Genomic DNA, 57,002 nt, shown 5'->3' on the forward strand with positions numbered 1-57,002 from the left:
GCGGCAAGCGTCACACGCTCGGCGGCACCTTCTATGAGGCGACGGTTCTGGCCGACGTCACCCAGGCGATGGCGGTTGCGCGTGAGGAAACCTTCGGGCCGGTGGCGCCGCTCTTCCGCTTCACCGACGAGGCGGATGTCGTCGAGCAGGCAAACGACACCGAATTCGGCCTTGCGTCCTATTTCTACGCCAAGGACCTGGCGCGGGTGTTCCGGGTCGCCGAAGCGCTGGAATACGGCATGGTCGGCGTCAACACCGGGCTGATCTCGACGGCCGAAGCGCCGTTCGGCGGCGTCAAGCTTTCCGGACTTGGCCGCGAGGGCTCGCGCTACGGCATCGAGGAGTTCACCGAGATCAAATATGTCTGCCTCGGCGGCGTTGCGTAAGATACGGTACCCAATCTGAAAAACCGGCCGGAAAGTTCTGGCCGGTTTTTTTCTTTGCCGGTAGAAATCTCGTGATTGCGGGATTGAGGCATCGCTCGTCCCGTCGCATAGCAGGAGGAGACGACCCATGCCGGCACCGAAGAACCCTTTCAAAGCAGCCCTGCGCGAAAACCGCTTCCAGCTTGGGCTCTGGGTGGCGCTAGCCAGCCCCTATGCGGCCGAAGTGGTGTCCGGCAGCGGCTATGACTGGCTGCTCATCGACGGCGAACATGCGCCGAACGATATCCCGCTGCTGTCCGCACAGTTTCGTGCCGTCTCCGCATCGGCGAGCCACCCGATGGTTCGCCTGCCGGTGGGCGATACCGTGCTGATCAAACAGATCCTCGATACCGGCATGCAGACCCTCCTGATCCCGATGGTCGAGAGCCTGGCGCAGGCGCAGCAGTTGGTGCGCGCCACCCGCTATCCGCCCCATGGTATTCGCGGCGTCGGCGCCGCCCTCGGGCGGGCCTCGGAGTTCGGCCGCATCGGCGACTATCTTCAGACCGCCGGCGACGAAATCTGCCTGATCCTGCAGATCGAGAGCCGCGCAGGTCTTGCCGCCATCGACGAGATTGCCGCGCTCGATGGCGTTGACGGCCTGTTCATTGGTCCCTCCGATCTGGCGGCCGACATGGGTTACCTCGGCAAGCCGGGTCATCCGGAGGTGCGCGCGGCGATCGCCGACGCGTTTGAGCGCATCAAGAAGGCCGGCAAGGCGCGGGGCATCATGACGCTCGATCTCGAACAGGCGCGAGACTATCGCGAGATGGGCGCCGATTTCATGGCGATCGGCACGGATGTCACCTCGCTCGTGCGCGCGACGACGGCATTACGCCAGGAGTTTCTCGGCGAGGCGACGTCGGTTCCGAAAAAGCAGGAATCCGGCTACTGATCGCAAATTGCCTGGAGCTCAGGCATGACTACGCCGGGGCTCCAGCGCAGCAAATCGACGATCCGCCGTTCGATCTTTTCGCGATGATGATTGGCGATATCGCCTAGGCGGTGGTTGAGGAACGGGTTTCTGAAGCGTTCCAGCGTCGCGGTCACGTAGTCTGCCGCTTCGCTCTCCAGGCCTTTTGCGGCAAAGGCGGGGATCACTTCGGATTGGTAGATTTTGTCCAAGTGCGCGGCAATGCCGGGGTCGGCCAGGATTTTCCGAACGGTCCCGTTCTGGTCGCGACCTTGCCTAAGCCAGAGCTCGGCGAGCACCGTGTGGCCGAGATTGAGAATGTGAAGCTTCAGCTTCTCGTAAGGCGTCAGGTCATCCACGAGCTTCACGCACGGATGGATGCAAGGGAGCCGCAGGCCGGACTGGTTTTCGATCGCCCAGAGCGCATAAGGTTCGGCAATTGCACCGGCAGGCTCGAGCGGCTCGGAGACGATGCGGTCGACCAGCGTGTTGGCCCAGACGACATCCTTGTCCAGCCAGTCGATAAAGGCGATGTTTCCCATCCGCTCCGCCGCGAGCCGCAGCATCAGCGCCTTCAACACGTCGCCGTTGCGCGACACGAGCTCGCAAGGAAGAATCGTCAGCGGGCGTCGGGCCGCGTCGAAACGCGCCTTCAAGAGCAGGAGCAGCTTACCCGGAAAGGAAAGCGGAATGTCGGTTATTGGGTCGTTGTCGCCGACCTGGTAACCCGTGTCGCCGGTGTTGGAGATCAGGATTTCGGCTTCCTCGGCGATAATCGCCCGGATCTCGCTCCAGTTTTGGGCGGTCGAAAGCGCGCGCGCCACGCTTGTCACTCGCTGCGTCGCGTCGATCGTCTCGCCTTCCTGGATGCCACGGATGATGACGGGAAAGCCTTCCGGCCGGGCAAGGGCTGCAAGGCGCCCAGACCGTTCGCTCGACCCTGTCGTTTGCACGATGGTGATCGGACCGGGCGCTTCCCCCTTCTTCAACGCTTCGCTGATGAAGAGATCGGCATGCGCCTGAAGAAAGCGGCTCGTCCCGAATTGCACGATCGGCGTCGGCATGCATAGGCTCCGATAGCTGGCTATGGAATGGATTGGAGAAGGGTTTCGCGAGCGGACTGAAGGTGTCGCCGGCAGGCCTGTTCCGCCTTGGCCGGGTCGTGCGAACGCAGTGCTTCGATATAGGCGAGGTGTTCTTCGAGCGCGCGGGCGTTGCGCTGGCGGGCATTCGTTTTGTTCCACTGGTAGTGATAGTGGAAGACGATCGCGATGATGTCGTAGAAATCGACGATGAACCGGTTGCTCGATGCCTTGTGTACCAGCAGGTGAAACTGCTCGTCGAGCTCGGAGAACTCCCGGTAGCGATTGTCGATGTCGGCGAGGATGTCCCGGTGCAGAGCCTCGATCTCCCGAAGCTCATCCCACGCCGGATGGTTGTCGGGCAAAGAGACAAAGCGCGCGGCCGAGCGCAGTTCGAACATCTCGCGCACTTCCGTCAGCTCCAGCGCGAATTCGCGGGTGAAACCCTTGAGGATCCAATGGCTGTTCGGCCGCTTCTCGATCAGGCCGAAGCGGCTGAAACGGATCAGGAATTCACGTACGCTGGTCGTGCCGGTTCCAATGTCGCGCGCCAGTTCCAACTCGTTGATCTGCATGCCCGGCTCGGCGCCGCCGGCGAGAATCCGGCGCATGAAGCTGCGCTCGATGATCTCGGCGAGTGAATCCGTCTCTTCCGTCGGAAAATAATCGTCGGGCCGGGGTTGTCTCAGCACGCTCTTTTTGCGCTTGTCCCAGGCTATCAGCTGCAGTTCCTCGAAGCGGCTGAGGATCGCGCGGACCGTCGTCCGGCTGACGCCGAGCATCTGTCCGAGTTCTGGCTCGGAGGGCAGCGAGGATGTGTCCGCCAGCAACTTCAGGCAGCGGTTATAGGCATCCTTGAAGACGGTGTTCTGCTTTGCCATGGGCGACGTCCGGATCGTTCGAAGTTTTCTGCGCTTACGCGGAAGGCTCCTCTATCCCGTCGCTCCGGTTTTGTCTGCGTCTGTCATCCACATCTGTTCCTCCCAAGTCGCTCCGGGGCGTCTCGGCCTGCCGCCGATGTTTTCGCTATAATACCCATTGACGGCTATCTGTCTATTGTAGATAAAAGACAGAACGAAAATCATTTGGGAGAAACCGGGTGTCTGCGCCGTCCACCATCCTGCTCGCACCGGAGGACAATGTCGTCGTGGCGACGCTGGCGATTGCCGCTGGCGACGCCCTGCCGAACAATGTTCATGCAGCAGCGAAAGTCGATGCCGGCCACAAGATCGCGATCCGCCCGATCCGCGCCGGCGAGCCGGTCGTGAAATACGCCCAGGCGATCGGCCGGGCGACCGCCGATATCGCGCCGGGCGACCACGTGCACTCCCACAACCTCGCCTTCGACAAGGATCGCTTGGCGATCAGCCCACAGGGGGTGCCGGAAGCGGCAAGCGATGCCGACAAGGCCCGCACCTTCATGGGCTATCGAAGAGGTGATGGCCGGGCAGCGACGCGCAACTACATCGGTGTCGTCGCCAGCGTGAACTGTTCCACCACGGTCTGTCGCGCCATCGCCGAGGAGGCGAACAGGCGCATTCTCCCGAGATATGAGGGTATCGATGGTTTCGTGCCGATCGTGCACGATCAGGGCTGTGGCATGTCCTCGACCGGCGACGGCATGGCCAATCTGCACCGAACCCTCGCCGGCTACGCCCGCCATGTCAATTTCGGCGGCGTTCTGATGGTCGGCCTCGGCTGCGAGGTCAACCAGTTGACGCTCTATGGCCAGAGCGGCGCCGGCGCGGAGAAACGTCATTTCAACATCCAGGAAGCCGGCGGCTCGCGTCGATCCGTTGAAAAGGCGCTGGGCATTCTCGAGGAAATCGCGGCCGAAGTCGGGAACGAACGCCGTATTGCGATCCCGGTCAGCGAGATCATCGTCGGTTTGCAATGTGGCGGTTCAGATGGGCTTTCGGGCATCACCGCAAATCCGGCGCTGGGTGCTGCGGTCGATATCCTTGCCGCGGCCGGCGGCACGGCGATCCTCTCCGAGACTTCGGAAATCTATGGCGCCGAGCACCTGTTGCGCAGCCGTGCAGTCAACGAAGCAGTGGCGCTGAAACTTGATGGGCTGATTGCCTGGTGGGAGAGCTATGTGGCGATGCATGGCGCCTCGCTCGACAACAATCCTTCGCCGGGCAACAAACGTGGTGGCCTGACCACGATCCTCGAAAAATCGCTCGGCGCCGTCGCCAAGGGCGGCCGCTCGCCGCTGAACGCGGTCTACCGTTATGCCGAACGCGTCACCGAGCACGGGCTCGTCTTCATGGATACACCTGGCTACGACCCGGTATCGGCCACTGGCCAGGTCGCCGGCGGCGCCAATGTCATTGCCTTTACCACCGGTCGCGGCAGCTGTTTCGGCTGTCGGCCCGCGCCGTCGATCAAGCTTACCAGCAACACGGCGCTCTACCGGGCGATGGAAGAGGACATGGATATCGATTGCGGCGTGATCGCTTCGGGGGAGGCGAGCATTGCCGGGCTTGGCCGCGAGATCTTCGACCTGATCATCGAGACCGCTTCGGGCCGCAAGACCAAGAGCGAGCTTTTCGGCTACGGCGATAATGAGTTCGTGCCCTGGCATCTGGGCGCAACGCTCTAATTTGCGTAGGCCTTGGAGGAGGAAACGGGGAAATGCAGACGAGACGGATCGGTCGAACCGACCTATCGGTGACCGAGTTTAGCTTCGGCGCCGCCGGTCTTGGCGGCCTCTACCGCGAATGCACCCGCGAGTCGGCGATGGCGACCCTGGACGCTGCCTGGCAGTCGGGCATGCGCTACTTCGACGTTGCGCCCTTCTACGGCCTCGGCCTTGCCGAGCGCCGCGTCGGCGACTTCCTGCGCGATAAGCCGCGCGACCAGTTCGTGCTCTCCACCAAGGTCGGCCGTCTCCTGCATCCGGTGCCGCAAGACGAGGTGCCGGACTATTCCTATGTGAAGCCGCTCAATTTCGACGTCACCTACGACTACAGCTATGACGGCATCATGCGCTCCATCGAGTTCAGCTACGCCAGGCTCGGGCTCAACCGCATCGATATCCTCTATGTGCATGATATCGGCGTCTATACCCATGGCGCCGCCCGCAATGCGATCTACTTACGGCAGTTGATGGAGGGCGGCCTCAAGGCGTTGGAGGGGCTGAAATCCTCGGGAACGATTGCGGCCTATGGTCTTGGCGTCAACGAAGTGCCGGTCTGTCTCGACGTCCTGCGCCAGGCCGATCTCGACTGCATCCTGCTGGCCGGGCGTTACACCTTGCTCGACCGGTCGGCTGTCGCCGAACTGCTGCCGCTCTGCGAGAAGAAGCAGACTTCGCTCGTCGTCGGCGGGGTCTTCAATTCGGGCATCCTGGCGACGGGACCGGTCGAAGGCGCGCATTTCGACTACATGCCGGCAACGGAAGATATCCGGCAAAAGGTCGGTGCCATGGACGCGGTCGCCCGCGGCATGAACGTGCCGCTTGCCGCACCCGCCATGCAGTTTCCGCTCGCCAGTCCGCAGGTCGCCTCGGTGCTGCTCGGCACCGCCAAGCCGCAGAGCCTGGCGCGCAACATGGCGCTCGTCGAGCACCGGTTTTCCGCCGCCGATTTCGCCGCCTTCGAGCCGTTCACACTGGTCGCACCGGAGCTCGGGGACGAGCCGGTTCGGGTTTAACGGACGGCACTAAAGCGCCGTCTGAAATGCTGTTCCGGCAGCTTGCCAAGCCGGGATTGTCGTATTAGCATTCCAATATGTTTTTTATCGATAAAAGGTCGATAAGCCAGCACCTGCGATCGACCTCCAAGAAGTGGAACACGGTGCACCAAGAGGAGAAACCTGGGATGAGCATTCTGAAAAGCAGCCTTACCCGTCGCGCCTTTACCGCCCTGGCCGGCGCCGCGATGATCGCCGGCATGTCGCCGGTCGCCTCCTTCGCACAGGACGTGACGATCCCGATCATCGTCAAGGATACCACGTCCTTCTACTGGCAGATCGTGCTCGCTGGCGCCCGCGCCGCCGGCAAGGATCTCGGCGTCAACGTGCCGGAGCTCGGCGCTCAATCCGAATCCGATATCAACGGCCAGATCAGCATTCTCGAGAACGCGGTTGCGGGCGCGCCGGCTGCCGTCGTCATTTCGCCGACGGAATTCAAGGCGCTCGGCAAGCCGATCGATGAGGCGGCAAAGGCCGTTCCGATCATCGGCATCGACTCCGGTGCCGACTCCAAGGCCTTCTCGTCGTTCCTCACCACCGACAACGTCCAGGGCGGCCGCATCGCTGCCGATGGTCTCGCTGCGGCGGTCAAGGAAATGAGCGGCAAGGAAGAGGGTGAGATCGCCATCATCACCAGCCTTCCGGGCGTCGGCTCGCTCGACCAGCGCCGCGAAGGCTTCCTCGATCAGGTCAAGACCAAGTATCCGGGCTTCAAGGTCGTCGTCGACAAATATGCCGACGGCCAGGCGACCACCGGCCTCAACATCATGACCGACCTGATCACCGCCAATCCCAACCTTGTCGGCGTCTTCGCGTCCAACCTGATCATGGCGCAGGGTGTCGGCCAGGCAATTGCCGAAAACAAGCTCGGCGACAAGATCAAGGTGATCGGCTTCGACAGCGACGACAAGACGGTCGGCTTCCTCAAGGAAGGCGTTCTGGCCGGTCTCGTCGTTCAGGATCCCTATCGCATGGGTTATGATGGCGTGAAGACGGCGCTCGCGGTCTCGAAGAAGGAGAAGGTCGAGGCGAATGTCGATACCGGCGCCAATCTGGTGACCAAGGCCAACATGGCCGAGCCGAAGATCGACGCTCTCTTGAACCCGAAGGTCAAGTGACGACGGCTGCGGTGGGCGTTGAGCCCGCCGCACCCGCTTGCGGCCGGAACGAGGACCGGCCGCAAGCGATCTCTGCGATGGGAGGAATGCGCAGATGACCGATTTGCAAGAGGCACGCGACGGGAGGACCGAAGGACTGCATGTGGCGACACGCCATCCGGTTCCGAAAGGCGAGCCTATCCTGGAGCTGCGCGCCCTGCAGAAGAAGTATGGCGCCGTCGAAGCCTTGAAGCCGGCGTCGCTGACCTTTCTTTCCGGTGAAGTTCACGCGATCGTCGGTGAGAACGGGGCCGGCAAGTCGACGCTGATCAAGCTTCTGACCGGCGTCATCAAGCGCACGTCCGGTGAAATCTTCTGGTGCGGAAAACCCGTTCAGCTTGGCACGCCGCAGGAGGCGATTGAGCGCGGTATCAATGCCGTGCACCAGGAGGTCGTACTTTGCGCGCACCTGTCGGTCGCGGCCAATATGTTTCTCGGCGACGAGATCAATCGCAACGGCCTGATGCGCAAGCGCGCCATGACCGATGAGGCACAAAGCGTGCTGGATGATCTCGGCTTTAACCTGCCGGCCGGTGCCGTGCTTGGTAGCCTGACGATCGGCCAGCAGCAGCTTGTCGCCACGGCACGCGCGGCCATGCGCGGCACGCAGTTTCTGATCTTCGATGAGCCGACCGCCTATCTCACCCGCCAGGAATCGGCACAGCTCTTCCGGTTGATCCGAAGGCTGCAGGCCGAAGGCGTGACGATCGTCTATATCAGCCATCGCATGGAGGAAGTGTTCGAGCTTGCCGACCGTGTCTCGGTGCTGCGTGACGGCACCCATGTCGGCACCCGCAAGATCGGCGAGACCAATGAGGCGGAACTGATCGCGCTGATGATCAACCGCACGATCGAGCAGATCTATCACAAGGAGCATTTTCCGCCCGGCGAGATGATCGTCGAGACGCGCAACTTGAGCGGTCCCGGTTTCCAGGATGTATCGCTGACGGTGCGCGCCGGCGAGATCGTCGGCCTCTATGGGCTGATCGGCGCGGGACGCAGCGAGTTTGCGCTCGGCCTCTATGGCCGGCACCGACCAACGGCTGGAGAGATCTACTGGCAGGGCCGCAAGGTTGAGATCGCCAGCGAGCGTAAGGCCATGGACCTCGGCATTGCGCTTGCGCCGGAAAGCCGGCGCGACCAGGGCCTCTGCCTCAACCTGCCGATCGGCCTCAACATCAATCTGCCGGTTTTCAACCGGCTGACACGCGGTCTGACGATCAATGGCCAGCAGGAACGGGAAAACGCCGACCGCCAGATTCGCGACCTGAAGATCAAGACGCCGTCACGCCGGGTGCTGGCCTCCGCCATGTCCGGCGGCAACCAGCAGAAGATCGTAATCGGCAAGTGGCTGAGCCACGGCGCCAAGCTTTTCATCTTCGACGAGCCGACGGTCGGCGTCGATGTCGGAACCAAGGCGGAAATCTATCGGCTGTTCGCACGGCTTCTGGAGAACGGGGCGGGCATCATCCTGATCTCGTCCTATCTGCCCGAGGTCTACGAACTGGCGGACCGGCTGCACGTGTTCCGGCGCGGGCGGCTGGTCGCCAGCCACGACTATCGCGCCGCGAGCCATGAGGAAGTGCTGACGCAGGCAATTGGCGTTTGAACCGATAAAAACAAACTTGAGGATGCAGGGAGGAAGACGATGAGTGCGGAAACGGTGGAGAGCGGCGCCAGCGCGGCACCACGCAAGGGCGTGAGCATTCTGTTCGGCCTTACCCTCCTGGGGTTGCTTCTGTTCCTCTGGCTGCTGTTGGGCTTCGCGACCAACAGTTTCTGGACGCCCAACAACATCAGCAACCTGCTGCGCCAGGGGGCGATGACGGCGATCCTTGCGGTTGGCCAGACCTTCGTCATCATTACCGCCGGCATCGACCTTTCGGTCGGTGCCGTGGTCGGCTTCACCAGCGTTATCGTCGCCTGGCTGCTGGCCGCCGGCGTGCCGCTCTGGATCGCCATCATCCTGACGCTCGCCTTCGGTGTCCTGATCGGCGCGTTCCACGCCTTCGGCATCGTGCGCATGGGCCTGCCGCCCTTCATCATCACGCTGGCGACCCTGACCTCGCTCCGCGGTATCGGCCTCTTGATCACCAATGGCTCGACCATTTCGATCACCAATGAGGCCTTCACCAATTTTTCGCGGGCGGATTTCCTGGGCGTTCCCAGCCTGTTCTGGATGGTGATCGTGGTGGCGATCCCGGCCTATGTCTTCCTGCATTTGAGCCGCTTCGGCCGCTATCTCTTCGCCGTCGGCTCCAACAGTGAGGCCGCCCGTCTCTCCGGCGTCAACGTCCACCGCACGATCTATCTGGCCTACATCCTGTCGTCGACCTGCGCCGCCTTCGTTGGCCTGCTGCTTGCCTCGCGCATCGGCATCGGCAACGCCACCCAGGCCGAGGGTTGGGAACTGCAGGCGATCGCTTCGTCGGTCATCGGCGGCACCAGCCTCTTTGGGGCCGTCGGCTCGGTGCACGGGCCGCTGCTCGGCGCCTTCATCCTCGCAACGATCAACAACGGCGCCAACCTATTGAACGTCAACTCGTTCTGGCAGCGCATCATCACCGGCGCGCTGATCATCGTCATCGTCTATTTCGACCAATTGCGTCGCCGCAGCGCCCGCTAGGCGCTGCCGTACTCGAGAGAATTGCCATGAAAGCCGTGCTCTGCCCACAACCCGGTCGGCTGGAGGTCGTCGATCGCACACCAATCGAAACCGTGCCGGACGGTTGGGTCCGCCTTGCCGTCAGCCATGTCGGCATCTGCGGCACGGACTACCATATCTTCGCCGGCAAACATCCGTTCCTCGAATATCCGCGGGTCATGGGCCACGAGATCTCGGCAACGGTGATTTCTGGCGGGCGAGGGACGACGATAGCGCCCGGCACGCCGGTCGTGGTCAACCCCTATCTCTCCTGTGGCGCTTGTATTGCCTGCCGAAAGGGCAAACCGAACTGCTGCACGGCCATCAAGGTTCTCGGCGTCCATACCGACGGTGCGTTTTGCGAGGAGATCGTCGTGCCGGAGGGTAATCTTTATCCGGCGGAGGGTCTGTCGCCGGAGGCGGCCGCCACCGTTGAGTTCCTGGCGATCGGTGCCCACGCGGTCCGCCGGGCATCGACGGATGCCGGGTCACGGGCGCTGGTTATCGGTGCCGGGCCAATCGGACTCGGCACGGCGATCTTCTCTCGCATCGCCGGCCATGACGTGGTGCTCGCCGACACCAGTACCGAGCGGCTGGACTTTGCCGCTCGCAAGCTCGGCTTTGCCAAGGGCATCGTCGTGGATGTTGATGCGGCGGCGCGCATTGCCGCTGCGACGGATGGCGACGGTTTCGATGTCGTCTTCGACGCCACCGGGCACGGTGGTTCGATGCAGGCGGCCTTCGCCCACGTCGCCCATGGCGGTACCCTGGTCTTCGTCAGTGTCGTCAAGGACGAGATCCGCTTCTCCGATCCGGAGTTCCACAAGCGCGAGATGACCTTGATCGGCAGCCGCAACGCGACCCGGCAGGATTTCGACCACGTCGTCGCGTCGATCGCGTCCGGCCTTGTGCCTATCGACGCGCTGATCACCCACCGCACCACGCTCGATGGCGCGGTTGCCGATCTGCCGCGATGGGCGGAGGAAAAGACGGGTCTGGTGAAGGCAGTCATCCAAGTGGCGGCCACCTGAGTGATGGCGGCTTTGCTGCATCGCCACAGGGGAGCGTACCCATATTTTCCTGCGGCGAGGCTCCAGGTTTTCCTGAAAACGTCAGGCAGCGTGCCTCAATGCACGAAAACAGCGGAAAACGGCCAGTTTCGAGCAAGCTCGTTTGCAAATCGTCAGGAATCCAGATTCATTCTAGCTTCAGGCCTTGTATCGAGGCGAGACGGGTATATTTGTTGCACTGCACAAGAAAAATGGTAGTCTGGCAGCGATTGCGGACACCAAGACAAACAATCGCAAGCTTGCGTCCGACCGGGAGCGGCGTTGTCGTTGATTGAACCAAGGGGTACGCTTCCCATGTTCTACCAGCTCTATGAACTGAACCACGCAATGATGGCGCCGTGGCGCACGGCAGCCGACGCCATGCGGCTCGCGTTCAGCAATCCGATGAACCCCGTCTCGCACACCTATTTCGGTCGCGCCGCCGCCGCCGGTCTCGAAGTGTTCGAGCGCTCCACCCGCCGTTATGGCAAGCCGGAGTTCGGTCTTCCCGAGACTGTGGTCGATGGTCAATCGGTTTCGATCTACGAACGCATCGTCTGGCGGGCGCCATTCTGCAACCTCATTCATTTCGAGCGTGCGCTTCCCAAGGGCCGCGCGCCCGATCCGAAGGTGCTCATCGTCGCGCCGATGTCCGGCCACTATGCGACGCTGTTGCGCGGCACGGTCGAGGCGCTGCTTCCGCATTCCGATATCTACATCACCGACTGGATCGATGCCCGCATGGTGCCGCTCAGCGAAGGCACCTTCGATCTCGATGATTACATCGACTACGTCATCCAGATGCTGCATTTCCTCGGGCCCGACACGCATGTGATCGGCGTCTGTCAGCCCGCGGTGCCGGTGCTCGCCGCCGTCGCGCTGATGGAAGCTGCCGACGATCCGCTGTCGCCGGCGACGATGACGCTGATGGGCGGCCCGATCGACACCCGCATCAACCCGACCGGCGTCAACCAGCTGGCGGAAGAACGTTCGATCGAATGGTTCCGTGACAATGTCATCATGCCGGTGCCGTGGCCGCAGCCGGGTTTCATGCGCATGGTCTATCCGGGCTTCCTGCAGCTCTCCGGCTTCATGTCGATGAATCTCGACCGGCACCTGATCGCCCACAAGGAGTTCTTCGCCCATCTGGTGAAAAACGACGGCGATGCCGCCGAGAAGCACCGTGACTTCTATGATGAATATCTCGCGGTCATGGACCTGACGGCCGAATTCTACCTGCAGACCGTGCAGGTGGTGTTCATGCAGCACGCGCTGCCGAAGGGCGAGATGATGCATCGCGGCAAGCGCGTCGACACGACCGCGATCAAGAAGGTCGCGCTCTTGACGGTCGAAGGCGAGAACGACGATATCTCGGGCGTTGGCCAGACGAAGGCGGCGCAGACCATCTGCACCAACATCCCGGATCATATGCGTATGCACTACATGCAGCCGGATGTCGGTCACTACGGCGTCTTCAACGGCTCTCGCTTCCGCCGCGAAATCGCGCCGCGCATCGTCGCGTTCCACCGCGAGCATGCGCGCCACGCAAAACCGGTAAAGCAACTGATCAAGGGCGGAAAGTCGGCCTGATCCCGGCTCTTGGGTCGTTTTGACCGCGTAGAGTCAAGGGTTTGTCGGATTCCGGAGGGAGGCGTCTTGCAGAGCCAAGGGCGCCTTCCCACATCGTTTTCATCGGGTCGCATGGGCGGCCCGGATGATTGCGAGGAATCCTGAAGATGAACCAATCTGCAATGATCCGTCCGGATTGGACGCCCGCGACCATCGCCCTGATGGTGCTTGGCTTTGTGGTCTTCTGGCCGCTCGGCCTGGCCATGCTCGCGTACATTCTCTTTGGCGAAAAGCTCAAGACGTTCAAGAAAGACGCAAACGATACGGTGGATGGCATGTGCTCGGCTTTCAAGCGCGGCGGCCGCCGTTCCAACTGGACGCATCGTACCGGCAACGTCGCTTTCGACGACTGGCGCGAAGCTGAACTGGCTCGCCTCGAAGAGGAGCGCCGCAAGCTCGACGAGATGCGCGAAGAATTCGACACCTACGTGCGCGAGCTTCGCCGCGCCAAGGACCAGGAAGAGTTCGACCGCTTCATGCGCGATCGCAAGAATGGTGGCTCGGGTCCGATTGTCGAAGCCCATTAACCTGACGAAACCGCTTCCGGCGTTTCACATGAAACGCCGGATCACTCTCGGCACGCATCCAACCAGCGAACAGTAGGCGAAAGCCCCGCGAATCGGTTAGAAAGCCTGCATGTTCCCTTCCTTCAAGCGGCGCATTCAACCTGCACCACCCGCAACAACGCGGCAGATCGAGGTCGCCGGCAAGTCCCTGCCGCTGACGATCAAGCAAAACGCGCGCGCGACGCGCATGACGCTGCGCATCGAGCCAGGCGGGCGGGCCCTGAAGATGACGGTGCCGCAGGGCCTCCCCGAGCGCGAGGTGAATGCCTTCCTGACACGACACCAGGGCTGGCTGATGACCAAGCTCGCCCGCTTCTCCGGCGAAAGCCAGATCGAGGAGGGCGGTTCCATCCTCATCCGCGGCGTTGCCCACCGCATCGAGCGCACCGGCAAGATCCGTGGGCTCACGGAAGCGATCGTGATCGATGACGAACCGGTGCTGCGCGTCAGCGGTGGCGAGGAACATCTCACACGGCGCATCGTCGATTTCCTGAAGAAGGAAGCGCGCCAGGATCTCGACCGGTTGGTGGCGATCTATACCGGCCGTATCGGCCGGAGGGCAAAGTCGCTTTCGCTCAAGGACACGCGCAGCCGCTGGGGATCATGCTCAGCCGACGGGGCGCTGAGTTTTTCCTGGCGCATTGTCATGGCGCCGCCAAAGGTCATCGCCTATCTCGCTGCGCATGAAGTGGCACACTTGCAGGAAATGAATCACGGGCCCGACTTCTGGGCGCTGTGCGGGAGGCTGTGTCCGGATACGGACGATGCCAAGCGATGGCTCCGCCGCAACGGCACGATGCTTCACGCGATCGACTTCGATTGAATCTTACAGGGCGATGAGCGGCGCGTTATGCGCGGTGGCGCAGCGCTTCGCGGATCTTCTCGTCGGTCTTGTATTGGCTGAGCGCATAGACCGACCAGATCGCCGCCGGAACCCAGCCGATCAGGGTCAACTGCAGGATCAGGCAAATGAGGCCAGCAAAGGGGCGGCCGATGGTAAAAAACTGCAGCCAGGGCAGGATAAGCGCGAGCAACAGGCGCATCAGTCTCTCCGTTGTGGTAAAATGCATATGGTGAAAGCGCGCCTGCCGCGCAAGGGGCGCGCACCCGCCAAAGGACGGGTGCGGGGGCGCTGAGTGACCGCTTTTGCGTCGGTTTTTGGCTCGACTCGCGCGGCATTTCATGCAAGGTCGCTTCTCATGAAAACCCAAGTGAAGATATGCGGGCTGAAGACCGCGGAAGCGGCCGAGCGTGCTGTCGCGCTCGGCGCATCCCATGTCGGCTTCATCTTTTTCCCGAAGAGCCCCAGGAACATCGAGCCCGACGATGCCGGCCGCATCGCCGACAGGATTCGCGGCCAGGCGAAGATCGTCGCCGTCACGGTGAATGCCGACAATGACGAGCTTGACGAGATCGTCTCGGCCCTCAATCCGGATATCCTGCAGCTTCACGGCAGCGAGGACGCGGAGCGACTGCTGACGGTCAAGGCGATGTATGGCCTTCCTGTCATGAAGGCCCTTTCGGTGCGCGAAGCATCTGACCTTGAAAAGATCGATGCCTATATCGGCATTGCCGATCGCTTCCTCTTCGATGCCAAGCCGCCAAAAGGGTCCGATTTGCCCGGTGGCAACGGCGTTTCCTTTGACTGGAAGCTGCTCGATGCGCTTGACGGAAGCGTCGATTACATGCTTTCCGGTGGTCTTAACGCCGACAACATTGGCGAGGCCATGGCGCAGACCAGCGCGCGTGCCATCGATATCTCCTCCGGCGTCGAGAGCGCGCCGGGCGTCAAGGATCTGAAGCTCATGGAATCGTTTTTCAATGCCGTTCGCCAGGCGGAGGCGGGCATGCCACGGTCAGGGAGCAGGACGTGAACCAGGCGCCAAAGTTGAATTCCTTCCGGGGTGGCCCGGACGAGGACGGCCGTTTCGGTATCTTCGGTGGCCGCTTCGTGGCCGAAACCCTGATGCCGCTGATCCTCGATCTCCAGAACGAGTGGGACAACGCGAAGAACGATCCGGCCTTCAAGGCGGAGCTGGAGCATCTCGGCGCGCATTATATCGGCCGCCCGAGCCCGCTCTATTTTGCTGAACGGCTGACGGCGGAGCTTGGCGGTGCCAAGATCTACTTCAAGCGCGAAGAGCTGAACCACACCGGCTCGCACAAGATCAACAACTGCATTGGCCAGATCCTGCTTGCCAAGCGCATGGGCAAGACGCGCATCATCGCTGAGACCGGTGCCGGCCAGCATGGCGTGGCTTCGGCAACCGTCGCTGCCCGCTTCGGCCTGCCCTGCGTCGTCTACATGGGCGCGACCGACGTCGAGCGCCAGGCGCCGAACGTCTTCCGCATGAAGCTCTTGGGTGCCGAGGTAAAGCCGGTGACGGCCGGCAGCGGCACGCTCAAGGACGCCATGAACGAGGCGCTGCGTGACTGGGTCACCAATGTCGACAACACCTACTACCTGATCGGCACGGCTGCCGGCCCGCATCCCTATCCGGAGATGGTCCGCGATTTCCAGGCGGTGATCGGCCAGGAAGCCAAGGAGCAGATGCTCGCCGCCGAAGGCCGGCTGCCGGATCTCGTCATTGCCGCCGTTGGCGGTGGCTCCAACGCAATCGGCATCTTCCATCCGTTCCTCGATGACGAGAGCGTCAAGATCGTCGGCGTCGAAGCCGGCGGCAAGGGCATCGAAGGCGACGAGCATTGCGCCTCGATCACAGCCGGTTCGCCCGGCGTGCTGCATGGCAACCGCACCTATCTGCTGCAGGACGGCGACGGCCAGATCAAGGAAGGGCATTCGATTTCGGCCGGTCTCGACTATCCCGGCATCGGCCCGGAGCACGCCTGGCTGAACGATGTCGGTCGCGTCGAATACGTGCCGATCATGGACCACGAAGCGCTTGAGGCGTTCCAGACGCTGACCCGTCTCGAAGGCATCATTCCGGCGCTCGAGCCGTCGCATGCGCTTGCCGAAGTCATCAAGCGCGCGCCAAAAATGGGCAAGGACGAGATCATCCTGATGAACCTCTCCGGCCGCGGCGACAAGGACATCTTCACCGTCGGCAAGTTACTGGGAATGGGGCAGTAAGATCATGACCGCACGCATGGACAAGCGATTTGCCGATGTTGCGGCCGAAGGACGTCCGGTCCTCGTCACCTATTTCATGGGCGGCGATCCGGATTTCGAGACGTCGGTCTCAATCATGAAGGCGCTGCCGAAGGCCGGCGCCGACGTCATCGAACTCGGCATGCCTTTCTCAGACCCGATGGCCGACGGCCCGGCGATCCAGCTGGCCGGTCAACGCTCGCTGAAAAGCGGACAGACGCTCGCAAAGACGCTTGAGATCGCCCGCCGTTTCCGTGAGGACGACCAGCGCACGCCGATCGTGCTGATGGGCTATTACAACCCGATCTATATCTACGGCGTCGACCGCTTCCTGACGGATGCGCTGGCCGCCGGCATTGACGGCCTGATCGTCGTCGACCTGCCGCCGGAGATGGACGACGAACTCTGCATCCCGGCGCTGGAGAAGGGCATCAACTTCATTCGCCTGGCGACGCCGACCACGGACGACCGTCGCCTGCCGAAGGTCCTCGAAAACACCTCCGGTTTCGTCTATTACGTGTCGATGAACGGCATCACCGGTTCGGCTCTGCCCGATCCGTCGTTGATCGCCGGCGCCGTCGGGCGTATCAAGGCACACACCAATCTGCCCGTTTGCGTCGGTTTCGGCGTCAAGACGGCGGAACATGCAAGGGCCATCGGAGCATCTGCCGATGGCGTGGTCGTCGGTACGGCGATCGTCAACCAGATCGCGTCGAGCCTGACCGAAGAGGGCAAGGCGACCGATGCGACGGTTCCGGGTGTCGAAGCGCTGGTGAGAGGGCTCTCGGCAGGCGTGCGGTCCGCACGTCTCGCAGCAGCCGAATAATTGCCTATATTAGCGCGCACAACCCGAAGGAAATCTTCAGGAGTTACTAAGTGAACTGGATCACAAACTACGTTCGGCCGAAGATCAACTCGATGCTGGGCCGCCGGGAAGTTCCGGAAAATCTCTGGATCAAGTGCCCGGAAACCGGCGAGATGGTGTTCCATCGCGATCTCGAGGAAAACAAGTGGGTCATCCCGCAGTCCGGCTTCCACATGAAGATGCCGGCCAAGGCGCGGTTGAAGGACCTGTTCGACGGCGGCATCTTTGAAGCGTTTCCGCAGCCGAAGGTTGCTCAGGACCCGCTGAAGTTCCGCGATTCCAAGAAATACGTCGATCGTCTGCGCGACAGCCGCGCCAAGACTGAACTCGAAGACACGATCGTCGCCGGTCTCGGCCGCGTCCAGGGCGTCAAACTCGTCGCCGTCGTGCACGAGTTCAACTTCATTGGCGGCTCGCTCGGCATGGCTGCCGGCGAGGCGATCATCAAGGCCTTCGAACGGGCGATCGCCGAGAAGTGCCCGCTGGTCATCTTCCCGGCTTCGGGCGGCGCCCGCATGCAGGAAGGCATCCTGTCGCTGATGCAGCTGCCGCGCACCACGGTTGCCGTCAACATGCTGAAGGAAGCCGGCCTCCCCTATATCGTCGTACTCACCAACCCGACCACCGGTGGCGTCACCGCATCCTACGCGATGCTCGGCGACATTCACATGGCCGAGCCCGGCGCGGAAATCGGCTTTGCCGGGAAGCGCGTGATCGAGCAGACGCTGCGCGAGAAACTGCCGGAAGGTTTCCAGACGTCGGAATACCTGCTGGAGCACGGCATGGTCGACATGGTCGTCAAGCGCCATGATCTGCCGTCGACGCTCGCCCGGGTCCTGAAAATCCTGATGAAGAAGCCGGCGGAAGCCTCGAAGCTCAACGGCGGCACGCAGCCGGCCGCCTTGCCGGTCGCTGCCAGCGCTTGAATAAGCGCTGGGCTGGTCGAACTGCGTAGAACAAAATAATGCATCTCCGCGATTTCTTGTGTGTGGGGATGCTGCAACTCAAGGCGTTACAGCGATCGGTAGACGGCCTATAAGGCGCGCGCTGTAGCAGCCGAGCGTGTCGGGGCGGGGTTAAGAGATGGCAGCGGTGGAAGCCAGCGAAGCGGGCTACGAGATCGAAAAACTTCTCGCCCTTCACCCCAAGGGCTTCGACCTGTCGCTGGACAGGATCACCCGGCTTCTCGCCGCCCTCGGCAATCCCCAGGATCGTCTTCCGCCGGTGATCCATGTCGCCGGTACCAACGGCAAGGGCTCGGCGACCGCGTTTTCGCGGGCGATCCTCGAAGCAGCCGGCCTCAGCGTTCACGTCCACACGTCGCCGCATCTCGTCAACTGGCACGAGCGCTATCGCCTGGGCGTCAAGGGTGGCAAGGGCAGGCTCGTCAGCGATCCCGTTCTCGCCGATGCCGTGCGTCGCGTCGCCGAAGCCAATGGCGGCGAGAAGATCACCGTCTTCGAGATCCTGACCGCCGTCACCTTCCTGCTCTTTGCCGAGCACCCGGCCGACGTGGCGATCATCGAGGTTGGTCTCGGCGGCCGCTTCGACGCGACCAACGTTATTGCCCGGCCGGCCGTCTCGGTCGTCATGCCGATCTCGCTCGACCATCAGGCCTATCTCGGTGATCGGGTGGAGCTGATAGCCGCCGAAAAGGCCGGCATCATGAAGCGTGGCTGCCCCGTGGTAATCGGCCAGCAGGAGGAAGAGGCCGCCCGTGACGTGCTCGTCTCGACGGCGGAACGCCTCGGTTGCCCGATGTTTGTCTATGGCCAGGATTTCATGGCGCATGAGGAGTTCGGTCGCCTCGTCTATCAGGACGAAGGCGGGCTCGCCGATCTGCCGCTGCCGAAGCTGCCGGGGCGCCACCAGTATGCCAATGCCGCAGCCGCCATCCGCGCGGTGCGGGCCGCCGGTTTCGATGTTTCCGAAGCGGCGATCGAGAGGGGCCTCGCGGGCGTCGAATGGCCCGGACGCCTGCAGCGCCTGACCAGCGGTAAGCTCACGCATTACGGGCCCAATGGCGCGGAGATCTGGGTCGACGGCGGCCACAATCCCGGCGCCGGTCAGGTGATCGCCGAGGCAATGGCGACCTTCGAGGAGCGCGAATCGCGCCCCCTGTTCCTGATCATCGGCATGATCAACACCAAGGAGCCGATCGGCTACTTCCGCGCCTTCCTCGATCTCGCCGAGCAGGTCTTCACCGTTCCGATCCGCGGTTCCGATGCTGGGCTTGATCCTGTGGCGCTGGCCAGTGATGCCGCATCGGTCGGCTTCGAGGCTTCGGCGGTCTCGTCCGTTGCCGAGGCGCTGACGGTCATCGCCAATCTGGTCGACGAAGATCCGGCGCCGCCGCGCATCCTGATCGGTGGCTCGCTCTATCTGGTGGGCGATGTGCTTGCCGACAACGGCACGCCGCCGAAGTGATCGGCAGCTGGGACCGCCATCCCGCTTCCAGATTTAAGACAAGAAAAAAGCCCGGCATGCCGGGCTTTCAACGTTTTCAGCAGTGAACTCGCTTTAAGCGACCGCCGTGGAGATCCACGAGGACAGGGCCGTCTTCGGGGCGGCGCCAACCTTGATGTCAGCCACTTCGCCGGCCTTGAACATGGCGAGCGTCGGGATCGAGCGAACGCCGTACTGGGCGGCCAGTTCCGGGTTTTCGTCGATGTTGAGCTTGGCAACCTTGACCTTGCCGGCGAGTTCGTTCGAGATTTCCTCGAGGCTCGGGGCGATCATCTTGCACGGGCCGCACCATTCAGCCCAGAAATCGACAACCACCGGCTCGGCGGAGTTCAGCACTTCCTGCTGAAAATTGGACGTATCGACCTTTACAGTAGCCATAGGCTGCTCCTTGCGTTCGGAATGGCAGTATCCAGATGTTGTGTCTCATGTGAGAAGGCACCGCTGGATTTTCAATATCGGGTATCTCACTTTGTTGCGAGGTCTTCAAGGCTCCTGTCGAGTGCCTGGTCGGGAACGACGTGGATTGCCGGCCCCTCGGTGAAGATCAGCACACACCGAAACGCATGCGCCGGATAAAGCGGCTGCAGGAGCGCGCGGTAGATGGCAAGCTGCGCCGTGTAGGCGAAGGGAATGTCGTTAGGCGATGCCGGCACCTGCCTGTTGGTCTTGAAGTCCGCAATCGTCACGACGCCATCGCGGACGGCCAGCCGGTCGATCCGGCCTGAAACCGCGTGCTCACGCTTGCCGAGCGTCAGCGTACCCATGACCGAAACCTCGGCCCGGCTGCTCACCGAGAAAACTGCGCCGAGGTCCGGATGGTCGAGCACGGTTTCGATGCTGGCGATCAGTGCGGCGCGTTGTTCTGAAGGCCAACTGGGCACGGATCGCTCGAGATAGCGTTCGGCCGCGGCCCGGCGATCGTCTCCCGCCATCGAGGGCAGAACCTGCAGCAGGCGGTGCAGGATGGCGCCGCGCAGCATCGAGAGGTTTGCCGGGGCCTTTTCTGAGAAAAGAGCCGAGCCGACGAGCGCATCGCCATCGTCCTCGTCAACCGCGATGCCGACGCCGGAAGGACTGAGCGGCCGCGGCAGCCGTTTTTGCGGCGGCAGTGGCGTCGAAAGCGCCTTTGGCAGGGCGGTGGCGGGACGGCCCGAATCGGCCGAGCGCGCATCGCCGGAGGGCAGATCGCGTTCGAGCTGCTTCTCGCGCCAGGCATGGCCGGACCATTCCTCGCCGCCGGCGTGAAAACTGGTCGGGTGGCCGCGGCCGCTCTCGTCTCCGGCAAGGCTCGCCTGAACCATAGCGTGCCATGTATCGGTAACGGCCCGCTGGCCGCGATAACCGCAGACGATCAGGCGGTCGGCGGCGCGGGTCATGCCGACATAGAGCAGGCGACGATATTCTTCCTCAGCCAGCGTCTTCAGCCGCTCGCCGTCGGCGGTGATGAGCGAGTTCGATTCCGCGCCCGGCGCGCGCCACACCGGAAGCGGCAGGACGGTGCCGTCTCTCTGGGCAAGCTCCAGGAAGCGAAGAGAGGGCACATGCTGGTTGCTGAACGCCGCCCCGCCGCCATCGGCGAGGAAGACGACTGGCGCTTCCAGGCCCTTGGCCGCGTGCACGGTCATGATCCGGACTTCGTCGCGTTCCTTGTCCTGCTCGCGCTTGACCGTCGGCGCTTCCATTTCCAGCGTCGAGACGAAGGCCTGCAGGCCGGGCAGGCCGCTTCTTTCCTGGTCGAGCGCGAAGGTCAGGAACTCGTCGAGAATGTCGCTGACCTCGGTGCCGAGGCGCGCGAGAAAGGCGGCGCGGCCGCCATGCACGCCGAGGACGCGGGCATAGAAGTCATGCGGCGCCAGCTGGCTTGCGAGCGCCATGTAGGATTTCAGCGTTCGCGCCGTCTGGTGAAACAGGATACCGTCATCGGCTTCATGCTGCAGCCTCTCCCAGAGGCTTTCGCCTTCGCCGCGCCGCGCCGCGAGTTCGAACAGCGCGTCTTCGCCGAGGTTGAACAGCGGGCTTTTCATCAGCGCGGCCAGCGACAGGTCGTCCTGCGGCAACAGCACGAACCGCCCGAGGGCGAGCAGGTCCTGGACGGCAATATGCTTGGTGAGCACCAACCGGTCGGCGCCGGCGACCGGAATGTTGTTGCGGCGCTTGAGTGCTCTCGTCAGAGCATTGACGAAGGCGTCGCGCTTGCGGACCAGTACGATCACGTCGCCCGGGCGCATCGGCCGGCGAACGCCCTTCTCGACGATCGTCTCCTTGCCGATCCAGCTTTCCAGCGTGGCTGCGATCCGGCGGGCGAGGATGTTGACCGGCGCACTCTCCGGCGTTGCGTCGAAGGCGGCGGTCCATTCCTCGTCTGTATCCACCGGTTCGGCGGCAATCACGTCCCAGATGTCGACGGCGCCGGGATGGCCGATGCGGTTCGAAGCATGCACCACGGGCTCGTTGCGGGCGCTGAGGCCTCGCGCATGCGCCGGATTGGCAAAGACGGCGTCAACGGCCGAAAGCACGTCGACGGTCGAGCGGAAGGAGAGCTGCAGGCGGATGGGCTCGAAAGCCTTGCCGCCGTCGCGCACCCGCCGTTCGGTCTCCTGGCTCTCGCGCGAAAACCGCTCCGGACGGGCGCCCTGGAAGGAGTAGATCGACTGTTTCTCGTCACCGACAGCAAACATCGTGCGGGCAGTACCGCGTGCGCTCTCGCCCGAGAAAAAGTCGGAAGCCAGCGCCTGGATGATCGTCCACTGCGCCGGGCTGGTGTCCTGCGCCTCGTCGACGAGGATATGGTCGATGCCCTGGTCGAGCTTGTAGTGTACCCAGGCGCTGACGTCGCCGCGGGCAAAGAGCGCCGCCGTGCGGTTGATCAGGTCCTCGAAATCGAGCTGGCTGCGGCGTCGCTTCAGTTCCTCGTAGTCGGCATTCAGCCGCTCGGCGAGCGTCAGCGCCGCCAGCGTCGCCTCGAACATCCTGAGGATGCTGATGTGATCGATGCAGGCGACGACATGGCGATAGGCCTCGTCCACGAGGTCAATGAGATCGGGGGCAGCCTGCTGCATCGCCTTGTTGAGGAAGGCGGATTGCGCCCGCGGCTTGCCCGTGCCGGTGAAGAACAGATGCCTGAGCCCGTCATAGCGCGCGCTGAGATCCGTCATCTTCGAAACGGTCCTCAGCCCCTCCGCAAAGTCGAGCACCTTCGTGCCGCCGACGCTGGTGGCGAGCGAGAAGTACCTTTCGAGCGCCGCGCCGTTCAAGCCCGCCAAGGGCCAGATCGTCGCCATGGCGCCATCGACGCTTTCCCCCGGCGAAAGCTTCAGCGCCCGGCGCAGCTCGGCCTCGGTGCCGCCGAGCCCGTCGGCATGTTCGAGGAAGACCTGGATCGCGGTTCGGTTTTCGACGATTGCGGCCAGCAGCTTTTCCAGGCCGGTATCGTCGGCGATGTCGAGCACGGTGGCAAAGGCGTGGGCAAGAGCCGGATCGTCCTTGGCCGCGGTCGCGGTCAGCAGCAGCCGGCGCGCATCGGCAAGCAGAACCGCAGCCGCGCGATCGTCGAGAACCGAGAAATGGCCGGCGACATTGGCCTCCAGCGGAAACTGGTGCAGCAGCGCCTCGCAAAAGGCATGGATCGTCTGGATCTTCAGGCCGCCCGGGGTCTCCAGCGCGCGGGCGAACAGGCGCCGCGCCTCCTGCAGCTTCAAGCGCCCGGGCCGCTCGCCCTCAATCGCCTCGATCCGCTTTTCGAGCGTCGCGTCGTCGAGCGTTACCCATTCGGCCAGCCGTTCGAACACGCGATTCGACATTTCGGAGGCCGCCGCCTTGGTATAGGTGAGGCAGAGGATCGCCGAGGGGCGGCAGCCGGCAAGCAGCAGCCGTATCACCCGCTGGGTCAGCACGTGGGTCTTGCCGGAGCCGGCATTGGCCGACACCCAGGCGGAGCGGTCCGGGTCCGAAGCCAGCGACTGCCGGCGCGAGGTCCAGTCGAGCCAGCTTTGAGGCGTCGCCTGTTCGGGGCCGAGGTCGTCATCCCTCATCGCCATCCTCCTCTTCGCTGTCGGCCGTCGACCATTCGGCTACGCGTGCCAGATGGTCGTATTCGCCGCCATAATCGCGCTCTTTCTGAACAATCACGCGCGAGGCAAAGCCATGCTTGCCCGAAAGCAGCGCGCTTAGCAGCTTCCTGAGTTCGGCAAGCGACTCGTCCGCAAGCTGATCGGCCGACTTCGTCTCCTTCGACTTGCTGCCTTCGTTGTTGACCGCTTCCGGTTTGAAGCGCGCGCCCGGTTTGAGCCGGACATAGAGCAGCGACTGTGGGTGGCTGGGCGGCATGTCCTTAAAGGCGCCGGCCTTGAGGGCCGCGGCTTCCAGCGCGAGCTGCGGGTCGAGCAGGACGCGCGCTTCCTTGGTCGATGGGCTGGAGCCGGTCTTGTAGTCGACGATCTCGACGCTGCCGTCGGTCAGCGTATCGAGCCGGTCGGCAATGCCGGTCAGCCGCATGTCGGCGACGCCGAGCTCCATCGATGCCGCCACTTCGGTGCGCGACCGGCGGATGAAGCGGGCGCGGTCCCGTTCCCATTTGATGAAGGCCAAGCCGACGGCGGCAAAGCGCGGCCGCCAGATCGTGTCGATATGGGTGGGCAGTCGCGCCTCGTCGAAAGCCTCGTTCAGCAGCCGGTGCATGACCTCTTCCGCCGCCGGCAACATCAGATCGACGCCGGCGCGTACGAAACGCTCGACGATCTGGTGGTAAAGCGTGCCGCGCTCGGCCGGGCCGGGGTCACTGTTGAACGGCAGCAGCGGATCCAGCCGAAGGATGCGTCGCGCATAGATCGCGTAGGGGTCGCGCCGTAGCCGCGACACTTCGCTGAAAGAGTACTTGCGCGGCTGTAGGTCCGCCGGCGGCTTGGGGGCGGGACGCTCGGCCAGCGGCTGGCGGCCGCCGTCGTCGAGCATGCGGGCCCAGGCGAGATAGTCGGCGCCATTGGCGTGCAGCGCTCGCGTCAGCCGTTCGCCGCCGAGCGCCAGCAGCCGCTGCAGCCAGCGCGAGGCGACGGTGGGTGCTGCGCCCTGGCGCATCGAGCGGGTGAAGATCAGCCGCCTTGTGCCGCAGGCCATCTGGAAGTCGTGCGCAAGCTGGCCGATGCGTCGTTCAGGCGGCTCAAGACCGATCCCCGTCTTCATGGTGCGCGACAGGAACGGATCGTTGGCCGTCTGGCCCGGCCAATTGCCTTCGTTCAGGCCGCCGAGAACCACCAGGTCCATGCTCTGCAGGCGCGATTCCAGCGCGCCGAAGATGAACACCCGCGGATGGCGCATGGAGCGAGGCTTGACCGCGGCGCTGGCCGATAGGGCTTCGACGACATCGCACCATTGCGGCCCGTCCGCGGTCATCTGGCCGTCGGTTTCGATGATGCCGCGAAGGAGAGTTGCGAGCGTATCGGCGGCCTCTCCGGACCAAAGCCCACCGAGGTCGCCACGCTCGTCGGCTGAGGCCGCTTCCAGGGCCTCGCCGGTGCGCATCGCCCAGTCGGCAAAGGTAAATTCGTCCGAGAACACGCGGCTTCCGTCCCGGCTTCGCGTCAGCGCTGAGGCGAGCGGTGCCACCGCGAGACCGATCTTCGCCGCCACGTCGCGGGCCGCCTCAAGCGCGTCATCCCCGATGCCGATGCGCCATTCCGGTGGATGGCGATCGGTCTTGTGCCGGACGATCGCCGCGTCGAGCACGGATCCGAGGACCAGCAGATCGACCGTCGCGGTGCTGCCACGCAGTGCCATGCGTTCCAGCGCGTCGGCCCCTTCGCGCATCCTGTCGCGGGAAAGCCCGAAGCGCGCCAGCGGATGCTTGAGCAGCGCGACGAACGGCACGGGATCGCCGGGGCGCAGGCATGCTTCTAGCAGCAGCCGCAGCAGGCTGCCCTGCGGCGTCGCGATGAGAGGCGTACCGGCGGAATCGTCGGCCTCGATGCCGAAGCGGGCAAGCTCGGCGCCGACCCGCCGTGCGAGATTGCGGTCCGGCGTGATCAGCGCTGCCTGGCTCTCGTCGCTGCCTTCGAGCGCGAGCCGCAAGGCGACCGCGATCGCGGCCGCTTCCTCGCGTTCGTTGGCGGTTTCGATGAGGGCTGCATCCTGGAAGGCTTGCTGCAGCAACGCCGGATCCAGCTCGCTGCGCATCGCGGTCCATGCATTGGTCGCCTTGGCCGGCAGAAGAGCGTGCGACAGGATCTCGGCACGGACGTCGAGGTCGACCTCGGCGACAGCCAGGGCGGTCACGTCGGGCCGCAGTACGCCCATGCGTTTCAGCAGCCTGTAAAAGCCGTATTGCGGGTGGCTGCGGCTTGCCGGGTCCGGCCTGCCGTCAAGGGCGGCGTCGGCGACGATCATGTGCCATTCGGCCTCGCTCATCGTCTGGTCGAGGCCAGGCAGCACGATCGTACCGTTGGGCAGCTTCTGCACGGCGGCAATCAGCGTGGCCGTTGCGGGAATGGAGCCGGTCGAACCGGCAATGATGATCGGGCCCTCGATCTTGCCGGCGGCGATGCGCTGCGTCTCGGCCTGCAGGATGGCGTTGCGGTGGCGCGCGGGCGAGGATTGTTTCAGTTCCTCCAGCCGTTCCGGCCAGTAGCTGCGGGCAATCTTCAGGAATTCGAGCGTCAGCTGCCACCAGAGGGCGTGCTCGCCGGCATCGAGCTTGTCGAGCTTGTCCCAGTCGAGCTCTTCCGTCTCCATCGCGTCGATGAGGTCGGCAAGATTGCGCGCGAGCCAGATCGCATCGGCAGGGCTTGCCGGCGCAATCAGCGGGCTCTCCGCATGGATGTCGAGCACCACCTTCGGCAGCCGGTTGCGCCAGGCGAGGATAAGCCGGCCAAGCTCGATCAGGCGTGCGGTCCCGGGCAGGGGCGGGGCGAGATCGAGGATCGCCGGCACCTCGGCATCGAAGAAGCCGCTGTCGTCATCGGTCTCGCCGAGCGCCTTGATCGTGGGCAGGATGGTGGAGCGGCCGCCGAGCAGGTCGACGAACTCGGACCGGAGCACACGGGCCGAGCGCCGCGTTGGCACGAAGATCGTCACGCCGGCAAGCGGCAGGGGATCGGCCGGGTCGTAGCGGAAGTCCGGCGTCAGGCTACCGTCGCAAAGCTTTTCGGCGAGCGTCTTCAGGAAGGGGAGGCCGGGCGGGATCGTGAAGACGTTGGACCGGCGGCCACGCACGCTCATCCCTCCGGCTGGAGGCGGCGGATCGCCGCCTCCGCTTCGCCGATCGCCTCGGGCGTTCCGACCGTCATCCAGTGACCGTCGAGCAGCAGGCCGTAAAGACGGCCTTCTTCGGCGGCGCGATCGAAGTAGATGTTGAGATTGAAGGCGTCGTCGGGCGCGTCGGCAAAAAGCCGGGAGTGAAGCGCGATCGCGCCGGCATAGACCACCGGGTTCGGCAGGCCTTCGGCGTAGCGCGTGAGCTTGCCGTCGTCACCCAGCGAGAAATCCCGCTTGCCGTTGTGGCCGGTCGTATCCTCGTCGCGCACGCAAAGGAGCAGCATGTCCATGCGCTCCGCGTCGAAGGCGGCGGCCAGGCGCGTCAGGTTGCTGGGCTTGCCCTTGGGCTCGCCGACCCAGAAGAGATCGGCATTCATCACCAGAACCGGCCCCTCCGGCAGCAGTTTCAGCCCCTTGGCGAGACCGCCGCCGGAATTCATCAGCGCCTCGCGCTCGTCCGAAATCACGATCTCCGGGGCGCTGCGTTGGCTGAGATGGCCTTCCATCAGGTCGGCGAAATGATGCACGTTGACCGCGGCCGTGCTGACGCCGGCCTCCACCAGGAGGTCCAGCACGTAGTCGATCATCGGCTTGCCGGCGATCTCGACGAGCGGCTTTGGCATGGTGTTGGTGATCGGACGAAGACGGGTGCCGAGGCCCGCGGCGAGCACCATCGCATTGCTGATCGACATTGATTCTCTGTCAGTTCGCTGATTCGGAAACGAGGATTCCGGTCTTCATACACCAGTCGTGCAAGGGTTTCAGCGATTCATGTGAAAGCGCCGCCTGAAGATAGGCGAAAGTGCGCGGCATGTGCTTCATGTAGCCGGACTTGCCGTCGCGCTGCATCAGCCGCACCCAGATGCCGACGAGCTTGCAGTTGCGCTGCGCCGACATCAGGTGCCAGTCGCGAAGGAACATAGCCTCGTCGAAGCTACCACCCGCGCGCCGTTCGGCGAGATAGGCGTCCATCATCCGGCTTGCGAGCGAAGGCGGGATGGTGACGCGGGCATCTTGAACCAAGGACGCGACGTCATAGGCAGTCGGACCGATCATTGCGTCCTGGAAATCGATGAGGCCGATCCGGTTCAGACCTTCGCGTTCCCCGCGCCAGATGATGTTCGGCGAGTGAAAATCGCGCAGCAGCAGGTTCGTTTCGGATGTCTGCAGGAGGTCGATCAGGCCGTCCCAGATCTCTCCATATTCGCGCTTCTCGTCGTCGCTTGCCGGCGCGCCGCGTTTCCAGGGCAGATACCAGTCGGTCAAAAGCCGCGTCTCGATCTTCATCGCCGTCCGGTCGAAATCCGGAATGCGGTGGATCACAGTCGGCTCGACCTTGATCTCGGCCTCGGCCGGTTCCGCGTGCAGGCGAGCAAGCAGCCGCGCGCTCTCGATGTAGCGTTCGTCGATCGGCTCTCCGTCCGCATCGAGAACGCCGTCCGAGCCCAGATCTTCGATCAAGAGGACGCCCTGGTCGATGTCGCGGGCGTAGATTTCAGGTGCCGCGAAGCCGCGGGCAATGAGCATCTGGTCGACGGCGACGAAGGGAACGACATCTTCGGCGATATGCGCCAGCTGCTGATAGTACTTTCCGTCCTGAAGGATCGGGCCCGGCTTGTGCCGCGGCGAATCCATCAGAATCCGGCTAACGGAGCCGTCCGCCGGGTAAATGCGCTCATAGGCCCGGATCGAGGCGTCGCCGCTCAGGTGCCGCCGCCGCGCCTTGGAATGTCCGTTCGTATCGAGAAACTCGCGGATCGAAAGCGTTCGGGCGATGCGCTGCAGCGTGTCATCAGGCGCCGAAATCCCGACGCGTCGCCCGTCCTTCTCGTGGGTGATCGCAAGCGTGATGCGACGTGAGGGGAGGGCGTCGTCCGCCCGTTCCGGCCATTCGACCAGGCAGATGCCCTGCGACAGGGCTTCATCGAAGCCCAGTTCGTCGAGCTCGCTGGAATCGGCCAGCCGGTAAAGGTCGAAATGCGCGACGGGTATGCGCAAGTCGTAGCTCTGGACCAGCGTGAAGGTCGGGCTCGGCACTTCCAGGCCGTCGTCATCGGCGACGGCTCTCAGAAAGGCGCGCGCCAGTGTGGATTTGCCGGCGCCGAGATCGCCCGAAAGAGCGACGCAGTCGCCAGGCTTCAGGGCGAGCGCCAGGTCCTCACCAAGCTCGATCGTTGCCGCCTCGTTTGCAAGATGGCGCTCGATCGCCGGCATCATTCGGCCGCGACGGTGGACGGCACGTCGGCCGAAGGGATGCGGCAGGTCACTTCCGTGCCTTCGCCTTCCTTGCTGCGGATCGAGACCGTGCCGTGATGCAGGCTGACGAAGCTCTCGACGATCGAAAGCCCGAGGCCGGCGCCGCCGCGCTGACCGTGGCTTTCAAAGCGGTTGAAGACCGTGTCGAGCACGTCCTGCGGAATGCCGGGGCCGCTGTCGGAGACCGAGAAGATGAAGTCGCTGCCCTCGCGGCGGCACGCCAGTTCGATGACGCTGCCATCGGGGGCGAAGTTCGCGGCATTGGTGAGCAGCTTGACGAAGATCTGCTTCAGGCGCTGCTGATCGGCGACCATCCGGCCGAGATTATCAGGTGCGGCGATCCGGAGCGTCACTCCGCTTTCGGTCAGACGGTCGGCCATCTGATACGCGATGTCGTCGAGGAAATCGGTGAGGCTGATGTCGGCAAGGTCGAGCTGGACGATGCCGGCGTCGACGGTCGCAAGATCGAGGATGTCGTTGACGATCGTCAGAAGCAGCGACGACGACGTGGCGATATGGTCGACATACTCTGCCTGGCGCTCGTTGAGGTCGCCGAACGCAGGCGTCTTCAAGAGATCGGCGAAACCGATGATGTTGGTGAGCGGCGAGCGCAGCTCGTAGGAGACGTGGTGGACGAAGTCGTTCTTCAACGCATCGGCCTTGCGCAGCGCCTCATTCTTTTCGGTGAGCGCGCGCTCGACCCGGACGCTGTCGGTAATGTTGACGAAGGTCAGCATCGTCTGGGCGTTCGGCAGCGGGATGACCGCGTAGTCGAGAATCAGCCCGGTCCTGAGTTCGAGAATGCCGCGGCTGGAGGGCCGCTCGTCGTCGAAGCTGGTGATGATGTGGGTGAAACGCTTCCAGCCGTCGGGCTGGTCGTAGGAGATCAGGCAGGCCTGCTCGATCGCCTTGATATGCGTACCGGGTTTGGCTTCAGCCTCGCTGATGCCCCAGATCGCGCGAAACGCCGGGTTCGACAGGCGGATGCGGCCGTCCGGGCCGAACACCGCTACGCCTTCGGCCAGGTGATCGATGGTTTCGCCCTGGACCTGGACGAGGGTGTTGTAGCGCGTTTCGAGGTCGACCTTCTCGGTCAGGTTCTCGAACACCCAGGTAACGCCGCCCTGCGGGCGGGCGGTGGCAAAGACGCGCAATGTCTGTCCGTTCGGCAGGTGCCAAAGGTCGCTCTGTGTATCGAGCGCCTGGTAGACCGATAGTGCGTTCGCCTTCCACTGTTTCCAGTTGAGCTGTTCCGGCAGCTGGCCGCCGGCGCGCAGCCGATCGAGCACTTCGCCATTGTCCGGCTTGCGCTCCAGGAAGCCGATATCGAGGTTCCACAGGCGCTGGAAGGCCTGGTTGTAGAACTGCAGACGCTGGTTGCCGTCGAAGATCGCGACGGGCGTCGCCAGATGGTCGAGCGTTTCCGCATGGCTCTTGAGCGTGCGGTTGAGCTCTTCGCGCACGGCCTCGATCCCCGAAATATCGACTGCGATACCGGCCGAACCGGCGGCGCTGCGGGCGTCGACGACGTCGAAGAAGGTGCGGTTGCCGCGCACGACGGTCGAGACCTTGTCGTGGAAAGGCGTATCGAACGTCGAGACCGACCGGATCTTTTCACGCGCAACGGTCGCAAGCAACTCGCGCTTTTCCGCGACGGCGGTGGCGACATCGGGTGCCTCGACGGCGTCGGCATAGGCTTCGTTGACCCAGACGAGCGCGCCGTCGGTGCCGCGCTGCCAGACGGGCAGGTCGATTGCGTCGAGGAGTGTATGGAAGGAGCGAAGAGCGATATTGAGCCGGTCGTGTTCGAGCTTCAGTTCGGCGAGCTCCGCCCGCATGTTGTTGAGCGCGATGAAGCGCACAAAGGCGCGGCCGCCGGAAACGCGTCCCTGGGCTTCCAGCACTTCATTGCGCTGCGTTTCGATGACGAGATCGAAGCTGCGCGCCTGGGTGCGAAGCGCCTCGATCGATTTTTCGAGCTCGCCTGCAGACTGCGCCTTGACCCAGCGGCCGAAGGCCAGGAAGTCGCGGTCGTCGGAAGGCGCGCCGGTTTCCGCCGGCAGCTGGCCGAGCAGTTCGGCGCGTTCGAGAAGCCCGTCCCAGATGACGATCCGGCGGTTCTTGTCGGCGACCAGCGCTTGGTAGCGCGAGAGGCGCTGGTTGGCGTCGGAAAGGTCGGACCTAAGCTCGCGGTTTTCCGCCTCGATGTTGCCGCGCTGGCGGATCAGCCAGATCGCCGAGATCATCGCAGCGGAAATGACGCCGATCAGCACGGAAAAGGTGACGACCTCCGACGAGCCGAAGATGCCGGCCTTTTGCGGGACAACCTGGGCGAGAGCATCCGTGGCGGTGAAAAGGGCGGTGCCGGCCAAAAGGCGGCGCAGGAATTTCGGACCCTTGCGGCGGATGGCCGGAAAATCTGTGTGGTCTTTGTTCATGGCGCTGCCATCCCCGTCTGTCCGAAGGGTGCTGCCGGCCTTGCTGCGCCTTGCACAGTTCCACCGGGGCCCTGTTCAAGGGTCCGCGTCAGTTCCGATTGCATCCCCGGTCTGTCTCCGTCTGTTTGCCGCTAATTCGACAAGACATCCCATCCGCGATGCCCAAGGTCCGCACCGGCATCACGAATCAATGGGTTAGAGCATACTTCCTAGTCGAATCGTCGGGAAGGGAGAGGCCCAAAAAAGCGGCCGCGCTCTCTTGTCAAGAACGCGGCCACAAGATGTTGTGGATTGCCCGGGTAAGGATTAGTACCGGTAGTGCTCAGCCTTGAACGGACCCTGCGTCTTCACGCCGATGTAGTCGGCCTGCTCTTCGGAAAGTTCCGAAAGCTTGGCGCCGAGCTTCTTGAGGTGCAGCCGAGCGACCTTCTCGTCGAGCGCCTTGGGCAGGACGTAGACTTCGTTCTTGTACTTCTCACCCTTGGTGAAGAGCTCGATCTGGGCCAGGACCTGGTTGGAGAACGAGGCCGACATCACGAAGGACGGGTGACCGGTGGCGTTGCCGAGGTTGAGCAGGCGACCTTCCGAAAGCAGGATCATGCGATTGCCCTTCGGGAACTCGATCATGTCGACCTGCGGCTTGATGTTCGTCCACTTCAGGTTACGCAGAGCCGAGACCTGGATCTCGTTGTCGAAGTGGCCGATGTTGCCGACGATCGCCATGTCCTTCATCTCGCGCATGTGGTCCATGCGGATGACGTCCTTGTTGCCGGTCGTCGTGATGAAGATGTCGGCCGAGGAGACGACGTCTTCGAGCTGGACGACTTCGAAGCCGTCCATGGCGGCCTGGAGCGCGCAGATCGGGTCGATTTCAGTGACCTTGACGCGGGCGCCGGCGCCGGAAAGCGAGGCGGCCGAACCCTTGCCGACGTCGCCGTAACCGCAGACGACGGCGACCTTGCCGGCCATCATCACGTCGGTGCCGCGGCGGATGCCGTCGACCAGCGATTCCTTGCAGCCGTACTTGTTGTCGAACTTCGACTTGGTGACGCTGTCGTTGACGTTGATCGCCGGGAAGGGCAGCAGGCCCTTGGCCTGGAGCTGGTAGAGGCGGTTGACGCCGGTGGTGGTTTCCTCGGTCACGCCCTTGATGGCGTCGCGCTGCTTGGTGAACCAGCCCGGCGAAGCGGCAAGCCGCTTCTTGATCTGCGCGACGAGGATTTCTTCTTCCTCGGAGCCCGGGTTGGAGAGCACGTCCTCGCCGGCTTCGGCGCGGGCGCCGAGCAGGATGTACATGGTGGCGTCGCCACCATCGTCGAGGATCATGTTCGAGACGCCACCGTCGGCCCACTGGAAGATCTTGTCCGTGTAGGTCCAGTATTCTTCGAGCGTCTCACCCTTGACGGCGAAGACCGGAACGCCGCTGGCGGCGATCGCGGCTGCGGCGTGGTCCTGGGTCGAGAAGATGTTGCACGAAGCCCAGCGTACGTCGGCGCCGAGCGCGACCAGCGTCTCGATGAGGACGGCGGTCTGGATGGTCATGTGCAGCGAGCCGGTGATGCGCGCGCCCTTCAGCGGCTTCGAAGCGCCGAACTCTTCGCGGCAGGCCATCAGGCCCGGCATTTCCGTTTCGGCGATCGCAATTTCCTTGCGCCCGAAATCGGCAAGTCCGATGTCGGCGACGATGTAGTCCTGAGTGGTGGTCATGGAGTTCTCCGGGCTGATCTCTTCAAGCCGCGCGGCCTTGGCCATCTCCGCGGCGCGATTATGCCTCCCACGCCTATACGACGCGGTGAGAGTGCGACCGATCTATCAGGATTCAGGGTGGAGAGCAACCTCGATATAAAGAAGTCTTTATATCTTTATATTGCCGTCAGATTTCTTCGCCGAACTTGTCGGCGACCAGAGCGTCGAGCGCGTTCAGGGCTTGTTCGGCCTGCGCGCCGCTGGCGGTCACGCAAACGCTGCAGCCGGTGCTGGCGGCCAGCATCATCAGCCCCATGATCGAGGTTCCGCCAACGGTCATGCCGTCCTTCGAAACGGTGATCTCGGCGTCATAGGCCTCGACCGTCTGCACGAACTTTGCTGACGCCCGCGCATGCAGGCCCCGCTTGTTGATGATCAGCAGTTCGCGCGTCAGCGACATGTCGGGGCGGTGATCCATTACTTTCCACTCAGGACGCGGCTGGCGACGTTGATGTATTTCCGCCCGGCCTCGGAGGCCTCGACAAGTGCCTTGTCCATGTCGCTCTCGCCGCGCACGCCGGCAAGCTTGATCAGCATCGGCAGGTTGACGCCGGCGATCACTTCGACGGTGCCGCTGCGCATCACCGAGATGGCGAGGTTGGAGGGGGTCCCGCCGAACATGTCGGTGAGAATGATGACGCCGTTGCCTTCGTCGACATTGGTGACCGCGTCGAGGATATCCTGCCGACGCTGGTCCATGTCGTCCTCGGGGCCGATGCAGACGGTCTCTATAGCTTTTTGCGGACCGACAACATGCTCAAGCGCATGTCGAAATTCCTCAGCCAGCTTGCCATGGGTGACAAGCACAAGTCCGATCATGGGTATCTTCGCTCCAACTGCACACGCAATTCACTGATGGCCAGATATCGCAATGCAGCAATTTCGTCCACCTGTTGGGGAGGGCATCTTGGCAAGGAAAAGGGGAAGTGCAAGCCAAAAATGCCGAAATTCCGGTCGCGCTGACGGTAAATCGGGCTAGAAACCTATTTTTTCAGCGATGAGCGCCTGCAAAATATTGAGAACCTGGGCGCCTTCTTCAACGGGAACGCGAACAATCGGCAATACGCGCCCGAGTGGCAGGGGGAATGTCTCGTCTTCGGGCGGTAGCCGCGGGTCGAATGGGGCGGCGACGGGCAGAATGGCCCAGTCCATGACGGCGGCAGGCACGGTTTCGATCGTGCCGATGCCGGCGCCGCGGATTTCGATGAGGCCGTGAATGGAGGGCGGGCAGCGCGCCACGATCCGGCCGTGTTCGAGCGCAAGATCCACGCGGTCGTCGGCGACGAGCGCCGCGAAATGTCCGGCCTGCCGGGCGGCCGTGATGCAGGCGAGCGCCAGTCTGGATTTGCCGCTGCCGGACGGGCCGGTAAGCAGGAAGCCGCGTGTCCCGAGCACGATTGCGGTGCCGTGGACATTGGCGCGGGCCGTTGTCACGCGTGCGGCTCGGCGGGCAGGGACAGGACGAAGCGCGCGCCGGTGATATGGCCATCCGGTCCGGCGATGTTCTCGGCCTTGAGCGTGCCGCCATGGGCTTCGGCGATCTGCCTGGAGATCGACAGCCCGAGGCCGGAGTTCTGTCCAAAATCCTCGCCTTCCGGCCGGTCGGTATAGAAGCGCTCGAAAATGCGGTCGATGTCTTCGGCCTGGATGCCCGGGCCGTTGTCCTCGACATAGACGAGGCAGCGCGAGCGCGAGCGGGTGAGGCGCACGACGATCCGCCCGCCGTCCTCGGGAACGAAGGAACGGGCGTTTTCGATCAGGTTGGTAATGATCTGGCCGATGCGCAGGTCGTAGCCGCTGACGGCAAAGCGCGCCTTGGGGCTGTCCTTGCGGTCGATGACGAAATCGAGCAGCACCGCCTTCTTCTTGCTGCGGACCTGTCGCGAGATATCGACGAGGTCGCCGAGGAGTTTTTCGAGATCGATCGTCTTGGCGTCGCTGCGGGCAAGTTCCGCGTCGAGACGCGAGGCGTCCGAGATATCGCTGATCAGGCGGTCGAGACGGCGGACGTCATGCTGGATGACGTCCATCAGCCGCTTCTTCGATTCGTCGGTCCGCGCCAAAGGCAGCGTCTCGACGGCGCTACGCAGTGAGGTGAGGGGGTTTTTCAGCTCGTGGCTGACGTCGGCGGCAAAGTTTTCGATCGCGGCGATCCGGTCATAGAGCGCGGTCGTCATCTCACGCAGCGCGACCGAGAGGTTGCCGATCTCGTCCTGGCGCGAGGAGAAGTCGGGAATTTCCTCGCGCTCCTTGGCGCCGCCGCGGCGCACGCGCACCGCTGCTGCCGCAAGCCTGCGCAGCGGATTGGCGATCGTCGACGACAGAAGCAGCGACAGGATGATGTTGACGAGCGCCGCGACGCCGAAGACGCGGATGATGGCGAGGCGCTCGGCCTGGACGATCTTGTCGATGTCGCCGGCCTGGGTCGAAAGCAGGAGCACGCCGAGAACGGCGCGGAAGCGCTGGACGGGCACCGCCACGGAAACGATGAGCTCGCCCTTCTCGGTAACGCGCTCGACATAGCCGCGCACGCCCGTCAGCGCATTGGTCACCTCAGGGTAGATCGAGCCGTTGCCACCCGGCGGTTCTTTATAGAGCGGCAGGTTGCCCGGCTGCAAAAGCTTGTTCAGCCAGCTGTTGAGCTTTTCGCCGATGCCCGTCGCCTCCGGCTCGATCGGCGGCAGGTCGAAGCGCAGCACCTGGCCGCCGCTATAGAGATGGCGCGAATCGAGCAGCAGGTCGGCGTCCGCGTCGAACAGGCGGGCGCGGGTGCGCGTCGGCGAGATCAGCCGGCGCAGAACCGGCGCGACACGCTCCTGGATGATCGGGAAGTCGAGATCCTCGTCGCTCGGCAGCGGCGTGATGCTCTGGCCGGCCTGCAGTTCCAGCAGCTTTTCGGGATCGATGGTGATCGAATTGGTATCGACCGAGGCGGAAGCGGAGATCGCGCCGGCGATGATTTCGCCCTGGGTCAAAAGGCTTTCGACGCGCGCGTCGATCAGCCCCTCGCGGAACTGGTTGAGGTACATGATGCCGCCGACCAGAACGACGAGCGCCACCAGGTTGAAGAAGACGATACGGCGGGTGAGGCTCGAGAAGACGGCATTGCCGAAGAGACGACGAATGAGCGTGAAGGGATGCGCCCAGCGGCGCTGGCCCTTCAGTGCCTGGGCACGCCCGTCAGTGTCTTCAATGTCGCCGTGCAAGACTTCTACCAAATGTCCCGCTCCCGCGCGGACTGTCCTTCATAATCGTTCGATAGCGGCGGCGCTGCCGGCCGGTTGCGCCGCCTTCCATGGTTTTGATCCGAAGACGGCGGAGATCGTGTCGAGCCTCAGATGAGGCCATCACCATCGCGCCGCTTCAAATGCGCCACTCTGGGCTCGATGGCAAGCCCCGAGGCTCAGGCACTCTCCCGGAAACGATAGCCGACACCGTAAAGCGTCTCGATCATGTCGAAGTCGTTGTCGACCATCTTGAACTTCTTGCGCAGCCGCTTGATGTGGCTGTCGATGGTGCGGTCGTCGACATAGACCTGTTCGTCATAGGCAGCGTCCATCAGTGCGTCGCGGCTCTTCACCACGCCCGGGCGCTGCGCCAGCGAATGGAGAATGAGGAATTCCGTCACCGTCAGGGTCACCGGCTCACTCTTCCAGGTACAGGTGTGGCGCTCCTGATCCATCACCAACTGCCCACGCTCGAGCGAGCGCGACGGCGCGTCGGTTGCCTTGACGGTATTGTTCGGATTGGCGGCCGCGGCTTCGCGGTTGGCGGCGCGGCGCAGGATCGCCTTGACGCGTTCGACCAGAAGGCGTTGCGAAAACGGCTTGGTGATGAAGTCGTCGGCGCCCATCTTCAGGCCGAAGAGTTCGTCGATCTCTTCATCCTTGGAGGTGAGGAAGATCACTGGCAGGTCCGACTTCTGCCTCAGGCGGCGCAGCAGTTCCATGCCGTCCATACGCGGCATCTTGATGTCGAAGATCGCAAGCTGCGGCGGCCGGGCGAGCAAGCCTTCGAGCGCGGAAGCGCCGTCGGTATAGGTCTCGACTTTGTAGCCTTCTGCCTCCAGGGCGATGGATACGGACGTCAGAATATTCCGGTCATCATCGACAAGCGCGATGGTCTGCATCGTGTTCAACTCCGTCTTTTGAGGCGCCGGTCCCGTCCCCGAAAACTCCGGCATTCGCGAGTCACGGGTGCGTTAGTGAGTATAAAGGTGGAACAAATTGTGGCGAAGCCCAAAAAGCACCTGTCGTGACGATAGGATAGGTCCTGTCAGATCGGTGTTCGGGAGGTCGATTTCAACCGATTAAAAAAACGATAATTTTCTTTAAATCGATTAATATACTGAAATCATTATTCTTTTTTTGACGTCGCCTTGTTTTTGAGCGAGCATGCAAGTAAGGTCCGGCGAAATTCAACGCCAATGGCCAAACACGAAGGAAGCTTGACCATGGAGCAACTCGGCACTCGCAATCTCGCGAACGGCTTGGAAAAACTCGGCTTTATCGACCTGGAAACGGTTCGGTACAACCTCGAAGCCGCAGAGCTTTATGAGGAAGCTCTTCGCCGCGGCGAGGCTGAGCTGACGGCACACGGTGCGCTCGTCGCCCGTACCGGCCAGCACACCGGTCGCTCGCCGAAGGACAAGTTCGTCGTTCGCGATGCGAACACCGACGACCAGATCTGGTGGGACAACAACAAGCCGATGTCTCCGGAGCATTTTGCCCTGCTGCGCAAGGATATGCTTGAGCACGCCAAAGGCATGTCGCTCTACGTGCAGGACCTGGTTGGCGGCGCCGATGCCGACAACGCCCTGCCGACGCGCGTCGTTACCGAGTACGCCTGGCATTCGCTGTTCATCCGCAATCTGCTGATTCGCCCAGCCCGCGAAGCGCTCGGCTCCTTCCTGCCGAAGCTGACGATCATCGATCTGCCGAGCTTCAAAGCAGATCCGGAGCGCTACGGCTGCCGCACCGAGACGGTCATCGCCTGCGACTTCACCAACGGCCTGATCCTGATCGGCGGCACGTCCTATGCCGGCGAAATGAAGAAGTCGGTCTTCACCGTTCTCAACTACCTGCTGCCGAAGAAGGGCGTCATGCCGATGCACTGCTCGGCAAACGTTGGCCCGGCCGGCGACACCGCGATCTTCTTCGGCCTCTCCGGCACCGGCAAGACGACGCTTTCGGCCGACCCGACCCGCACGCTGATCGGCGACGACGAGCACGGCTGGGGCGAGCAGGGCGTCTTCAACTTCGAAGGCGGCTGCTACGCCAAGGCGATCCGCCTGTCGGAAGCCGCCGAGCCGGAAATCTACGCCACGACCCGCCGCTTCGGCACCGTCATGGAAAACGTCGTGCTTGACGAGCGCCGCGTTCCTGATTTCGACGACGGTTCGCTGACGGAAAACACCCGTTGCGCCTATCCGCTCGACTTCATCCCGAATGCCAGCGCCACCGGCACCGCACCGCAGCCGCGCACCATCATCATGCTGACCGCCGATGCGTTCGGCGTGATGCCGCCTATTGCCAAGCTGACGCCGGAACAGGCGATGTACCACTTCCTTTCCGGCTACACCGCCAAGGTCGCCGGCACGGAAAAGGGCGTTACCGAGCCGGAAGCCACCTTCTCGACCTGCTTCGGCGCACCGTTCATGCCGCGTCACCCGTCGGAATACGGCAACCTGCTGAAGGACCTGATCGCCAAGAACGGTGTCACCTGCTGGCTGGTGAACACGGGCTGGACCGGCGGCGCCTACGGCACCGGCAGCCGCATGCCGATCAAGGTAACGCGCGCTCTGCTCGCGGCCGCGCTTGACGGCTCGCTGAACGCTGCGGAACTGCGCACCGATGCCAACTTCGGCTTTGCCGTTCCGGTCTCGGTCCCGGGCGTCGACGACGGCATCCTCGACCCACGCTCGACCTGGGCCGATGATGCAGCCTATGACGCACAGGCCCGCCGCCTGGTCGACATGTTCATCACGAACTTCGCCAAGTTCGAGAGCCATGTGGACGGCAGCGTTCGCGACGCGGCTCCCGGTACGAAGATCGCCGCCGAATAAACATTGTCGGCTATGATTCACGTGAAACCCGGTCCTTGTGGCCGGGTTTTTCGCTTTCGCGTCTGCTCTATGTCCCTTTAAATCCTCTTCGATCTAAGGCGAGCCAGAGTGCTACGGCGACCTTTGCGCCTCTGATGAGACGCGCGGCGCCGCAGTGTTTTCAACGGGTTCGCTCTGTGCCATAGATCGGGCCGAGGTGAACCATGGCCAGCGACCCGCTCTACATAAACGACAATATCGTCCTTGCCGGCTGGGAGCTGACGGAGCAATTCGTGCTGGCCGGTGGCCCGGGCGGGCAGAACGTCAACAAGGTGTCGACCGCCGTTCAGCTGTTCTTCAACGTCCAGGCGTCTCCGGCGCTTTCCGATCGCATCAAGGCCAACGCCCTGAAGATCGCCGGCAAGCGCGCCTCGAAAGAGGGCGTGCTGATGATCGAGGCGAGCCGCTTTCGCAGCCAGGAGCGCAACCGCGAGGATGCGCGCGAGCGGCTGAAGGAGTTGATCCTGAAGGCTGCCGAACCCCCGCCGCCGCCGCGCAAGAAGACCAAGCCGACGCGCGGTTCCGTCGAGCGGCGTCTCAAGGAGAAGTCGGGTCGCGGGGAGATCAAGAAGCTCAGGGGCCGGCCTGGAGGCGATTGATTCTTTTTGCGGCTCCCTTGCCTTTTGGCGGGCAGCGCCCTCTCTTATCGAGCAGTGTTTTCGCAAAAGGAGATATTCATGGGTCTTTTCAGCTTTATCAAGAACGCCGGCAAGAAGCTTGGTATCGGCGGCGACGACGATGCTCCGGATGCCGAAAGCGTTCAGAAGGAACTTGCATCCCACGATCTCGGCACCAAGGACGTGCAGGTCGAAGTGGCCGGTGACAAGGTCGTGCTGAAGGGTGTCGTGAAGGACCAGAGCGTCTTCGAAAAGGCCGTCGTCGCCGTCGGCAACACGCTCGGCGTGTCCGCAGTCGAGGCCTCCGAACTCAAGGTCGCCGATGCCGGCGCAGCACCTGCTCCGGCAAAGGAGCCCGTCTTCTATACGGTCAAGAAGGGCGATAACCTCTGGAAGATTGCCGAGGCGCAGTACGGCAAGGGCAAGGGCGCCAAGCACACGGTGATCTTCGAAGCCAACAAGCCGATGCTGACCCATCCGGACAAGATCTATCCCGGCCAGGTTCTGCGCATTCCGGATCTGGATGCGGCCTGAGCGTGTCCTTCAGGCGTTCTCTCGTCGTTGCCGCGCTGGCAAGCCTCTGGCTTGCCAGCGGTTCTTTGGCGCAGCCTTTCCGTGAACCCGCCAAGGGCAGTACGGAGCGTGCCGCCATCCTCGACGCGATCCGCCCCGCGGTCGAAGCCGAGATGCGCGGTCCCGTCGAATTCGTCGTCACCACCATGCGTGCCGCACCCAACTGGGCCTTCATGCAGGTCGAGCCGCAACGGCCGGGTGGCGGATCGATCGAGCTTTCGCAAACCGGGTTGCGCGACGAGGCAGACATGATGGATGGTCTGACGGTGTTCGCACTCGTCAGCTTCCAGAATGGCCGCTGGAACCTGGTCGATCACGTCGTTGGGCCGACGGATGTGGCCTATGCCGGCTGGCCGCTTCGCTACGGTGTGCCGGCGGCACTTCTCGGCCTGGAACAATAAGGACTGCTTCTCATGCAGGTGCTCCCGAAAGGGATCAGACATATTCCGGGTTATCTCGATCGTGCCCGGCAAGAGCAACTGGTCGAGGCCATTCGGTCAGTCGTTGCCGAAGCGCCGCTGTTCGTGCCGGAAATGCCGAAGACTGGCAAACCCATGTCGGTGCGCATGACCAATTGCGGCGCGCTCGGCTGGGTCACGGATCGCGATCGCGGCTATCGTTACCAGTCTCAGCATCCGGTGACCGGCCGCCCCTGGCCGGTCATGCCGGAGATCCTGCTCGATATCTGGGATGCGGTTTCCGCAAGCAGCAAGACGCCCGAGGCCTGCCTGGTAAACTTCTATTCCGAAGAGGCCCGCATGGGGCTGCACCAGGATCGCGACGAGCGCGATCTTGAAACCGCCGTCGTCTCGATCTCGCTTGGTGACAGCTGCCTCTTCCGCGTGGGTGGCAATTCGCGCGGCGGCCAGACCATGTCCTTCCGGCTGGAAAGCGGCGATGTCGTGGTGCTGGGTGGGGAAGGGCGTCTCGCCTTCCATGGCGTCGACCGGATCTATCCGAGCACGTCGACGCTGCTGAAGAATGGCGGGCGGGTCAATCTGACACTCCGCCGCGTCAATCCCTGAGGATGCACCGGAAGCTTAGAGCTTCCTGAGCGCCACCTTTTCGGTCAGATGGTTCGGGCCCTTTTGCAGGATCAGGTCGGCGCGCGGGCGCGTCGGCAGGATGTTCTGGTGCAGGTTCTTCAGGTTGATGTTGTGCCACAATCCCTCGGCAATGGCCCGGGCTGCATCCTCGCTGATCGTGGCGTAGCGGTGGAAGTAGGATTCCGGGTTCTTGAACGCGGTTTCGCGCAGCCGCATGAAGCGGTTGACGTACCAGCTGTGGATCAGGCTCTCCTCGGCATCGATATAGATCGAGAAGTCGAAGAAATCCGAGACCATCGGCACGATCTTGCCGTCGGCCGGCAGGTTGCGCGACTGCAGAACGTTGATGCCTTCGAAGATCAGGATATCTGGCCGGTCGATGACCGTGAACTGGTCGGGCAGCACGTCATAGGTCAGGTGCGAATAGCTGGGCGCCTTGACGTTCGGCTGGCCGGCCTTGATCGCCGACAGGAAGCGCAGGAGCGCGCCGACGTCGTAGCTCTCCGGAAAGCCCTTGCGGTCCATCATGTTTTCGCGCTGGAGCACGGCGTTCGGATAGAGGAAACCGTCTGTTGTCACCAGGTCGACCTTCGGGCTCGACGGCCAACGCGCCAGAAGCTGCGCCAGGATACGGGCCGTCGTCGACTTGCCGACGGCGACCGATCCGGCAATGCCGATGACGAAGGGGGTCTTCGTCTCGGACATGCTGAGGAAGCGCTTGCGCTGCTCGAAGAGCATCTGCGACGATTCCACATGGGTCGAAAGCAGGCGTGACAGCGACAGGTAGATCTGCCGGACCTCGCCGAGATCGACGGGGTCGTTCAACGAGCGCAGCCGCTGTACCTCGTCGGCCGTCAGCGTCATCGGCGTATCGGCGCGAAAGCGCGACCATTCCTCGGCGGTGAAGAAATGATAGGGCGAGTAGTCCCGCTTCTGGAGGTTGTCGGGCAGGTCGGCTGCTTCGATGTCTTTCGCCGCGATCGTCATGGGGTCTGCCGATTTGCCTTTTCCTGCAGGCCGGATTGGTTGGTCCGTCGCTGAAGTTCGTTGAGCACATCCTGCAACGGAACGTCGGCGATCTTCAATACGACCATTAGATGATAGAGGAGATCGGCGCTTTCGGCGATGAGATTTGCGCGGTCGTTGCTGATGGCCGCGATCACGGTTTCAACCGCTTCCTCGCCGAGTTTCTTCGCCGCCTTCGGCTGGCCGCTTGCCACCAGTTTTGCCGTCCAGGATTCGTCCGGCGCCGCCATCGCGCGTGTCGCGACGATGGCTTCGAGGTCGGAAAGTGTGAAGTCGCCCATGGGAGATCCTGAAGCTCAGTCGAGGCGCATGGCGATGCCATGCTCCGCCATATAGCGCTTGGTTTCGCCAATGCTATAGGTGCCGAAGTGGAAGATGGAGGCGGCAAGGACCGCGGTCGCGTGACCGTCCTTGATGCCGGCGACCATGTGGTCGAGTGTGCCGACGCCACCCGACGCGATAACGGGCGCGCGGACCGCGTCGGCGACGGCGCGGGTAAGCGCGATGTCGTAGCCGCTCTTGGTGCCGTCACGGTCCATCGAGGTCAAAAGGATCTCGCCGGCGCCGAGATCGACCACCCGACGGGCAAAATCGATCGCGTCGATGCCGGTCGGCTGGCGTCCGCCATGGGTGAAGATCTCCCAGCGATCCGCTTCGCCATCCGTCGAGACTTTCTTGGCGTCGATCGCGACGACGATGCACTGGTTGCCGAACTTGTCGGCGGCTTCGGCGACGAATTCCGGGTTCTTTACCGCAGCCGTGTTGATTGACACCTTGTCGGCGCCGGCCAGAAGCAGCTTGCGGATGTCGGAAACCTGGCGCACGCCGCCGCCGACGGTCAGCGGCATGAAGCACTGTTCGGCCGTACGGGCGATGACGTCGAAGATCGTCTCGCGATTGTCCGAGGACGCGGTGATGTCGAGGAAGCAGAGCTCGTCGGCGCCGGCAGCGTCATAGGCGCGGGCCGCTTCCACGGGGTCACCGGCGTCGATCAGGTCGACGAAGTTGACGCCCTTGACGACACGGCCGTCCTTGACGTCGAGGCAGGGGATAACGCGGGCTTTAAGCGTCATGGTTCAAGCCTTTCTCGCAGCGCGGATCAGCTCCAGCGCCTCCTGCGGGTCGATGCGGCCGTCATAGAGCGCGCGGCCGGAGATGGCGCCTTCGAGCTTGCGTGCGTCCGGCTCGACCATGCGGCGGATATCGTCCATCGAGGCGAGACCGCCCGATGCGATGACAGGAATGGAAACCGCGTCCGCCAGTTCCAGCGTCGAAGCCCAGTTGATACCGGTCAGGATGCCGTCGCGGTCGATGTCGGTATAGATGATCGCCGAAACGCCGGCGCCCTCGAACTTCTTGGCAAGCTCGATCACGCCGAGTTCGGAAGCCTCGGCCCAGCCTTCGACGGCAACCTTGCCGCCCTTGGCGTCGATGCCGACGGCGACCTTGCCGGGGAATTTGCGGCAGGCCTCGATCACGAGCGCCGGATCACGGACAGCCACGGTGCCGAGGATGACGCGGGCAAGCCCGCGCGACAGCCAGGTTTCGATATGGTCGAGCGTGCGGATGCCGCCGCCGAGCTGCACCGGGTTTTTGGTCGCCTTGAGAATGGCGTCAACGGCGGTACCGTTGACCGTCTCACCGGCAAAGGCGCCGTTGAGGTCGACCACGTGCAGCCATTCGAAGCCCTGGTCTTCAAAGGCGCGGGCCTGGGCCGCGGGGTCGGGGTTGTAAACCGTCGCCTGGTCCATGTCGCCAAGCTTCAGGCGCACGCATTGCCCGTCTTTCAGGTCGATCGCGGGAAAAAGGATCATGGGTCTGTCCAATCAGTCGTGCGAAAGCTCAGGGCTTCCAGCGCAGGAAATTCGAGATGAGGGCAAGGCCAAGCGCCTGGCTCTTTTCCGGGTGGAACTGCGAGCCCGCCTTGTTGCCGTTGGCGACGAAGGCCGTGACGGGCCCGCCATAGTCGGCCTCAGCGACCACGTCGGCGGCGTTCTCAGCGGCCAGGTGGTACGAATGCACAAAATAGGCATGCAGACCGGCTTCGCCAACACGGATGCCGTCAAACAGCGGGTGCTCGCGCTTGAGCTTCAGCGTATTCCAGCCGATCTGCGGGATCTTCAGCGTGGTGTCGGCGGGCGTCATCTCGACGACATCGCCGGGGATCCAGCCAAAACCATGGGTGATGGTCTTTTCAAGTCCGCGCGACGACATCAGCTGCATGCCGACGCAGATGCCGAGGAAGGGCCGCCCAGCCTGTTCGACCGCCTCGGTCAACGCTTGCTCCATGCCGTCGACGGCAGCAAGGCCGCGGCGGCAATCGGCATAGGCGCCGACTCCCGGAAGCACGATGCGGTCGGCGCTCGCCACCCGTTCCGGCTTGTCGGTAAGGTCGATCTCGGCTGCAACGCCGGCTTCGCGGGCGGCCCGTTCAAAGGCCTTGGTGGCCGAGCGCAGATTGCCCGAGCCGTAATCGATGATGGCGACGCGCATCAGCGTTCTCCGTAGGAATCAAAAAGGCCGAGGCCGGGGCCGCCACTTGAGGGCTTGCGCACGGTCCAGTCGGCCGGGGAGGGGGCGGCGGGCTTGGTCTCATTCGAAGCCAGGCTCGTGAAATAGATCTCTTCGGCCGTTTCGAGATTGGGCGCCGGAACGATGGAACGCAGCGTCCAGTCACGGGCCGTCAGGCTGCGTGCCACCAGAACCGGCCCTTCGAGCGCCACCACCAGCCGAAGCGCGAGCTGGGCCAGGAGAGATGGCAAGAAGCCGCTTTCGTGGTTCGACAGGAATATTAACGAGATCTGCAGAACAGCAACTGCGATTCCGATTGCCCATTGACGCTTGGCGAGAAGCCAGAGCGCCGGGAAAAGGAAGGCCCACCAGGAAAAGCCGTCGGCGACGAAGCGCGCCCGCTCGTCGTTGGCGCGCGCACCCGGCGGGGTGAGGATCATGTAAGAAGCCATGAGTCAAAGCCAGTGACTGGCCGCTTAGGCAAGGGTCCCCTTGGTCGAGGGAACGCGGCCGGCCTGGCGCGGGTCGATTTCGGTTGCGGTGCGGAGCACGCGGGCGACGGACTTGAAGCAGGTCTCGGCGATATGATGGTTGTTGGCGCCGTAGATGTTCTGGATATGCAGCGTGATCCCGGCATGCTGGGCGAGCGCCTGGAAGAACTCGCGCACGAGTTCCGTGTCGAAGGTGCCGATCTTCGGCGAGGTGAAGGTCACGTTCCAGACGAGGAACGGTCGGCCGGAAACGTCCACTGCCGCGCGGGTCATCGTTTCGTCCATCGCAAGATCGAGCGAGGCATAGCGGGTGATGCCGCGCCGGTCGCCAAGCGCCTTGGCAATCGCCTGGCCGATGGCAATGCCGGTGTCCTCGACCGTATGGTGGTCGTCGACATGCAGGTCGCCGTCAGTCTTGATCTCCATGTCGATCAGCGAATGTCGGGCGAGCTGGTCCAGCATATGGTCGAAGAAACCGACGCCGGTCGAAATCTTGGCGATTCCGGTGCCGTCGATGTTGACCGATACGGATACCGCGGTTTCGTTGGTCTTTCGCGAAACCTCTGCGGTGCGGCTGGACGTGGCTTCTGCCATCGGGCTCTCCTGTATACGCTGACGCGGCTCCTTATCAGGCAAAAGCTGAAATATCCAGAACTTGAGCGGTCGATTCGAATCATCCGGTGACAGTCGCCGAACGAAGATTGCGCCGGCGGCCTGTTGCCATTTGCAAACCCGTCTGCCGTACTTACATAGGCCTCAAGCAACCAGGCTCGAGTCACGAGCCGCAATGCCCCGCGTATCAGGGGCCTACGGGTAATTTCATGAGCGAACACAATCCCTACGGAACGATGCATGCGACGACCATCATAACGGTACGCAAGGATGGCAAGGTGGTGATGGCCGGCGACGGCCAGGTGAGCCTCGGCCAGACCGTGATGAAGAGCAACGCGCGCAAGGTGCGGCGGCTTGCCAAGGGCGACGTGATCGCCGGCTTTGCCGGTGCCACAGCCGATGCCTTCACGCTGCTGGAACGGCTCGAAGCAAAGCTCGAACAGTATCCCGACCAGCTGATGCGGGCAGCCGTCGAGCTCGCCAAGGACTGGCGCACCAACAAGTATCTGCGCAATCTCGAAGCGATGATGCTGGTGGCCGACAAGTCGATCACGCTGGCGATCACCGGCAACGGCGACGTTCTCGAACCCGAGCACGGCACGATTGCCATCGGATCGGGCGGCAACTACGCCTTTGCCGCGGCCCGCGCGCTGATGGACAGCGACAAGTCGGCCGAGGATATTGCCCGCAGGGCGCTGCAGATCGCCGGCGACATCTGCGTCTACACCAACCACAATATCGTCGTGGAGACACTGGATGCCCAATGAGCCCGCGCATGTCAGTTTCGTGCCGGTGGCCGATAGCCACCTGCCGCTGCTGCATGCCTGGCTGAGCGAGCCGCATGTGCGGCAATGGTGGGGCGACCCGGACAAGGAAGTGGAGCTGATCCGCGAAGGCTGCGCGTCAGGAGAAGTGGAAGGCTTCATCTTCCACGTGGCCGGCGAGCCGGCGGGCTACATCCAGTCCTGGGTGCCGGCCCAGTACCCGGACGACGAGCCCTGGGCGAAGGACATGCCGGCCGATGTGCCCGGTATCGACATCTTCATCGGCCCGGCGGAACTGACGGGCAGGGGCGTCGCATCGCTCGCGGTCCGGGCCTTTGCCGGGCGGCTCTTTGCCGCCGGCGCACCCCGCGTCGTGATCGACCCTGACGCCGGCAACCGAAGGGCCGTCAGCGCCTACACCAAGGCCGGCTTCGTGCCTTACGCAGAGTGGATTGATACGTCCGGCCGCACACTCCTGATGGAGCTGACGCGGTCCGAGTTTGAGAGGACTACATGAGTACGTTTTCACCCAGAGAAATCGTGTCGGAACTCGACCGTTTCATCATCGGCCAGAACGACGCCAAGCGCGCCGTGGCGATCGCGCTCCGCAACCGCTGGCGCCGCCAGCAGCTCGGGGACGAGCTGCGCGACGAGGTGATGCCGAAGAACATCCTGATGATCGGACCGACCGGCGTCGGCAAGACCGAGATTTCCAGGCGGCTCGCCAAGCTCGCCGGCGCGCCCTTCGTCAAGGTCGAGGCGACCAAGTTCACCGAGGTCGGCTATGTCGGCCGCGACGTCGAGCAGATCATCCGTGACCTCGTCGAAGTCGGCATCGGTCTCGTGCGCGAAAAGCGCCGCGCCGAAGTCAAGGCAAAGGCGCACCAGAATGCCGAGGAGCGCGTGCTCGATGCACTGGTCGGCGCCACCGCGTCGCCGGCAACGCGCGACAGCTTCCGCAAGAAGCTGCGGGCCAACGAGCTCGACGACAAGGAAATCGAGATCGACATCGCCGAGACCGGCGCGCCGGGCGGCGGCTTCGAGATCCCGGGCATGCCGGGCGCCAATATCGGCGTGCTCAATCTCTCGGAGATGTTCGGCAAGGCGCTCGGCGGCCGCACCAAGAAGGTCAAGACGACCGTCAAGGCCTCCTATGGCATGCTGATCGACGACGAGTCCGACAAGCTGCTCGACAACGAGCAGATTCAGCGCGAGGCCGTGAAAGCAGTCGAAGACGACGGCATCGTCTTCCTCGATGAGATCGACAAGATCGCCTCGCGGGAAGGCGGCATGGGTGCTGGCGTATCGCGTGAAGGCGTACAGCGGGACCTCTTGCCGCTCGTCGAAGGCACGACCGTTGCGACGAAGTATGGGCCAGTCAAGACCGACCACATCCTCTTCATCGCGTCCGGCGCCTTCCACGTGGCCAAGCCCTCGGACCTGCTGCCGGAGTTGCAGGGCCGCCTGCCGATCCGCGTCGAGCTGCGCGCGCTGACGAAGGAAGACTTCCGCCGCATCCTGACGGAAACCGAGGCGAGCCTCATCCGCCAGTACAAGGCGCTTCTGGACACAGAAGAGGTCAAGCTCGACTTCACCGATGACGCAATTGATGCGCTTGCAGACGTGGCGGTGCAGTTGAACGCCACGGTCGAGAACATCGGCGCCCGCCGGCTGCAGACCGTGATGGAGCGTGTGCTGGACGAGATCTCGTTCAATGCGCCGGACCGCGCCGGCCACGAGGTGACGATCGACGCTGAATATGTGCGCAAGCATGTCGGCGATCTCGCCGCCAACACCGACCTGTCGCGCTATATCCTGTGACATTTCGGTCGTAGGGCCATGCAAACGCCCGCAACCTTGAATACGCAGGCCGCCTGTCTCTCGACAGGCGGCCGCATTTTTTCTAACACGGGCGCGGTTATCGATCGTGGTCCGGGCATTTTTCCGACATGATCTTGGCGTAGGAGCGGCCCGCCGACCGAGGCAGCCTCCACCAGTCACAGGAAGAAGAGATCGTGCGTTTCACCGCCTGCATGCTCGCTATCGCCACGTTTTGCCTGAGCGCAAGCCAGTCATTCGCCGCGACCGACGTTCCGCCGGGCAACCGCAACGTCGAGCAACCGGCGATCCCCGGCGCATCCGTGCGCCGCACCAAGGCCGGCCGCACGTCCTTCGATGCCAAGTTCGAGAAGGTCCGCGATCTGCTAGCCACCGACAAGCAGCTGATCAGCAAGATCAAGTCCGTGTCGCGCGCCTATGGCATCGCACCGATCCACATGGTCGGCGCCATCGTCGGCGAACACACCTACAATGTCGACGCCTACGATCGGCTGCAGTCCTATTACGTCAAGGCGGCTGCTTATGCCGGCAACAGCTTCCAGTTCGGATACGATGGCGAGACCGTCGCTGAATTCGTGGCTCGGCCGCAATTTTCCGAATGCGGCGCCAAGAAGGGCGCCTATGCTCTGTGGAGCTGCCGCGAGCGGGTCTGGGACAACGACTTCCGCGGCAAATCGGTGGGCGGCAAGTCCTACCCGAACAACCGTTTCAGCGCCGTCTTCTTCCAGCCGTTCTTCGCCGGCCAGACCTTCGGCCTTGGCCAGATCAACCCGCTGACCGCACTGATGCTGACCGATATCGTGGCAAAGACCTCGGGCTATGAGCGCCTCGATGAGAACAATGCCGCCGGCGTCTATGAGGCGATCATGGATCCGGACGTGTCGCTTGCCTATATGGCGGCCTCGATCCGTCACTCGATCGACGCCTACAAGTCGATCGCAGGGGTCGATATTTCGACCAACCCCGGTGTAACCGCGACGCTCTACAATGTCGGCAATCCGGATGGCCGCGCGGCAGCGCTCGCCGCCAAGATCCAGAGCGGTCAGGCGCAATGGCCGGAGGAAAACTATTACGGCTGGCTCGTCAACGACAAGCTGACGGAACTCGAAAGCCTGCTGTGATTCACGTGAAGCACTTTCCTTGATTGCGCCGTAAAAACCTGAAATCCTGGGGCAATCGAGAAAGGCAATCACCATGGACATGCGTCCGGAGCCGTTCGAACCGCCGGCTCCCGTTCCCCGTGTCGGCATTCCTTCCTACCTGAAGATCATCAGGACCGTGCTGCGCAATCCGCTCGAACTGTGGGGCGAGCCATCCTATACGCTGCCCTGGATCGAGACGAAGTTCGTTACCCAGCGCACCCTGATCGTCAACGATCCCGGCCTCATCCGCCATATCCTCGTCGATAACGTCGCCAATTACGAAATGTCGAAGGTGCGCCGGCTGATCCTGCGGCCCATCCTGCGCGACGGGCTGCTGACGGCGGAAGGTGAGGTCTGGAAGCGTTCGCGCAAGGCCATGGCGCCGGTGTTCACGCCGCGCCACGCCAAGGGCTTTGCCGGCCAGATGCTGCGCAGTTCGGAGCAGTTCGTCGAGCGCTATGCCGGAGCCCAGGAAGCTCCCTTTACCACCAATGTCGCCAACGACATGACGGAACTGACCTTCGACATCCTGGCCGAAACGCTGTTTTCCGGTGAGGTCGCCGTCGAGCGCGAAGGCTTCGTCCAGAGCGTCGAGGAATTGCTGCACCGCATGGGCCGCGTCGATCCGATGGACATTCTGCTGGCGCCCGAATGGATCCCGCGCCCGACCCGCATCGGCGGCAGGAAGGTGATGAACCGCTTCCGCTCGATCGTGTCGGAGACCATGGCGCTTCGCCGCCGCAAGATGGCGGAGGACCCCAAGGGCACGCCGCAGGATTTCCTGACGTTGCTTCTGGAGATCGAGGGCAGCCAGGGCCTTTCGACCGCTGAGATCGAGGACAACATCCTGACCTTCATCGGTGCCGGGCACGAGACCACCGCCCGGGCACTCGCCTGGACGCTCTACTGCGTTGCCAACACGCCGGCCTATCGCGAAATCATGGAAGCCGAGATCGATACCGCGATGGCAAGCGGTGCCGAGCCGGTCGAATGGCTTGGTCTGATGCCGCATGTGCTCGCCGCCTTCGAGGAGGCGATGCGGCTCTATCCGCCGGCGCCGTCGATCAATCGCGCGGCGATCGAGGAAGACGCGTGGACCTCACCGACTGGCGAGCGGGTGCGCATCCCCAAAGGGATCGCCGTACTGATCATGCCCTGGACGCTGCATCGCCATGTGCTCTACTGGGATAAGCCGCGCGCGTTCATGCCCGAGCGTTTCCTGCCGGAAAACCGAGAGAAGCTGAACCGCTACCAGTATCTGCCCTTCGGTGCCGGCCCGCGCGTCTGCATCGGCGCGACTTTCGCGCTGCAGGAAGCGGTGATCGCGTTGGCAGTGATGATGCACCGCTACCGCTTCGATACGACCGCGGAAACCAATCCCTGGCCGGTGCAGCGGCTCACTACTCAACCGCGGGGCGGGTTGCCGATGAGGGTTTCGGCTCGCTGAAGGTCTTGCCGGGGATCGGTGACTGAACGGAACGCACCGGAGAATCCGCCGGCTTCGGCTGCTGTAGCATTTTCGACGGCTTCTTGATCGTCTTGATCTGTGCGCAGGTGGCGTCGCCGACATTGTCGCAGGGCTTGTAAACCACGATCTCGCTTCCGGCGCCATCGTCCCAGACCGCCTGGATCGTCAGCGTCTGCGCCGTTTTGGCAGGCAGCGAGATGTAGACATATTCGGCCGTCTCGTCGCCCGGCAGGTTGAAGGGCAGCTGCGGATTGCACTTGGCCAGCGGGAAGCGTTGGTCGAGCGCATCCGAATTGATCGAGTAGCGGATTTCCGATAGCCGGCAATGCATCGTCTGCAATGCCGTGAAATAGATCAGCTGCCGGTCGTCATAGTCGCGAAACTGGATCCAGCCGGTCTGCTTGTTGGCATCGAGCATCGCCTTGTAGATCGCGACTTCGGGCAGCTGCGGCTTGTATTCCTCTTCCTCCGCGTCCTGTGCGCGGGACGGCATTGCTGCAAGACACAAGATGCCCGCTGACAGCAAGGCGACGAGCAACGGATGGCGTCGTTCGAGCATGCGATGGACCCCTGCCATTCTCACCGGTGTCGCTGAACTCATCGTCGATGTCTGCGACACGATGGTCTTCTCCTGAAATATGTCATATCACCGCATCGATCCCCATTGAACCCGGGGCCTCTGCGCCCCGCGCGAATTCCGGACTGCGCGAATTGACCTCCCATTTTCTTCTCGGCATCGACACCGGCGGCACCTACACCGACGCCGCCCTCTTCTCGGAGACGAAGGGGGTGGTCGCCAAGGCCAAGGCGCTGACGACCCGCCATGACCTCGCGGTCGGCATTTCCGGTGCAGTCGAAGCGGTGCTCGATCAGGCCAGCGTGCCGGTCTCGGCGATCAGCATGGTCTCCCTGTCGACGACGCTTGCCACCAATGCGCTGGTCGAAGGGCAGGGCGGCCGCGCCGGCCTCGTCATGATCGGCTTCGGCCCCGAGGATCTGAAGCGCGACGGTTTGCAGGAAGCGCTCGGCTCGGACCCGGTAGTCTTCCTGCCGGGCGGCCACAATGTGCATGGCGGTGAGACCCCGCTGGACATGAGCGAGCTCGACGCCGTCCTGCCGGTGCTGGCTGATCAGGTCTCCTCCTTCGCCATTGCCGGCTACTTCGCCGTTCGTAATCCGGATCATGAAAAGCGCGTGCGCGACCGCATCCGCGAGGTCTCGCACCTGCCGGTCACCTGCAGCCACGAACTGTCCTCGAAACTCGGCGGGCCGCGCCGTGCCTTGACGACGCTGCTCAACGCCCGCCTCGTCTCGATGATCGACCGGCTGATCGGGTCCTGCGAAGGGTTTCTCAAGGCGCGCGGCATCGACGTGCCAATGATGGTGGTGCGCGGTGACGGTGCGCTGATTTCGGCCGAGGAGGCGCGGCTGCGCCCGATCGAGACGATCCTCTCCGGTCCGGCAGCAAGCCTCGTCGGCGCGAGGCATCTGACCGGCCTCGACAACGCCGTGGTTTCGGATATCGGCGGCACCACCACCGACGTGGCCGTGCTCGATGGCGGCCGCCCGCGTCTCGATGCCGAAGGCGCCGTCGTTGGTGGTTTCCGCACCATGGTCGAGGCTGTTGCGATGCGGACCTACGGCCTTGGCGGTGATTCGGAAGTGCGCATCAACGATCGCGGCCTCAAGGCGAAGATCGACCTCGGTCCGCGCCGGCTGATGCCGCTGAGCCTCGCCGCAGCGCTCCACGGCGACGCCGTCATCTCGGTGCTGGAAAAACAGATGCGCGCCCAGCACACCGGGCGCAACAATGGGCGCTTTGCTGTGCGTACCGGCCTGCCGGATCATCTGGCAAGCGGCCTGCAGCCACAGGAGCAGGCGCTCTACGAGCGCATCGGTAGCGTCCCCGTCTCGCTTGAAACGCTGCTCGTCTCGACGCCACAGAAGGCGACGCTCGATCGTTTGGTGGCCCGGGGGCTCGTCCATATCTGCGGTCTGACGCCGTCCGACGCCATGCATGTGCTCGGCCGGCAGTCGCAATGGAACCTCGAAGCGGCCGAGCTTGGCATTCAGCTTGCGGCCCGGACCCGCGACGGCTCCGGCCAGCCGATTGCTTCTTCTCCACAGGCGCTGGCGCAGATGATCGTCGATCGGCTGACGCGGCAATCCTCCGAGGTCATCCTGCAGGCCTGCCTCGGCGAGGACGGCGCCGGCGCGATCGATCCCGCCGTGTCGCAGGCCGTCGATCGTGCGCTGACCCGGACGCCCGGCATCGTCCGGTTCTCACTTGGTCTCGATCGTCCGCTCGTCGGACTTGGCGCTTCGGCGCCGGTTTATTACCCGGCTATTACCGAGATGCTCGGAACCGAAGCCGCCATTCCCGAGGAGGCCGGCGTCGCCAATGCCGTCGGCGCCGTGGTCGGCCAGGTAAGCGCCACCGTCACCGTTTTCGTGACGATGCCGGAGGAGGGCATTTTTGTCGTCAACGGGGCCGGGGCCAGCGAACGCTTTCTCGATCAGAAAAAGGCTTTTGGTGCCGCGCGCCGACGGGCCGAGACCGCAGCTCTGGAGGCGGCGCGCACCAACGGTGCCGATGATCCCGCGTCGTTGCTGCGCGAGGAAATCGACGCGCCGGAGGTCGAGGGCAGCCCCAAGCTGATCGAGGCCCGGTTCATTGCGTCCGCCAGCGGCCGGCCGCGCATCGCGCACGGCTGATCTTTTCCGTTTCGGAAACAATTCTTCGCATCCTTGCAGAATTGACAGGGAATGAATTGGTGAGAAACTGCGGCCGTTTCACGCGCGTATTGCGCATGGGCTGGTCCGAGACTCGCTTCAGGCGCAAGATCAACATGTTGGGGCGTTTTCATCGCATCCGTTCGGATCGGTGGCGCTCCTTACGTCTATTTCAAGGAGTTGGCAGATGGACCGCATTGAGACGTATGGATTGAAGATTGATGCGGACCTCCATCGCTTCCTGATGGAAGAGGCGATGCCGGGCACCGGCGTCGATGCAGAGCACTTCTTTGCTGAGCTTTCCGCCCTCGTGCACGATCTGGCGCCGAAGAACCGGGCGCTGCTCGCCAAGCGCGACGACCTGCAGGCCAAGCTCGACGCCTGGTACAAGCAGAACGGCGCCCCCAGCGATATGGAGACCTATCAGGCCTTCCTGCGCGATATCGGCTACCTGCTGCCCGAGGGTGGCGAGTTCAGCGTTTCGACCGCCAATGTCGATCCGGAGATCGCGACGATCGCCGGCCCCCAGCTCGTCGTTCCGGTCATGAATGCGCGCTATGCGCTGAACGCCGCCAATGCACGCTGGGGCTCGCTCTACGATGCGCTCTACGGCACGGACGCGATTTCGGACGCTGATGGCGCCGAGAAGGGCCGCGGCTACAATCCGAAGCGCGGCGCCAAGGTCATCGCCTGGGCGCGAAACTTCCTCGACGCCAGTGCGCCGCTGGCGAATGGAAGCTGGGCGGACGTTACTTCCCTGAAGGTTGCTGGCAGTGCGCTGGCGATTGGTCTCAAGGATGGTTCGAGCACTGCACTGCGCAACGCCGCTCAATTCGCCGGCTATTCCGGGGCTGAAGGTGCGCGCTTCGAGATCGTTCTCCGGCACAACAATCTGCATGCGATCGTCGTCCTCGACGCCACCACGCCGATCGGCAAGGAAGATCCGGCGGGCATCGCCGACGTCATTCTCGAATCGGCGATCACCACGATCATGGACTGCGAAGATTCTGTCGCCGCCGTCGATGCCGAAGACAAGGTTGTCGTCTACCGCAACTGGCTCGGCCTGATGAAGGGCGACCTCGAAGAAGAGGTTGCCAAGGGCGGCAAGACCTTTACCCGTCGTCTCAATGCCGACCGCGTTTACACGGCAACTGCCGGCGGTACGCTTTCCCTTCCCGGCCGCTCGCTAATGCTGGTCCGCAACGTCGGCCACCTCATGACGAATCCGGCTATCCTTGACCGCGACGGCAAGGAAGTGCCCGAGGGCATCATGGACGCGATGGTGACGGCGCTGATTGCCCTCCACGATGTCGGCAACGGCGGTCGCCGCATGAACTCCCGCGAGGGTTCCATGTATGTCGTCAAGCCGAAGATGCATGGCCCCGAGGAAGTCGCCTTCGCCAGCGAGATTTTCGCCCGTGTCGAAAAGGCGCTCCGCATGCCCGCCAACACCATGAAGATGGGCATCATGGACGAGGAGCGCCGCACGACGGTCAACCTCAAGGAATGCATCCGCGCGGCCCGCGAGCGCGTCGTCTTCATCAACACCGGCTTCCTCGATCGCACCGGCGACGAAATGCACACCTCCATGGAAGCCGGCCCGATGATCCGCAAGGGTGACATGAAGCAGGCAGCCTGGATCGGCGCCTATGAAAACTGGAACGTCGACATCGGGCTTGAATGTGGCCTGTCCGGTCACGCCCAGATCGGCAAGGGCATGTGGGCGATGCCCGATCTGATGGCGGCGATGCTCGAACAGAAGATCGCCCACCCGAAGGCCGGCGCCAACACCGCCTGGGTGCCGTCGCCCACGGCGGCCACTCTGCACGCGACCCACTACCACCGCGTCAATGTTGCCGAGGTCCAGGCGAGCCTGAAGAGCCGCGCCCGCGCCCAGCTCTCCGATATCCTGTCGGTGCCGGTAGCCGTCCGCCCGAACTGGACGCCCGAGGAAATCCAGCGCGAACTCGACAACAACGCGCAAGGCATTCTCGGCTACGTCGTGCGCTGGGTCGATCAGGGCGTCGGCTGCTCGAAGGTTCCCGACATCAACAATGTCGGCCTGATGGAAGACCGTGCCACGCTGCGCATCTCCGCCCAGCACATGGCCAACTGGCTGCATCATGGCGTCGTCACCGAGGCCCAGGTCGTCGAGACGATGAAGCGCATGGCGGCCGTCGTCGACAGTCAGAACGCTGATGATCCGCTCTACGTCGCGATGGCCGGCAATTTCGACCGTTCGATTGCCTTCCAGGCCGCCGTCGAACTCGTCCTCCAGGGCCGCGAGCAGCCGAACGGCTACACCGAGCCGGTCCTGCACCGCCGCCGCCTGGAGCTGAAGGCGCGCAACGCCGCCTGATTCGCCACCGAAGTCGGGGTATTGGAAAAGAGCCGTGCGTTCACATGAACGCACGGCTCTTTCGTTTCAGCGGTGGTCCGGTCTTCCAGACACGATCGCAGCCCGTGCCGCTCTAAAACTCCGCCCAGCCGTCCGTTGCGAGTGCGGCATTGCCGTGGGTGGCATAGGGGGCTGGTCGGCGTACCGGCTGAGGACGTCCCTGGTCACGCGTGGTTGCGGCGACTGCCGGGGCAGGCGCCATCGGCCTGCCCTTTGGCTGGGCCTCGCCGGCGAGCGTGAAACGGTCGATCAGGTTGCGCAGGTTCGTGCCTTCCTGCGCCAGCGTCGCGGAGGCCGCATTGGCTTCCTCGACCATCGCTGCGTTCCGCTGCGTTACCTGGTCCATCTGGTTGACGGCGGTGTTGACTTCGCTCAATCCCACCGACTGTTCGC

The 57,002-nt window shown here is 63.4% G+C and carries 52 protein-coding genes (1 of these 52 running past the window's edge); 28 read left to right on the forward strand and 24 right to left on the reverse strand.

Annotated features, from left to right (window positions below):
* Both ASD01_RS18120 and ASD01_RS18125 read left to right on the forward strand, forming a co-directional pair.
* The coding region (locus tag ASD01_RS18120; RefSeq protein ID WP_156623665.1) for an aldehyde dehydrogenase family protein at window positions 1-386 on the forward strand (386 nt) is incomplete at its 5' end.
* Window positions 387-513: 127 nt separating this feature from the next.
* Window positions 514-1,320, forward strand: a complete 807-nt coding sequence (locus ASD01_RS18125; protein ID WP_034801630.1) for an aldolase/citrate lyase family protein — start codon at window positions 514-516, stop codon at window positions 1,318-1,320.
* Here ASD01_RS18125 and ASD01_RS18130 read toward each other — a convergent pair.
* Both ASD01_RS18130 and ASD01_RS18135 read right to left on the reverse strand, forming a co-directional pair.
* The gene (locus ASD01_RS18130) at window positions 1,314-2,402 is read right to left on the reverse strand and encodes a mannitol dehydrogenase family protein (protein ID WP_060644228.1); all 1,089 of its coding nucleotides are present in this window, start codon (window positions 2,400-2,402) and stop codon (window positions 1,314-1,316) included. The genes ASD01_RS18125 and ASD01_RS18130 overlap by 7 nt on opposite strands.
* A 20-nt stretch (window positions 2,403-2,422) precedes the next feature.
* Window positions 2,423-3,301 carry a GntR family transcriptional regulator gene (locus tag ASD01_RS18135; RefSeq protein ID WP_034801634.1) on the reverse strand — a complete coding sequence of 293 codons (879 nt, stop codon included), beginning with the start codon at window positions 3,299-3,301 and terminating at the stop codon, window positions 2,423-2,425.
* Between the two features lie 218 nt (window positions 3,302-3,519).
* On the opposite strand from ASD01_RS18135, the gene ASD01_RS18140 reads away from it, so the two are divergent.
* The 9 genes from ASD01_RS18140 to ASD01_RS18180 all read left to right on the forward strand — a co-directional run bounded on the left by ASD01_RS18140 (window position 3,520) and on the right by ASD01_RS18180 (window position 13,984).
* Window positions 3,520-5,025: a UxaA family hydrolase gene (locus ASD01_RS18140; protein WP_034801636.1), complete on the forward strand. Its 1,506-nt coding sequence runs from the start codon at window positions 3,520-3,522 to the stop codon at window positions 5,023-5,025.
* A 32-nt stretch (window positions 5,026-5,057) separates the two neighbouring features.
* On the forward strand, window positions 5,058-6,077 hold the full coding sequence (locus ASD01_RS18145) for an aldo/keto reductase (protein ID WP_034801638.1): 1,020 nt from the start codon (window positions 5,058-5,060) through the stop codon (window positions 6,075-6,077).
* 167 nt (window positions 6,078-6,244) lie between these two features.
* The gene (locus tag ASD01_RS18150) at window positions 6,245-7,234 is read left to right on the forward strand and encodes an ABC transporter substrate-binding protein (RefSeq protein ID WP_034801640.1); all 990 of its coding nucleotides are present in this window, start codon (window positions 6,245-6,247) and stop codon (window positions 7,232-7,234) included.
* A gap of 94 nt (window positions 7,235-7,328) precedes the next feature.
* A complete protein-coding gene (locus ASD01_RS18155; protein WP_060644229.1) occupies window positions 7,329-8,882 on the forward strand; it encodes a sugar ABC transporter ATP-binding protein in 1,554 nt (517 codons plus the stop codon).
* 39 nt (window positions 8,883-8,921) lie between these two features.
* Entirely contained in the window at window positions 8,922-9,899 is a 978-nt protein-coding gene (locus tag ASD01_RS18160; RefSeq protein ID WP_034801644.1) for an ABC transporter permease, read from the forward strand.
* 26 nt (window positions 9,900-9,925) lie between these two features.
* On the forward strand, window positions 9,926-10,948 hold the full coding sequence (locus ASD01_RS18165; protein WP_060521537.1) for a zinc-binding alcohol dehydrogenase family protein: 1,023 nt from the start codon (window positions 9,926-9,928) through the stop codon (window positions 10,946-10,948).
* Window positions 10,949-11,281: 333 nt separating this feature from the next.
* Window positions 11,282-12,556, forward strand: a complete 1,275-nt coding sequence (phaZ, locus tag ASD01_RS18170) for a polyhydroxyalkanoate depolymerase (protein ID WP_034801648.1) — start codon at window positions 11,282-11,284, stop codon at window positions 12,554-12,556.
* Window positions 12,557-12,702: 146 nt separating this feature from the next.
* Entirely contained in the window at window positions 12,703-13,122 is a 420-nt protein-coding gene (locus ASD01_RS18175) for a DUF2852 domain-containing protein (RefSeq protein ID WP_034801651.1), read from the forward strand.
* Between the two features lie 109 nt (window positions 13,123-13,231).
* Window positions 13,232-13,984 carry a M48 family metallopeptidase gene (locus tag ASD01_RS18180; protein WP_034801660.1) on the forward strand — a complete coding sequence of 251 codons (753 nt, stop codon included), beginning with the start codon at window positions 13,232-13,234 and terminating at the stop codon, window positions 13,982-13,984.
* Window positions 13,985-14,009: 25 nt separating this feature from the next.
* Here the strand turns inward: ASD01_RS18180 and ASD01_RS18185 are convergent, their stop codons facing one another.
* On the reverse strand, window positions 14,010-14,204 hold the full coding sequence (locus tag ASD01_RS18185; protein ID WP_034801662.1) for a YqaE/Pmp3 family membrane protein: 195 nt from the start codon (window positions 14,202-14,204) through the stop codon (window positions 14,010-14,012).
* 156 nt (window positions 14,205-14,360) lie between these two features.
* Between ASD01_RS18185 and ASD01_RS18190 the strand changes: the two genes are divergently transcribed.
* The 5 genes from ASD01_RS18190 to ASD01_RS18210 all read left to right on the forward strand — a co-directional run bounded on the left by ASD01_RS18190 (window position 14,361) and on the right by ASD01_RS18210 (window position 19,562).
* Entirely contained in the window at window positions 14,361-15,035 is a 675-nt protein-coding gene (locus ASD01_RS18190; RefSeq protein ID WP_034801664.1) for a phosphoribosylanthranilate isomerase, read from the forward strand.
* Window positions 15,032-16,252: a tryptophan synthase subunit beta gene (gene trpB, locus ASD01_RS18195; protein ID WP_034801666.1), complete on the forward strand. Its 1,221-nt coding sequence runs from the start codon at window positions 15,032-15,034 to the stop codon at window positions 16,250-16,252. The genes ASD01_RS18190 and trpB overlap by 4 nt, the downstream gene beginning before the upstream one ends.
* 4 nt (window positions 16,253-16,256) lie before the next feature.
* Window positions 16,257-17,096 (forward strand): tryptophan synthase subunit alpha, encoded by an 840-nt coding sequence (gene trpA / locus ASD01_RS18200; protein WP_034801668.1) that lies wholly within the window; start codon window positions 16,257-16,259, stop codon window positions 17,094-17,096.
* A gap of 50 nt (window positions 17,097-17,146) precedes the next feature.
* Window positions 17,147-18,061 (forward strand): acetyl-CoA carboxylase, carboxyltransferase subunit beta, encoded by a 915-nt coding sequence (gene accD, locus ASD01_RS18205; protein WP_034801670.1) that lies wholly within the window; start codon window positions 17,147-17,149, stop codon window positions 18,059-18,061.
* Window positions 18,062-18,218: 157 nt separating this feature from the next.
* Entirely contained in the window at window positions 18,219-19,562 is a 1,344-nt protein-coding gene (locus ASD01_RS18210; protein WP_034801672.1) for a bifunctional folylpolyglutamate synthase/dihydrofolate synthase, read from the forward strand.
* A 93-nt stretch (window positions 19,563-19,655) separates the two neighbouring features.
* Here ASD01_RS18210 and trxA read toward each other — a convergent pair whose 3' ends face one another.
* From trxA to chvI, 12 genes are all read right to left on the reverse strand, one after another.
* Complete coding sequence (gene trxA / locus ASD01_RS18215) at window positions 19,656-19,979, reverse strand: thioredoxin (RefSeq protein ID WP_034801674.1); 324 nt, start codon at window positions 19,977-19,979, stop codon at window positions 19,656-19,658.
* 86 nt (window positions 19,980-20,065) lie between these two features.
* Window positions 20,066-23,632 (reverse strand): double-strand break repair helicase AddA, encoded by a 3,567-nt coding sequence (gene addA / locus ASD01_RS18220; RefSeq protein ID WP_034801695.1) that lies wholly within the window; start codon window positions 23,630-23,632, stop codon window positions 20,066-20,068.
* Window positions 23,622-26,804, reverse strand: coding sequence for a double-strand break repair protein AddB (gene addB, locus ASD01_RS18225; RefSeq protein WP_234798716.1), 3,183 nt, complete (start codon window positions 26,802-26,804; stop codon window positions 23,622-23,624). The genes addA and addB overlap by 11 nt, the downstream gene beginning before the upstream one ends.
* Window positions 26,805-26,806: 2 nt before the next feature.
* The gene (locus ASD01_RS18230) at window positions 26,807-27,538 is read right to left on the reverse strand and encodes a nucleotidyltransferase family protein (protein ID WP_034801678.1); all 732 of its coding nucleotides are present in this window, start codon (window positions 27,536-27,538) and stop codon (window positions 26,807-26,809) included.
* Window positions 27,539-27,548: 10 nt separating this feature from the next.
* Window positions 27,549-29,060 (reverse strand): tRNA (adenosine(37)-N6)-threonylcarbamoyltransferase complex ATPase subunit type 1 TsaE, encoded by a 1,512-nt coding sequence (tsaE, locus tag ASD01_RS18235; RefSeq protein WP_082572943.1) that lies wholly within the window; start codon window positions 29,058-29,060, stop codon window positions 27,549-27,551.
* Window positions 29,060-31,540, reverse strand: a complete 2,481-nt coding sequence (locus ASD01_RS18240; protein ID WP_051659589.1) for a sensor histidine kinase — start codon at window positions 31,538-31,540, stop codon at window positions 29,060-29,062. The genes tsaE and ASD01_RS18240 overlap by 1 nt, the downstream gene beginning before the upstream one ends.
* A 306-nt stretch (window positions 31,541-31,846) precedes the next feature.
* On the reverse strand, window positions 31,847-33,247 hold the full coding sequence (gene ahcY, locus ASD01_RS18245) for an adenosylhomocysteinase (protein WP_034801698.1): 1,401 nt from the start codon (window positions 33,245-33,247) through the stop codon (window positions 31,847-31,849).
* A gap of 166 nt (window positions 33,248-33,413) precedes the next feature.
* Window positions 33,414-33,704 carry an HPr family phosphocarrier protein gene (locus tag ASD01_RS18250; RefSeq protein ID WP_034801682.1) on the reverse strand — a complete coding sequence of 97 codons (291 nt, stop codon included), beginning with the start codon at window positions 33,702-33,704 and terminating at the stop codon, window positions 33,414-33,416.
* Window positions 33,704-34,105: a PTS sugar transporter subunit IIA gene (locus ASD01_RS18255; RefSeq protein WP_034801684.1), complete on the reverse strand. Its 402-nt coding sequence runs from the start codon at window positions 34,103-34,105 to the stop codon at window positions 33,704-33,706. The genes ASD01_RS18250 and ASD01_RS18255 overlap by 1 nt, the downstream gene beginning before the upstream one ends.
* A gap of 156 nt (window positions 34,106-34,261) precedes the next feature.
* A complete protein-coding gene (locus ASD01_RS18260; protein WP_034801686.1) occupies window positions 34,262-34,720 on the reverse strand; it encodes an HPr kinase/phosphorylase in 459 nt (152 codons plus the stop codon).
* Entirely contained in the window at window positions 34,717-36,450 is a 1,734-nt protein-coding gene (locus ASD01_RS18265) for a sensor histidine kinase (RefSeq protein WP_218685636.1), read from the reverse strand. The genes ASD01_RS18260 and ASD01_RS18265 overlap by 4 nt, the downstream gene beginning before the upstream one ends.
* Before the next feature lie 239 nt (window positions 36,451-36,689).
* Window positions 36,690-37,415 carry a two-component system response regulator ChvI gene (chvI, locus tag ASD01_RS18270; RefSeq protein ID WP_034801691.1) on the reverse strand — a complete coding sequence of 242 codons (726 nt, stop codon included), beginning with the start codon at window positions 37,413-37,415 and terminating at the stop codon, window positions 36,690-36,692.
* A 324-nt stretch (window positions 37,416-37,739) separates the two neighbouring features.
* On the opposite strand from chvI, the gene ASD01_RS18275 reads away from it, so the two are divergent.
* The 5 genes from ASD01_RS18275 (at window position 37,740) to ASD01_RS18295 (ending at window position 41,604) form a co-directional block, all read left to right on the forward strand.
* A complete protein-coding gene (locus tag ASD01_RS18275) occupies window positions 37,740-39,350 on the forward strand; it encodes a phosphoenolpyruvate carboxykinase (protein WP_060644232.1) in 1,611 nt (536 codons plus the stop codon).
* Window positions 39,351-39,553: 203 nt separating this feature from the next.
* Entirely contained in the window at window positions 39,554-39,988 is a 435-nt protein-coding gene (arfB, locus tag ASD01_RS18280) for an alternative ribosome rescue aminoacyl-tRNA hydrolase ArfB (RefSeq protein WP_034801693.1), read from the forward strand.
* A gap of 78 nt (window positions 39,989-40,066) precedes the next feature.
* Complete coding sequence (gene lysM / locus ASD01_RS18285) at window positions 40,067-40,540, forward strand: peptidoglycan-binding protein LysM (protein ID WP_034802175.1); 474 nt, start codon at window positions 40,067-40,069, stop codon at window positions 40,538-40,540.
* A gap of 2 nt (window positions 40,541-40,542) precedes the next feature.
* Window positions 40,543-40,980 carry a hypothetical protein gene (locus ASD01_RS18290; RefSeq protein WP_034802172.1) on the forward strand — a complete coding sequence of 146 codons (438 nt, stop codon included), beginning with the start codon at window positions 40,543-40,545 and terminating at the stop codon, window positions 40,978-40,980.
* 12 nt (window positions 40,981-40,992) lie between these two features.
* A complete protein-coding gene (locus ASD01_RS18295; protein WP_034802169.1) occupies window positions 40,993-41,604 on the forward strand; it encodes an alpha-ketoglutarate-dependent dioxygenase AlkB in 612 nt (203 codons plus the stop codon).
* A gap of 15 nt (window positions 41,605-41,619) precedes the next feature.
* Here ASD01_RS18295 and coaA read toward each other — a convergent pair whose 3' ends face one another.
* The 7 genes from coaA to hisB are packed head-to-tail and all read right to left on the reverse strand — an operon-like array spanning window position 41,620 to window position 46,247.
* Window positions 41,620-42,612, reverse strand: a complete 993-nt coding sequence (coaA, locus tag ASD01_RS18300) for a type I pantothenate kinase (protein ID WP_060521550.1) — start codon at window positions 42,610-42,612, stop codon at window positions 41,620-41,622.
* Complete coding sequence (locus ASD01_RS18305; RefSeq protein WP_034802164.1) at window positions 42,609-42,932, reverse strand: phosphoribosyl-ATP diphosphatase; 324 nt, start codon at window positions 42,930-42,932, stop codon at window positions 42,609-42,611. Before ASD01_RS18305 ends, coaA begins: the two co-directional genes overlap by 4 nt.
* 15 nt (window positions 42,933-42,947) lie before the next feature.
* The gene (hisF, locus tag ASD01_RS18310; RefSeq protein WP_034802161.1) at window positions 42,948-43,724 is read right to left on the reverse strand and encodes an imidazole glycerol phosphate synthase subunit HisF; all 777 of its coding nucleotides are present in this window, start codon (window positions 43,722-43,724) and stop codon (window positions 42,948-42,950) included.
* 3 nt (window positions 43,725-43,727) lie between these two features.
* Complete coding sequence (hisA, locus tag ASD01_RS18315; RefSeq protein ID WP_034802159.1) at window positions 43,728-44,465, reverse strand: 1-(5-phosphoribosyl)-5-[(5-phosphoribosylamino)methylideneamino]imidazole-4-carboxamide isomerase; 738 nt, start codon at window positions 44,463-44,465, stop codon at window positions 43,728-43,730.
* A gap of 28 nt (window positions 44,466-44,493) precedes the next feature.
* Window positions 44,494-45,144 carry an imidazole glycerol phosphate synthase subunit HisH gene (gene hisH / locus ASD01_RS18320; RefSeq protein ID WP_034802156.1) on the reverse strand — a complete coding sequence of 217 codons (651 nt, stop codon included), beginning with the start codon at window positions 45,142-45,144 and terminating at the stop codon, window positions 44,494-44,496.
* On the reverse strand, window positions 45,144-45,614 hold the full coding sequence (locus tag ASD01_RS18325; protein ID WP_034802154.1) for a DUF2628 domain-containing protein: 471 nt from the start codon (window positions 45,612-45,614) through the stop codon (window positions 45,144-45,146). Before ASD01_RS18325 ends, hisH begins: the two co-directional genes overlap by 1 nt.
* Before the next feature lie 24 nt (window positions 45,615-45,638).
* Window positions 45,639-46,247, reverse strand: coding sequence for an imidazoleglycerol-phosphate dehydratase HisB (hisB, locus tag ASD01_RS18330; RefSeq protein WP_034802151.1), 609 nt, complete (start codon window positions 46,245-46,247; stop codon window positions 45,639-45,641).
* Window positions 46,248-46,474: 227 nt separating this feature from the next.
* Between hisB and hslV the strand changes: the two genes are divergently transcribed.
* The 5 genes from hslV to ASD01_RS18355 all read left to right on the forward strand — a co-directional run bounded on the left by hslV (window position 46,475) and on the right by ASD01_RS18355 (window position 51,457).
* A complete protein-coding gene (hslV, locus tag ASD01_RS18335; protein ID WP_051659613.1) occupies window positions 46,475-47,032 on the forward strand; it encodes an ATP-dependent protease subunit HslV in 558 nt (185 codons plus the stop codon).
* The gene (locus ASD01_RS18340; protein WP_034802149.1) at window positions 47,022-47,546 is read left to right on the forward strand and encodes a GNAT family N-acetyltransferase; all 525 of its coding nucleotides are present in this window, start codon (window positions 47,022-47,024) and stop codon (window positions 47,544-47,546) included. Before hslV ends, ASD01_RS18340 begins: the two co-directional genes overlap by 11 nt.
* Window positions 47,543-48,850 carry an ATP-dependent protease ATPase subunit HslU gene (gene hslU / locus ASD01_RS18345; RefSeq protein ID WP_034802146.1) on the forward strand — a complete coding sequence of 436 codons (1,308 nt, stop codon included), beginning with the start codon at window positions 47,543-47,545 and terminating at the stop codon, window positions 48,848-48,850. The genes ASD01_RS18340 and hslU overlap by 4 nt, the downstream gene beginning before the upstream one ends.
* 194 nt (window positions 48,851-49,044) lie before the next feature.
* The gene (locus tag ASD01_RS18350) at window positions 49,045-49,989 is read left to right on the forward strand and encodes a DUF1402 family protein (RefSeq protein ID WP_090428639.1); all 945 of its coding nucleotides are present in this window, start codon (window positions 49,045-49,047) and stop codon (window positions 49,987-49,989) included.
* A 73-nt stretch (window positions 49,990-50,062) separates the two neighbouring features.
* Window positions 50,063-51,457 (forward strand): cytochrome P450, encoded by a 1,395-nt coding sequence (locus ASD01_RS18355; RefSeq protein WP_034802144.1) that lies wholly within the window; start codon window positions 50,063-50,065, stop codon window positions 51,455-51,457.
* Here ASD01_RS18355 and ASD01_RS18360 read toward each other — a convergent pair.
* A complete protein-coding gene (locus ASD01_RS18360) occupies window positions 51,411-52,037 on the reverse strand; it encodes a hypothetical protein (RefSeq protein WP_034802142.1) in 627 nt (208 codons plus the stop codon). The two genes, ASD01_RS18355 and ASD01_RS18360, sit on opposite strands and share 47 nt — an antisense overlap.
* A gap of 152 nt (window positions 52,038-52,189) precedes the next feature.
* On the opposite strand from ASD01_RS18360, the gene ASD01_RS18365 reads away from it, so the two are divergent.
* On the forward strand, window positions 52,190-54,193 hold the full coding sequence (locus ASD01_RS18365) for a hydantoinase/oxoprolinase N-terminal domain-containing protein (RefSeq protein ID WP_060644231.1): 2,004 nt from the start codon (window positions 52,190-52,192) through the stop codon (window positions 54,191-54,193).
* 205 nt (window positions 54,194-54,398) lie between these two features.
* The gene (locus tag ASD01_RS18370) at window positions 54,399-56,570 is read left to right on the forward strand and encodes a malate synthase G (protein ID WP_034802138.1); all 2,172 of its coding nucleotides are present in this window, start codon (window positions 54,399-54,401) and stop codon (window positions 56,568-56,570) included.
* A gap of 112 nt (window positions 56,571-56,682) precedes the next feature.
* On the opposite strand, the gene ASD01_RS18375 is transcribed toward ASD01_RS18370, so the two are convergent.
* Window positions 56,683-57,002, reverse strand: the end of a protein-coding gene (locus tag ASD01_RS18375) for a HAMP domain-containing methyl-accepting chemotaxis protein (protein WP_034802136.1). The gene runs 1,606 nt beyond the window's last position; 320 of the gene's 1,926 nt are visible here — the last part of the coding sequence; its start codon lies beyond the right edge, outside the window; the stop codon is at window positions 56,683-56,685.

The sequence above is a fragment of the Ensifer sp. Root423 genome, assembly GCF_001426275.1.
Classification (GTDB): domain Bacteria; phylum Pseudomonadota; class Alphaproteobacteria; order Rhizobiales; family Rhizobiaceae; genus Ensifer; species Ensifer adhaerens.

Excerpts from the sequence above, each read along its gene's own strand:
- ASD01_RS18160 (WP_034801644.1), top strand. The coding sequence starts at position 8,922 with ATGAGTGCGGAAACGGTGGAGAGCGGCGCCAGCGCGGCACCACGCAAG.
- lysM (WP_034802175.1), top strand. The coding sequence starts at position 40,067 with ATGGGTCTTTTCAGCTTTATCAAGAACGCCGGCAAGAAGCTTGGTATC.
- trpA (WP_034801668.1), top strand. The coding sequence starts at position 16,257 with ATGACCGCACGCATGGACAAGCGATTTGCCGATGTTGCGGCCGAAGGA.
- ASD01_RS18210 (WP_034801672.1), top strand. The coding sequence starts at position 18,219 with ATGGCAGCGGTGGAAGCCAGCGAAGCGGGCTACGAGATCGAAAAACTT.
- trxA (WP_034801674.1), bottom strand. The coding sequence starts at position 19,979 with ATGGCTACTGTAAAGGTCGATACGTCCAATTTTCAGCAGGAAGTGCTG.
- ASD01_RS18305 (WP_034802164.1), bottom strand. The coding sequence starts at position 42,932 with ATGGGCGACTTCACACTTTCCGACCTCGAAGCCATCGTCGCGACACGC.
- ASD01_RS18145 (WP_034801638.1), top strand. The coding sequence starts at position 5,058 with ATGCAGACGAGACGGATCGGTCGAACCGACCTATCGGTGACCGAGTTT.
- ASD01_RS18355 (WP_034802144.1), top strand. The coding sequence starts at position 50,063 with ATGGACATGCGTCCGGAGCCGTTCGAACCGCCGGCTCCCGTTCCCCGT.
- tsaE (WP_082572943.1), bottom strand. The coding sequence starts at position 29,060 with ATGCCGGCGATCGAGCGCCATCTTGCAAACGAGGCGGCAACGATCGAG.
- hisA (WP_034802159.1), bottom strand. The coding sequence starts at position 44,465 with ATGATCCTTTTTCCCGCGATCGACCTGAAAGACGGGCAATGCGTGCGC.
- ASD01_RS18155 (WP_060644229.1), top strand. The coding sequence starts at position 7,329 with ATGACCGATTTGCAAGAGGCACGCGACGGGAGGACCGAAGGACTGCAT.
- ASD01_RS18295 (WP_034802169.1), top strand. The coding sequence starts at position 40,993 with ATGCAGGTGCTCCCGAAAGGGATCAGACATATTCCGGGTTATCTCGAT.
- coaA (WP_060521550.1), bottom strand. The coding sequence starts at position 42,612 with ATGACGATCGCGGCGAAAGACATCGAAGCAGCCGACCTGCCCGACAAC.
- ASD01_RS18325 (WP_034802154.1), bottom strand. The coding sequence starts at position 45,614 with ATGGCTTCTTACATGATCCTCACCCCGCCGGGTGCGCGCGCCAACGAC.
- ASD01_RS18185 (WP_034801662.1), bottom strand. The coding sequence starts at position 14,204 with ATGCGCCTGTTGCTCGCGCTTATCCTGCCCTGGCTGCAGTTTTTTACC.
- ASD01_RS18180 (WP_034801660.1), top strand. The coding sequence starts at position 13,232 with ATGTTCCCTTCCTTCAAGCGGCGCATTCAACCTGCACCACCCGCAACA.
- hisH (WP_034802156.1), bottom strand. The coding sequence starts at position 45,144 with ATGCGCGTCGCCATCATCGATTACGGCTCGGGCAATCTGCGCTCGGCC.
- ASD01_RS18360 (WP_034802142.1), bottom strand. The coding sequence starts at position 52,037 with ATGCTCGAACGACGCCATCCGTTGCTCGTCGCCTTGCTGTCAGCGGGC.
- ASD01_RS18250 (WP_034801682.1), bottom strand. The coding sequence starts at position 33,704 with ATGGATCACCGCCCCGACATGTCGCTGACGCGCGAACTGCTGATCATC.
- ASD01_RS18240 (WP_051659589.1), bottom strand. The coding sequence starts at position 31,540 with ATGAACAAAGACCACACAGATTTTCCGGCCATCCGCCGCAAGGGTCCG.
- ASD01_RS18130 (WP_060644228.1), bottom strand. The coding sequence starts at position 2,402 with ATGCCGACGCCGATCGTGCAATTCGGGACGAGCCGCTTTCTTCAGGCG.
- ASD01_RS18275 (WP_060644232.1), top strand. The coding sequence starts at position 37,740 with ATGGAGCAACTCGGCACTCGCAATCTCGCGAACGGCTTGGAAAAACTC.
- phaZ (WP_034801648.1), top strand. The coding sequence starts at position 11,282 with ATGTTCTACCAGCTCTATGAACTGAACCACGCAATGATGGCGCCGTGG.
- addA (WP_034801695.1), bottom strand. The coding sequence starts at position 23,632 with ATGAGGGATGACGACCTCGGCCCCGAACAGGCGACGCCTCAAAGCTGG.
- hisB (WP_034802151.1), bottom strand. The coding sequence starts at position 46,247 with ATGGCAGAAGCCACGTCCAGCCGCACCGCAGAGGTTTCGCGAAAGACC.
- ASD01_RS18370 (WP_034802138.1), top strand. The coding sequence starts at position 54,399 with ATGGACCGCATTGAGACGTATGGATTGAAGATTGATGCGGACCTCCAT.
- chvI (WP_034801691.1), bottom strand. The coding sequence starts at position 37,415 with ATGCAGACCATCGCGCTTGTCGATGATGACCGGAATATTCTGACGTCC.
- ASD01_RS18165 (WP_060521537.1), top strand. The coding sequence starts at position 9,926 with ATGAAAGCCGTGCTCTGCCCACAACCCGGTCGGCTGGAGGTCGTCGAT.
- ASD01_RS18175 (WP_034801651.1), top strand. The coding sequence starts at position 12,703 with ATGAACCAATCTGCAATGATCCGTCCGGATTGGACGCCCGCGACCATC.
- ahcY (WP_034801698.1), bottom strand. The coding sequence starts at position 33,247 with ATGACCACCACTCAGGACTACATCGTCGCCGACATCGGACTTGCCGAT.
- arfB (WP_034801693.1), top strand. The coding sequence starts at position 39,554 with ATGGCCAGCGACCCGCTCTACATAAACGACAATATCGTCCTTGCCGGC.
- ASD01_RS18135 (WP_034801634.1), bottom strand. The coding sequence starts at position 3,301 with ATGGCAAAGCAGAACACCGTCTTCAAGGATGCCTATAACCGCTGCCTG.
- hslV (WP_051659613.1), top strand. The coding sequence starts at position 46,475 with ATGAGCGAACACAATCCCTACGGAACGATGCATGCGACGACCATCATA.
- ASD01_RS18125 (WP_034801630.1), top strand. The coding sequence starts at position 514 with ATGCCGGCACCGAAGAACCCTTTCAAAGCAGCCCTGCGCGAAAACCGC.
- ASD01_RS18230 (WP_034801678.1), bottom strand. The coding sequence starts at position 27,538 with ATGTCGATCAGCAATGCGATGGTGCTCGCCGCGGGCCTCGGCACCCGT.
- hisF (WP_034802161.1), bottom strand. The coding sequence starts at position 43,724 with ATGACGCTTAAAGCCCGCGTTATCCCCTGCCTCGACGTCAAGGACGGC.
- hslU (WP_034802146.1), top strand. The coding sequence starts at position 47,543 with ATGAGTACGTTTTCACCCAGAGAAATCGTGTCGGAACTCGACCGTTTC.
- ASD01_RS18190 (WP_034801664.1), top strand. The coding sequence starts at position 14,361 with ATGAAAACCCAAGTGAAGATATGCGGGCTGAAGACCGCGGAAGCGGCC.
- ASD01_RS18150 (WP_034801640.1), top strand. The coding sequence starts at position 6,245 with ATGAGCATTCTGAAAAGCAGCCTTACCCGTCGCGCCTTTACCGCCCTG.
- ASD01_RS18340 (WP_034802149.1), top strand. The coding sequence starts at position 47,022 with ATGCCCAATGAGCCCGCGCATGTCAGTTTCGTGCCGGTGGCCGATAGC.
- ASD01_RS18255 (WP_034801684.1), bottom strand. The coding sequence starts at position 34,105 with ATGATCGGACTTGTGCTTGTCACCCATGGCAAGCTGGCTGAGGAATTT.